Genomic DNA, 57,671 nt, shown 5'->3' on the forward strand with positions numbered 1-57,671 from the left:
TGGTTTATGGTAGAGTATGACGAACCAATGACCGGTAACCGAAAAGAATTTAAAGCCCATTTTACCTTGAAACGATAAAAAAATATGAGATTAAAAAAATATTGTTTAATAGCATTAATAACTTTACTGGCAGATTTTAGTTTTGCTCAAGAAGGTATTCCTATTTATTCGGATTATTTAACTGATAATTATTACTTAATCCACCCTTCTATGGCTGGTGTAGCTAATTGTGCTAAGGTAAGATTAACAGCAAGGCAGCAATGGTTTGGTGTAGATGATGCACCAAGTTTACAAACATTAAGCATGAACGGAAGAATTGGAGATTCACCAGTTGCAATAGGAGGTGTTCTTTTTAACGATGCTAATGGTTACCATTCTACAGTTGGTGGTTATGCCACATTTGCTTATCATTTGATGTTTTCAAGAAATGAAATTGATTTGAATATGTTATCATTTGGTTTGAGTGCAGGTTTTCTTCAATACAAATTAGATGAAACAGACTTTTTAGCACCAGGAGAATTTGATCAGTTAATAGCTGGAATAGAACAAAGTGCTACAAATTTTAATATTGATTTCGGTTTTTCATACCATTTCGTAGATTTTTATGCTCATTTTACGGCTAAAAATATTTTGAAAAATGAAGGCATAAATTTTAATAATCAAGGATTTGAGTTTAGAAACTTAAGAACCTATTTATTATCTATGGGTTATACATTTAGCAAATTCGGAAGCGATTGGAGTTACGAACCTTCACTTATGTACATGTATAGAGATGCAACCGAGGAGTCTTCAATAGATGCTAACATAAAAGTATATCGGGAAATGGATTTTGGTAAAGTTTGGGGAGGATTATCTTATAGACGTAGTCTAGATGGAGCAGAATTTCAAGATGGTTCTGGTATTAGTAGTCAAAAATTACAGTATATAACTCCATTTTTAGGTGTTGATTACAATAACTTTGTTTTTGCTTACACCTATTCTTACCAAGCAAATACAGTAAACTTTAATACAGGAGGTTTTCACCAAATAACATTGGGTTACAACTTTAATTGTAGAAGAGAGAAATATGAATGTAATTGTCCTGCAATAAACTAATAAAAAAGGCTCAATGAAAATTGAGCCTTTTTTGTTTTTAGGACTTTTCCCATTTATAATTTTTTTGTTTAGCTTGTGTTTTTATGGCTTTAATCAAAGCGCTTTCTAACCCATTTTCTGAATCTTTGGTTTTGTTCGAAATAAAGTCTCGACGTTTAATGTTAAGCTCAGCAATTTCTTTTTGAAGTGTTTCACGTTCTTTGCGTTTCTTTTCAATATAAGTTTTAATTTCGGATTGAGACTTTCCTTTTAATTCTTCAGGAAGTTGTTCATCTTTTAATTTTTCATAAGAGAAGTCATCTTCTTTTTCGGCATCAACTAAATCCCAAGAACTATTTTTATACAAACGTGAACTTTTACTAACCGTTCTACTTACGGCATTTGCTTTATTATAACTTCTAGCGTTAGAATCTTGTTCTGCTTGCAGTTCCATTTTCGCTCTTCCCTTTTTTCCATAGGCAACATATGTTCTATTTAATTTTTCATTCAACTCTAAGATTTTATCATCATAAGGTGATGCTACATGTACAGTAGCTTTATTATGATTAATTGCCATATAGTTTCCATGTGTTAGGTCTGCACCATCTTTCCAGTAGGTTGAAATACCTTGATTATAATCACCACAAAAAATAGTATTCACTGTAACATCATTTTGATGCGCCAGTTTTGAGGCATCTTTGTAGCTAACAGTTCCTTGTGTGTAAGGTTCATTTCCTGCTATGAAAATAAGTTTTAAATCATCTTTATCTTTTCCCCAATCTAATTGGTTTAAAGCTGTTGTAATCACCTTTCCACAGTATTCATTTCCGCCATTGGTAGTGAGTGAAAAGAGTGACTTTGAAATTTCATCTAAATCGTCACTAAAAGTGATTACTTGTCTTAGATAACCTTCATCAGCATTGAGATTATCATTACCGTATTCGTAAAGGGCAATTTTAAGATTAGGACTTTCATCTTCACACTTTGCATAAGAAAGTTCATTTACAACCTGCCAAAGTTGTGCTTTAGCTTGGTCTATTAAACCATCCATGCTATTACTTGTGTCTAACAATAATGCTACTTTAATTTCTGGTTTTTCAGATTTCGAATTTGTTTCAATTACAGTTTCAACAACTGCTAAATCTTGCTGATTCGATTTCGAATTTGCGTTGCAAGTCATAAGTGTAATAAGGCTTAATGTGAGCAGTATAGGTTTAAATTGTGTTTTCATAATTTTAATTTTTAGTATTTAATTCTTTTACATCTATGGTTCCATTTGGAGAAATTACATAGTATTTATGGTCAATTTTTGTTTTAACAATCGGTTGTTCTTTTTTCTCTTTTGGTTTTGGAGTAAAGAGCAATTTTATATTCATTCCTATTTGAACAACTGGTTCTAAGATTGAAGGGTTTATTACGACATCATAGCTTTCATAAGTTAATGGTTGGTAGTAATAAGATGTTTGCTTTTTTACCGAAGTAATGGGTTTCTTTTTCTCTAAAGCATCGAATGAGACACTGTTATAAGCCTGATAGCTTTGGTAGAAATCTTTTGGAAAGTAACAGTATTTATCATCTGCAATGGCAACATTATATTCAGACATATCAAAACCTAAAGTCGTATAATAGGCTTTCTTTTCTTCAATAAGCTTTAATAATTGGTCTTGAAGATTTTTATAGACCGTTTGAATGTTTTCAATAAAGTAATCAACTTTAACCAAGTTATAAACTTCGCTTTTTGCACAAGCCTCTAAAATTGCTTCAAACTGATTAGTCTTAGTAAATTGAATATGAATATTTTGCTGAAGCTCAAAACCTTTCGGTACTTCAGTGTAGGTTTTGCTGAATAGTTTTTTAGTCACTTCAACTTCATAGTTTGGCACAAAAGAAATAACATCAATAGCAATATCCTTTTTAGTGATACCTTTACTAATAAGACGATACTTAATACTATCAATACGTTCTTTCATGAGCTGATTTGTTTTTTCTGCCGAAGGACCAATTTGCGATATATTAAATATGGCAGTATAAGTTGTAGCACTTACATTCTGAAGTGCTTTTACATCAATAGTCAAAACATTGCTTGGATGTAATACTTTGTTTATTTGCTGTTGAACAACCGGATTGTAAATATTTGCATTTCCAGAAGTTAAAATATTTTGTCGAGAAATATCTCGAGTAATTTGATTGTAGTTTCCTTTATGCTGAGCCGATAAGAAATAACAGCTAAGTAATAACATTACAAATGCTAAATTGCTTTTTTTCATTTTGATTTATGTTTTTGATTAATGATGCTGTAAAGCTCAGTTGAAAAAACTTTAAGAAAAAACAGCAATGAGTAAAGTGCCATTTTCAATGAGTGAAGAGAATCATATATTTAGTGACGATGGCTTTTTAGTGGTAAAAAAGACTCAAATTCTAGATAAGCCATTTTTTGAAACCAAATAAAGTATGTAAGTTTATTCCAATTAATAAAACAGATTGGTGAAAACATTCAAAACATATAGTATAACTCTACTTTTTCTATTGCTTGGTAGTTTTGTTTTTGGACAGATAAACGAAAGAATAAAATCAGAGAGGGATAAAACATTCAATCTTAGAGGATCTGTTTATGATGAGGAGTCGAGAAAACCCTACAGTAATGTAGAAATCCTAATAAACGGTGGAAGATATACCACCACAGATATTAATGGTAATTTTAATGTGAGTGCAAAGATTGGTGATGAGCTGATTATAAGACACGAGGATTTTGAAACCATATTCCATACCATAGAGAATAGTGAGCGTATTACTATAAAGGTGAGGTCAGAAGATAATTGGAGTTCGAGAAAATCCAAAGATTATACCGCTATAAAGCGATTTAACCAAATGATTGATTCGGCTGATACCTATCTCAAAAAGGATGCCGAGAAAAGCATAAAATTTATTGGCGATGCCTTAGATGTAGAAATTAGTTCCAAACAGAGAGCAGAAGCTCGTGAGTTGTTAGGTGATGTTTATGTACATTGGAAACAGTACGATTTGGCAATTTCGGAGTATAAAATTAGTCTTGAGAATGCTAAAACAGCTTCGGCAAACCTAAAATTAGCAAAAGCCTATTTCAGTGATGGTGATTTTCAAATGAGTATTTCTACATATGAAAATCTTAATGAGAAGAAGTTAACTAACTATGAAAAAACAGTTCTATATGAAGGCATTGGTGATGCGTATTTAAAACTTAAAAATATTCCTAAAGCAATCTCATCTTACGAAGAAGGTTTAGAAGTAGCGGAAAAACATTTGATAGCACCAAAAGTAACGGACTTAAATTCTAAAATAGCCAAGGCTTATAATGAAAAAGGTGAAAAAGATAAGGCTAAGACCTATTACAGTAATTCACTTAATCTAGCCACAAAAGAAAATAAAAAACGTGCAGTTGAAGAACAAATTGAAGTTGCTGAATTCAATAGTGATAATCAAGATTATGAAGAGGAAATTGTATTAAGAAAGCAAGCGATTGAAGGCATAAAGGATATTGAAAAAGATTCAATTATACCAAACGAAAGTCCAATAACTTCTCAAAAACAGAATTATAAGATTGGTAATGCACTTATTTTACAAAATAATTATGCAGATGCGATACCCTATTTAGAAGAAAGTAGGAAAGAGGCAGATGAAAAGGAGGATCTTGTGGTAAAAAAAGATGCCACGAGAAGACTTTCAGAAGCGCTTATAAAAACAGGTGAGACTGATGAAGCACTTGCTATGATGGATAATTATAAAATTGTAGTAGATGAGTTATACGCTAAAAAAGAACAAGAAATTTCAAGAGCAGCACGCTTCAGTAGAAATATAGCAGAGCAACAAAACAGAATTACGTCTTTGGAGAGCGATAGAGCGCTATCTAAAAGTAAATATGAACTTACTCAAGAGCGAAACAAAAGTCAACAACTCATTATATATTCACTTATTGGTGGCTTAATATTATTGTTGGTCACCGCATATTTCATGTTTAAATATATAAAGCAACAAAAATTAGCCAATAATTTACTGGCGTTAAAATCGTTGCGAAGCCAAATGAATCCACACTTTATATTTAATGCCTTAAATTCAGTAAATAGCTTTATTGCATCGAATGATGAGCGTACTGCAAATAAGTATTTATCTGATTTCTCACGTCTGATGCGTTCAGTATTGGAGAATAGCGAAGAGGATTTAATCCCACTTGAAAAAGAAATTGAATTATTAGATCTATACACTAAACTAGAGCATTTTAGATTTCAAGATAAGTTCGATTATTCAATAGATGTCGATGAAACTATTGATGTTGAAGAATTTCAGATTCCGCCAATGCTATTACAACCTTATATTGAAAATGCTGTGTGGCACGGTTTGCGTTATAAAACAGAAAAAGGACATTTAAGTATAGCAATAAAGCCAAAAGCCAAAGATGAAATAACTATTACCATTTCAGACGATGGTATTGGTAGAGAACGCTCTAAAGCCTTAAAAACAAACAATCAGAAAAAGCAGAATTCTAAAGGTATGAACAACATTAAGAAACGTGTTGCAATTTTAAATGAAATGTATAAAGACAAAGTCGATGTAACGATTGAAGATTTTCAAGATTTAAAAGACGTAGGAACAAAAGTAGTCGTGACTTTAAAAAAAGATTAAATATGAAGTTAAATGCAATTATAGTTGAAGACGAAGAAACAAGTAGAGATATTCTTAGAAATTATCTTACCAAGTATTGCCCAAATATTTCAATTTTAGGTGAAGCTGCCAACGTAGATGAAGCCCTGGTATTAATAAGAAATAACGACTTAGATGTGGTTTTTCTAGATGTAGAAATGCCTTATGGTAATGCATTTGATTTATTAGATAAAGTGGGTGATATAAATTTTGAGACTATTTTTGTAACGGCTTATAATCATTATGCAATTGAAGCTTTAAACGCACACGCTTCTTATTATTTAATGAAACCTATTTCAATTGATGAGTTGATTAAAGCTGTGGATTATGTTACTGAAATTAGAACTAAAGAAGATGCTTTACAAGATCAGGTTTTAATACCTAAAACAAATTCAGTTAATGGTAAAATCACAATACCACAACAAGATGGTTTTGAAGTTTTAGAAACTGCAGATATAATGTATTGCAAAGCAGATGATAATTATACAGAGATCTTTCTTAACACTAACAAAAAGAAACTTGTGAGTAAAACATTAAAGTACATAGAAGAGAGCTTAAAAGATGCCAATTTTGCTAGAGTACACAAAAGCTATTTGGTGAATGTCAATGAAATAGTAAAGTATGTAAAAGGTAAAGGTGGAAGTGTGGTGTTGAGCAACGGAAAAGAGATTATGGTTTCTGCTTCTAAAAAGTCTGATTTATTATCTTATTTTAAGTAATTATGCCAATTATAAAACCAGTAAAAGGAAAACATCCTCAAATACCAAAAGATTGCTATGTGGCCGAAAATGCAACCATAGTAGGTGAAGTTTCTATGGGTAGTGATTGTAGTATTTGGTTTAATGCCGTTATTAGAGGAGATGTACATTTCATAAAAATGGGAAATAAGGTGAATGTGCAAGATGGAGCAGTTATTCATGCAACATATAAAAAATCGCCAACAACTATTGGTAATAATGTCTCTATTGGACATAATGCTATTGTGCATGGTTGCACTATAGAAGATAACGTACTCATTGGTATGGGAAGTATTGTTATGGACGATTGTGTAATAGGGAGTAACAGTATTATAGCTGCAGGTGCTGTTGTTACTAAAAATACTATTGTAGAATCTGGTAGTATTTATGCAGGTGTTCCAGCAAAAAAAGTAAAGGATATTAGTACAGCATTAATTTCTGGAGAGATTAATAGAATTGCTGATAACTATGTAAAATACTCAAGTTGGTTTAAAGACTAGATTTCAGCTTAGCTATCAATGCTTCAACATCTGGAATTTCATTCAAAATATCATTATTTAAAACCATTGTGAGTTGGCTACCTTCAAGTTTAAGAATTGCAGGATATATCATATTTACATTAGGAAAAGTCCTTTCAAATTCATCTTTATGGTAAAACTCCATTATTAGGTCACTTTCTTTTCTGAAAGCTTTCCACGTTTCATTTTCAGTAAACGTATCGTAGGTTAACGCGCACAAACTGCATTTATAAGTTGAAGGGTTAAATAATTTATGTCCGGCATCAAATATGGCATTTAATTTTCCTGAATTAGCATTGTATATGAAAATTAGCTTCATGCTTTATAAGTGTGGGTTAAATATCAAAGCTTACTAGAAATCTAAATAAGAAACATCAAATTCATTATTTAAAACTGAATTCAATACGCTAATATCTCCGTTAGAAAATAATTTTATAGTTGGTTTATCGATAGAACTGTTCAATAGGTTCTGACGTGTTAAAATAGCCTGAGTTTGCTTAGCAACTGCCAAACCAGAATCGATAATCGTTATATTTTCTGGAAGCATTTTAGTAAGTGTCGGAATGAGATAAGGATAGTGCGTACAACCTAAAACCAAGTAATCTATGTCTTGTTTTAACATAGGTTCCAAATAGGTTTCTAACAATGCTTTCATTTCGTGAGAATCTAACTGACCAGTTTCAATAAGTGGCACAATACCTTCACCAACCTGCTCAATAACTTTTATTCCACTCGCATACAAGTCTGTTGTTTTATGAAATAACTGACTGCTCAATGTACCTTTAGTTGCCAAAATTCCGACAGTTTTAGATTGTGTATTTAAAGCAGCTGGTTTTATAGCTGGTTCTATACCAATAAAAGGGATATCGTAATTAGCCCTTAAATACGAAATTGCATTAGTAGTTGCAGTATTGCAAGCAACGACTATAATTTTACAGCCTTTATCCAAAAGATATTCTGTATTTTTTATACTGAGCTGAAGAATCTTTTCTTCAGATTTATTGCCATAAGGAGCATTTTTGCTATCTGCTAAATAGATGCAGTTTTCATTAGGTAAAAGTGTATGAATCTCCTTAAAGATAGATGTACCTCCTATACCAGAATCGAATATGCCAATAGGTTTTTTACTCATTATTACAAAAATAAAAAGTCGCTTAATTTAAAGCGACTTTTTAGCTGTATATTTTAGTTGTAATTATATGTTCAGGTGTTTTTTAACATCTGCCATAAGGTCTTTCCCATCTGCTACAATTAGCATTGCAGAATCCACTACATATTGAAAACCTTGAGCTTTTGCAACACTAGCAATTGCCTTATCTGCTTCTTCAACGATAGGCTTTAGTAGATTATACTCCTTTTCTTGTAAATCTTTTTGCGCTTGCTGCTGGTATTGACCTAAACTTTGCTTCATACCTTCAACTTCTTGCATACGTTTCTGGTTTTCTTCTTGAGTTTGTCCTTCAGCTTCAGCATTGTACTGCTTTAACTTTGTGTCTAACTCTTTAAGAGAACCTTGTATCGTTGCCTGATAAGTTTCACTTAGCTTATCAATTTCTGCTTGAGCTTGCGTGTACGCAGGCATAGCTTTAATTAGCTCTTGTTTATTAATATGAGCAATTTTACTTTGGGCAGATGTAAAGCTTGTAGCTCCTACAAAAAGTACTGTTGCGAATAGTAATGTTTTTAAATGTTTCATTGTTTCTAAATTGTATTTGTGTGTTATAAATTATTATTTGTTGTCTTCTTTTTTCTTAGCTTTTGCTATAGAATCATTCTTTTTTATTTGTTTCTCACGCTCTTCACGTGCTTTTTTTCGTTGCTCTAAAATTTTCTTCTTTCTATCTTCTAATGCTTTTTTACGAGCTTCTCTATCTTTTACTTTTTTCTGGCGTTGTTCTTCTAAAATTTCAGCTTCTGTCTTTACTTTTTTAGTACTGGTTGAATCTTTTTTAACCGCAGCTTTTGCTTTTGTACTATCTGTTTTTACAATAGATTTTTTTATTGTTGTTGAATCTTTAACTGTTGTTTTTGCTTTATCATCAGTTGTAGCATTCTTATTGTTGCGAGCATCTATAGCCTTTTGACGACGCTCTACGGCTTCACGCTTTTTCGCTTCTCTTACAGAATCTTGTTGGATTTTTCTAGCTTCTGCGGCTTTTTCTCTCTCAAGACGTTTTGCTGCCAATTCTGCCTCTCTTGTTGCTTTTCGTTCGTCTAATGCTTTTTGACGATCATCTTTTTCCTCACTTACTATAGGAACAACTTCTTCATCTTCAAGTGCTTTACGCTCTTTTTTGTTTTTTGCTTGTGTTCTTTTAGATGTTCTGGTAATGGTCCGCAAAACTTGCTCGCTCATATCATAACGTTCTGCTGAATATAGCATTACAACATCTGCAGATTTATCGAATACGAAATCATATTTCTTAGTTTCAGCAATTTCTTGTACTGCTGAAAAAATTTGATCTTGTATTGGTTCAATAAGTTGGCGTTTTTGAATCATCAAATCTCCATTGGGTCCAAAGCGCTTTTGCTGATAGTCTAAAATTTCAGCTTCCTCAAACGAAATATCTTCAAAACGTTCATCATATAGCTCTTTAGTTAAAAGCACTCTTTCATTATCGAGTTCTTTTTTCTTCTGCTCAATAGCATTTAATTTTGTTTCTATTTCAGTTTTCCACTTAAGAACTTTCTTATCGAGTTGTGTTGAAGCTTCTTGGTACTCTGGGACATTTTGCAAAATATATTCTGTATCAATATAACCTATTCTAACACCTCGTTGTGCATTCGCACTAAAGCTCATTAGACTTATTATTGCCAGTAAAAAAAGAACTTTATATTTCATCATTAATGTATTTTGTTATTTGAGACTTATATTGGTAAAACCAAAATTTGTCGTTTTAGTATTACTTTGCTTCAAATTTAACGAAATATATTCTTAAAAATTTTAGCACCATGATGAAATACTCGATTAGCTATTAGAAAATATCGTGCCAAACTTAAAATTGTTGTCCTATAATGAAGTGAGTTTCCCATCTTTTTGGAGATGATCCATCTGGTAATTTGTCGAAAGCATGTCCAAAATCTATACCAAGTAAACCAAAAGCTGGCATAAATATTCTTAAACCAAAACCTGCGGATCTTTTGAGATTAAATGGGTCAAATTCTCTAAAGCTATTTACAGATTGACCTGCTTCTAAAAATGATAATGCATATATCTTTGCTTGTGCTCCCAAAGTTATAGGATAGCGCAACTCTAAAGAAAACTTGTTGTAGATAGAACCTCCGTCTGTAGTTGAAAGAGATTGATTAGGATAGCCTCGTAGTTGCACAATTTCTCTACCATCAAGAGAAAAATTACCTAAACCATCACCACCAACAAAGAAACGCTCAAATGGAATAATACCTCTGTCATTATTGTAAGCACCAAGGAATCCGAATTCGACGCTTGGTCTCAAAACTAAGTTGTTTTTACCAAATTTTGCGAGAGATGTATACCAATCTGCCTTGAATTTTATTTTGTAAAATTCTAACCAGTTGTAACGTTCTTGATCGATTTCTCCAATACGTGCAAAATCATCGACATCTGTAGGATCTAATGAATCGCGTTCATCTTTTAAAGCTTTATAGTCTACACCATTTACTAATGAGTAAGGGAATGAGAATTTGGCTGAAGCAGTAAAACTAGAGCCACCAGTTGGGAAAATTGGATCTATGGTTAGATTATTTCTACTTAAACCTATGGTATACGATAGATTATTTGACGTTCCGTTTCCAAAGGTGAACAAACCTGTATTATAATTATTAAGAGCGTAGTGTTGGTAACTAATGGCTTGTGATAATATAAAGAAATCATCTGGTTCTGTAAGCCTGGTAGATAAACCAAGAGTTAAACCTGTAATATTAAAACTTCTACTTTTATCGGGTCTTCTAGTTGCTTGATTAAATAAAAATTGTTTTGAGTGAGAAAGTGAAGTTGATAATTGATATGGTTTTTTGCCACCTAGCCAAGGCTCACTAAAAGAGAAGCTATAAGTTTGAAAAAATTGACTTGCTTGAAGCCTTAATGCTAAACTTTGCCCATCTCCTCTTGGAACTGGTTTGTATGCTTCTTTTTTGAAAATATCCTTTATCGCGAAATTATTGAACGATAGACCTAAGGTACCAATGAAACCACCTCCACCATAACCACCTTGTAGTTGTATTTGACTAGATCCTTGTTCTACTACGGCATATTCTATATCTAAAGTACCATCAACTGGGTTTGGATTTTTAATGTTTGGAGTTAATTGTTGTGCATCAAAGAAACCAAGTTGCCCGAGTTCTCTCATGGTTCTAATAATGTCAGATTTACGGTATAACTCACCAGGTCGTGTTCTAATTTCCCTGTATATAACATGGTCATTTGTAACATCGTTACCTACAATAGTTACATTATTATAATATGCTGGTTTACCTTCTGAAATACGAATTTCCATATCAATAACATTGCCTTCAGCACTAATTTCGACAGGATTTATGGTAGAGAACATATAACCATAGTTCTGATATAAATTGGTTAAATCACTAGCGTCAGGATTGTTCTGATCTGCTATTCGTTCTCTAAGTTCAACTCCATTATAAGTGTCACCTTCTTTAATTCCTAAAACAGCAGCTAAAGTTTGATCAGAATAAACTGAATTACCTACAAAAGATATTTTTCCAAAAGTGTATTGTTGACCTTCTTCTACTTTGATATGAAGATCTATAGTTTTTTCATCGAGATAACTAATAGAATCCGAAATAATTCTAGCATCTCTATAACCATTTTCCTTATAATAATCTACAACACTGACTAAGTCTGTTCTAAAGTCTTCTTCTATATATTTTGAACGTTTCAAAACTCTCAATGGGCTAAGGCTCTTTTTCTTCGTATTCTTCATAGCTTTACGAAGCTTTTTATCCTTTATCTTTTCGTTGCCTTCAAAATTGATTGCTTTAATTTTTACTTTTTGGCCTCTGTCTATTGCGATACGCATATCTACACGCTCTTTTTCCACAGAATCAATAACCTGAGAAGTAGTGATATTTACTTTAGTATTTAAGAACCCTTTCTTTTTGTATTTGTTAGTAAGGTAGTTCTTTGTTGTTGCAATAAGGTTTTCTGTAACTTTTTGACCTGTTTGAAGCTTATTTTCATTAACAATTTCTTCTTTTTTACCTTTTTTAACACCCTCAATGGTAAGGTCTTTTAGTTCTGGCAAATCAATAAGTTTAATTTCTAAATCCGCTGTGTTTCCATCGATATTAGTAACATAGATATCTATACTGCTAAATAAGTTAGACTTCCACAAGGTCTTTACAGCATTAGCGATTTTTTCTCCGCCGATTTGTATTTCTTCATCCTTTCTAAGCTTAGAATATGCGATAATTGTTTGTGCACTAAAATTGGTGTTACCTGTTACAGTAATATTTTTAATAACATATTTTTTACCACCTTCTACTTGAGCGTTACCTATGGGTGAAATTGTAAAAAGAAATACAGTACAAATTAGTGTAATTAATGACTTCAATACTGTTGTATTAGGTAAGTTGTTCGCTTGTTTTTCCAAATCTTCGTTCTCTGTTTTGATAATTTATGAGCGCCTCATATAGATTTTCTTTCTTAAAATCTGGCCATAAAATATCGGTAAAATATAATTCTGCATAGGCAATTTGCCAAAGCAAAAAGTTACTAATACGTTGTTCCCCACTTGTGCGAATAAGCAGGTCAACATCTGGTAAATTTTGCGTGTAAAGATGCTTATTTATAATGGATTCATCAATACTTTCAACAGAAATTATATTATTTTTAACTTTAAGTGATAATTCTTTAATAACATTAACAATTTCTTCACGAGATCCATAGCTTAAAGCTAAGGTTAATGTCATATTTGTATTATTTTTTGTCTTTTCTATAACATCTAAAAGTTCTTGATGAGCCTTTTTAGGTAAATCATTTAAGCATCCAATAGCTGATAACTTTATATTATTGTCTTGTAAGGTCTTTATTTCTTTCTTCAAGGACTTTACTAAAAGCTTCATTAAAGTTTGTACTTCGAGTTTAGGTCTATTCCAGTTTTCTGTAGAAAAAGCATAGAGTGTTAAGTTTCTAATACCTAATTCAGCTGAAGCTTCAACAGTTTGCCTCACAGCTTTTGTTCCACTTTCGTGTCCAATGACACGCAAAAGACCTTGTTGTTTTGCCCAACGCCCATTGCCATCCATAATAATTGCTATATGGTTGGGAAGCTTTTCTTTGTTTATTTGTTCTTTTAAACTCATCTAAAAATTGCAATAGCAAGGTCTTCTACCAAAGGTGTAAGTTAGTGTAATTCCTGAAAATACATACCAATCATTACTATTAGTATTTCCAAAGCTTAAAGATTCTCTCCCTGCAGAGTCTGGTACGCTTCCATCTAATTCGTCAGAGAAGGTATAACGAGCTCCAACTTCTGCTGCCAAAACTAATTGATTCGACATCCTTGTTTTGTAACCTAAAACCATAGGTATACCATAAGCCCAACTACTTGTATTTTCTGATGTATAGTCTCCTGTCGGCGTAAAATAATAATTGTCATGATTAGCAATAGTGATACCTGAGTATATATACGGAGTACCTTTAAAACCAATTGTATGCAAATCAAAATCCATAAATGTAAATTCCATTCCTAAAGATATCTCTAAAAGACCAGTTTCAAAACCATAATCTCGTTGTACACGCCTGGGATCATTGGATTTACTATCAACACCTTCTAAGTCAGTATATATAATAGAAGCTCTAAAAGAATGTCTAGGACTTCTGTTCCATTTTACTATAGCACCCATTGCTGGCTGATTAGGCGAAATGTAATTTGTAGAGCCAACATCTCCAACAAAATTACTTCCACCAAAGAAAACACCAACCTCATAAATTTGAGCGTCAACATTTTTGGATATAAAAAGGCCAAATAAAATTAGGATAAAGTACCTCATAATTTTTTAAGAGTTTGCAAATATAGTAATTAAGATTTGTGTTCAATAATTTGACACAAATTGGTATTACAGATAAACAGAATTTGAAGGTAATTATTGTATAATTTGGCTTTAGTTACGACGATCTTCTCCCCAAAGTAATTTTTTTCTAAGCGTATCCAAAAAAGTCTCTTCTAAACGTTCTACCATCTTAATAACAAAATTTGCTTTTTCTATGGTTACAGTTGTTGTATTTGGTAAGGTCGCTATCCTAGAGTCTAGAGATATTAAAAATTGATCTTCACGACCATTTACCTTTAGAGTTACTTTAGTATTATCTGGAATAATCAAAGGACGCGCGCTGAGGTTATGTGGTGCAATGGGTGTTAGTGCAAAATTGTTAGCATCTGGAGTAATAACTGGTCCACCACAACTCAGTGAATAGCCAGTGGAACCTGTTGGTGTAGATAAAATGAGCCCATCGGCCCAGTAAGACGTTAAATACTCATCATTAAGATGGGTTTCAACAGTTATCATTGATGTTGTATTCTTTCTGCTTATGGCAATTTCGTTAAGTGCAAAATTAGTTTCTTCTATATCATTATTTTTAGGAGATGCTGATACACTTAGTAGTGTGCGTTCAGAAATCTTATACTTACCTTCGAAAATCTCAGAAAGTGCAGTTTCAATTTCATTGGTCTGTATGGTAGCTAAAAACCCTAACCGACCTGTGTTAATTCCAACTATAGGAATCCCTAAATTTCTAACATAGGTAATAGCTCTTAAAATTGTTCCATCGCCACCAATGCTAATTAATAAATCGAAACTACCATCTAGTTTGTTAAATTTTCTTATTGAGGAACTATTTTGTATTGCAGAATTTTGAGTTTTAATAAAATCTTGTTCAAAATAAACAATAGCCTCTTTCTCCAATAAAAAGTACAGAAGTTTTTCTACTACTTCTTGAGTGTTATCCTTAATGTAATTCTGACCATAAATTGCTATTTTCATTCTTACATATTTAGGTATTTATCAAGATATTGAGATCTTGATTTTAGGCTTTCTATGTAGGAATCATCTTCATGACCAGATACAATGTTATAACTGTATCGTCTAAAGGTTTGAATGATTTCATTGAGACTCCCGTTACCAATTTTTATAGTTACTCTAACTAAATCACCATCCATTTTAGAAATAAACGCACCTAAAAGTTTGGCATCATTAGATTCTACAATTTGACTGATTTCGCTAAATGAATAATCATGTATTCCTTTTTCTACAATTAATATGCCGCCAGGTTCAGAGAAGAAAGGTGTTTCATTAAATAAATGTATAATATCATTGAGCTCATAATACCCAAGGTATTTATTATTATGGTCTAATACTGGCATTATGTTAGAATCGTTTTGAGCAAACGCTTCAAGAACATCTAACCAATTTGTAGTTTGTCTCACAAAAAAACCTTCAATAGCATAATTACAATCACTTACTATCTTAGCACTTTCAAAACAATGTACGTCAGTTTCTGAAATACAGCCTTGATAAATTCCATCCTTCTGAATAGGAATATGTGAATAAGTAAGCTGATTAAATAGCAATTGTAAATCACCTATTTTATCAGTAGTACTAAGTGGTTTTACATCATTAATTACAAAATCCTGTAGTTGCATAGCTAAGCATTAAATATGTTGCAAATTAATCAAAAATTACCATAAAAAGCGTTCTCATGTTTGTATTTTTGTGATTCAAAACCTATTGATATGACCAAACTTAGCGTTAATATAAATAAGATAGCAACCTTAAGAAATAGCAGAGGAGGAGACGTTCCAAATGTCGTTCAATTTGCAAAAGATGTTCAGCGTTTTGGAGCTGAAGGTGTTACCATTCATCCAAGACCAGATGAGCGTCATATTCGTTATAAGGATGCATATGATCTAAAACCAGAAGTTTATAGCGAGTATAACATAGAGGGCAATCCAATTCCAAAATTTGTAAATATGGTTTTAGAGATAAAGCCAACACAGGTAACCTTAGTCCCAGATGCTATTGATGCAATAACCTCTAATGCAGGTTGGGATACTTTAAAACATAAAAATTTCTTAGTTGAAGTAATTAAAGAATTTAAAGGTAATGGGATTAGAACGTCAATTTTTGTAGATCCGGATTTACATCAAATAGAAGGTGCTAAATCTACTGGTACTGACAGAATAGAATTATATACTGAAGCCTTTGCACACCAATATGGCATGGGTAATAAAGAGGCTATAAATCCTTACATGGAATGTGCTGGTTTGGCAAATGCGATAGGTCTTGGTATTAATGCTGGCCACGATTTGTCATTAGATAACATAAAATTCTTTAAAGAAAATATTACAGGCTTATTAGAAGTGTCAATCGGACATGCTCTCATCGCTGAGAGTTTGTATATGGGAGTTGAGACTGTTATTGGTAAGTATTTAGATAAGTTGAAATGATATTACACTCTAACATTATAGGTGAAGGTAAACCTTTTATTATTCTTCACGGTTTTTTAGGAATGGGTGACAACTGGAAAAGCTTAGCTAAGCAATTTGCCGAAGCTGATTTTGAAGTTCATCTAGTTGATCAGCGCAATCATGGACGTAGTTTCCATTCAGACCGTTTTGATTACGAGCTAATGGCTGAAGATTTGAAAAACTATTGTGATGATCATAATTTAAGTGATATTATTTTGCTAGGTCATTCCATGGGAGGAAAAACGGCAATGTTGTTTGCAACCAAATATCCTGAACTAGTTAGTAAACTTATAGTTGCTGATATTTCACCTCGTTATTATCCTGTGCATCATGATGCTATTCTAGAAGGACTAAGTCGTTTAGATTTTTCAGAACTTAAGAGTAGAGGTAAAGCAGATGAATTTTTGAGTGATTATGTTCCTGAAATGGGAACACGTATGTTTTTGCTCAAAAATTTATATTGGGTTGAAAAAGGAGAATTAGGATTGCGAATTAATTTACCAGTTTTAAAAGAAAATGTTTCAGAAGTTGGTGAAGCATTGCCAATACATGCAACTTTTAAAAAAGACTCTTTGTTTTTACGTGGTGATAAATCTGAGTATATAGGACAAGGTGACGAAGCAATTATTCAACGACACTTTCCAGATTCAAAAATTATTACCATTTCTAATGCAGGTCATTGGTTACATGCAGAGAATCCTAAAGATTTTTATGAGAAAGTAATTAATTTTGTATCTTAAATAAAAACAAAATTATATCATGAATTTATTAATTAGACTTTTACTTAATGCAGTTGCAGTTTTTGTTTTAGCACATGTTTTAAATGGAGTAAGTGTAGATGGGTATTTAGGTGCTATAATAGTTGCAGTAGTACTATCCATACTTAATTTGTTGGTAAAACCAATTTTGGTGATACTAACCTTGCCAATAACAATAATTACTTTAGGCTTGTTTCTGCTTGTTATAAATGCATTAATCATCTTATTAGCAGATAAACTTATAGACGGTTTTGGAGTAAGTAGTTTTTGGACAGCACTTATTTTCAGTATCCTCTTATCTATACTGCAATCATTGTTACAATCGTTCTTAAAAGAAGATAAAAAGTAGCTCAAAACCAAACGTCTAAAACTGTTGTTGGGTTGCAAAAAATATTGTATTTTTGCAGCCCAATTTTAGTTTCAATAATAATGAACATTACAAGAGAAAACATCGATGCATTAAATGCAGTTGTAAAAGTGGATATCGCTAAAGAAGATTACAGCGACAAAGTAGAGAAAATCTTAACAGATTACCGAAAGTCTGCTAACATTCCTGGTTTTAGAAAAGGTCATGTGCCAATGGGAATGGTTAAAAAACAATATGGTAAAGCTGTATTGGTTGATGAGGTAAACAAATTGCTTCAAGATGCACTTGGTAAGTACTTAGTAGAAGAAAAATTAGATGTTTTAGGTAATCCTTTGCCAAAAGCACAAGATGATTTAGATTGGGATGCAGATGCCTTTACTTTTGAGTTCGAATTAGGTTTAGCTCCAGAATTCGATGTAAACCTTAAAAGTAAAAAAGCAATTACGCATTACAATATTGTTGCAGATAATAAAATGATTGATAATCAAATTGAGCATATTCAAAAGCAATATGGTAAGATTATTTCTCAAAATGAAGTTACTAAAGATTCCGAAATTACGGGAACTTTCTTCAATGAAGAGAAGAATATTGATAATTCTACTATGATCACTTTAGATAAATTAAAAGGGAAAACAAATCCTAAGAAATTTATTGGCGCCAAAGTGGGAGATGTTATATCGTTAAAAACTAAAGGTTTGTTTAATGATGACCATGACTTAATGACATTTTTAAAAGTATCTCACGACGATGCTCATGGTTTAGATGTTGAAGTTAATTTTGAAGTTACCGAGATTAATGGAAGAGAATTAGCAGATTTAGATCAAGATTTGTTTGATAAGCTTTTTGGAGCTAAAGCAGTAACTTCTGTTACCGAGTTAAAAGAAAAAATCAAAGAAGATTCAGAAAAGCAATTTGCACAACAAGGTGATCAGAAATTATTAAATGATGTTACTGAATATTTAGTTGAAAATACAAAATTCGATTTACCAGCAAGTTTCTTACAAAAGTGGATGCAAACAGCTGGTGAAGAAGAAATGAGTGAAGAGCAAGCTAAAGAGGAATATGAAAAGTCTGAAAAAAGTATGCGCTACCAGTTAATTGAAGGAAAATTAATCCAAGAACATAACCTACAAGTTCAGTTTGAAGACTTGAAAGCGTATTCAATGGAAATGATTAAAGGGCAAATGGCTCAATTTGGTCAAATGAATCCTTCTGAAAAAGAATTAGAGGACATTGCAGCACGTATTTTAGGAAACCAAGAAGAGGTAAAACGTTTGTCTGAGCAGTTAATGAGTCAGAAATTGTTAAACTTATATAAGACTGAAGCGAATATTAAAACAAAAGAAATCACTTATGATGATTTTGTTAAAGAATTCTACAGTTAAACGATATTGAATAAATTAGTATCTTTAAGGCGTAGAACTGAAATAGTTTTACGCTTTTTTTTTAATCAAAAAACAATTTAAAAATATATGGATTACGGTAAAGAATTCGAAAAATTTGCGATAAAAGATCAAGGCATCAATAGTAATTATTATAGTAAGATTATTGAGAGTATGTATCCAACTAACTTAACGCCAAATATTATTGAAGAGCGCCAGATGAATATCGCTGTTTTTGATGTATTTTCTCGTTTAATGATGGATCGTATTATCTTTTTGGGAACTGGTGTAAATGATCAGGTAGCTAATATTATACAGGCACAGTTATTATTCTTACAAAGTACTGATGCATCTAAGGATGTTCAAATTTATATCAACTCACCTGGAGGTTCAGTATATGCTGGTTTAGGTATTTATGATACAATGCAATTTATAAAACCAGACGTAGCAACAATTTGTACAGGTATTGCAGCTTCTATGGCGGCTGTGTTATTGTGTGCCGGTGAAAAAGGGAAACGCTCTGCATTAAAACACTCTCGTGTAATGATTCATCAACCAATGAGTGGTACGCAAGGGCAAGTATCTGATATGGAAATTGCAGTTCGTGAAACTTTAAAAATAAAGAAAGAATTATATGATATTATCTCTAGCCATTCAGGTAAAACATACGATCAAGTTGAAAAGGATTCTGACCGTGATTACTGGATGACTTCGAATGAAGCGTTAGATTACGGAATGATTGATGAAGTATTAGCACGCAAGTAATTACCTTTAATTTCGACTATATAATTCCTAATTAGAATTTAAATTATGGCAAAAGAAGAATTAGAATGTTCATTTTGTGGAAGGAAAAAGCCAGAAACAAATTTATTAATTGCAGGACTAGACGCACATATTTGTGACCGCTGTATTGAGCAGGCTCATGGTATTGTAATTGAAGAATCAAAACAAACAGGCAACTCTGAATTAAGCGCTGAGTTAATGCTCAGAAAGCCTAAGGAAATTAAGGCATTTTTAGATGAATACATTATAGGACAAGAATACACTAAGCGTGTAATGTCTGTTGCCGTTTATAATCACTATAAGCGTTTATTACAACCGCCATCTGATGATGATATAGAAATACAGAAAAGTAATATCATTATGGTTGGCCAAACAGGAACAGGTAAAACACTAATGGCTAAAACTGTTGCTAGAATGTTAAATGTGCCTTTAGCCATTGTTGATGCAACTGTGCTCACAGAAGCAGGTTATGTAGGTGAAGATGTAGAAAGTATTTTAACGCGTCTGTTGCAAGCTGCAGATTATAATCTAGAAAAAGCAGAACGAGGTATTGTCTTTATTGATGAAATCGATAAAATCGCACGAAAAAGTGATAACCCTTCTATTACTAGAGATGTTTCTGGTGAAGGTGTTCAACAGGCTTTGTTGAAATTATTGGAAGGAACTGTAGTTAATGTACCACCAAAAGGTGGTCGTAAACACCCTGATCAAAAATTCATTGAAGTAAATACTGAACATATCCTATTTATTGCAGGTGGTGCATTTGATGGTATAGAACGTGTCATTACTAAGCGCTTAAATATGCAGGCAATTGGTTATAGTTCTATTAATTCTGATGATAATGTTGATGATGATAATATTCTTCAATATATAATTCCAAAGGATTTAAAAGATTTTGGTTTAATACCAGAAATTATTGGGCGGTTACCTGTGTTAACTCATATGGATCCGTTAGATGCTAATACCTTAAGGGCTATTTTAACTGAACCTAAGAATGCCATTATAAAACAATACAAAAAGTTGTTTAAAATGGATGAGGTTGAGTTGACAATTACAGAAGGCGCTTTAAATTACATTGTAGGAAAAGCTATTGAATATAAACTTGGAGCTCGAGGATTGCGTTCACTTTGCGAGGAAATCTTAACAGAAGCTATGTTTAATTTGCCAGGTTCTGGTGATACCAAATTGAATGTCACCAAAGCTTATGCAGAAGATAGATTGTCTAAATCTACATTGAAGAAGTTAAAAGCAGTATCTTAAAAAATAAAAATTCGTATTAAAAATAAAACCACAATTTCTAATTTAGAAATTGTGGTTTTTTAGTTAGGGATTGATTAATATAATATTGCTTGCAATATCTTTAATGTAATTGTAATAAATAGCACATTTATTTGATGCTAATATATTAGCTTCGGTCTGAAACAACAGAAGTTTGATTTGTTTATTAGTTAAAACTAATTTAATCTTCGTTGTATGAAACTTTAATGCATTTTTTAAGGATAAAATGTTTAAGGTTTACTTTTATTGTAAGTGACGTTAGGAGTTAATCTTAAGACAGCTCTCAATTTATTTTCTTCAGATTCAAACCGAAGGGCATAATCGTCAAATCCTTCTTTAACAGCAACCAGCTGGTAATCACCAAAAGCTTTAATTTTAAAGCGGTAAGACGCGTCAATACTTGTAGTTTGTCTTTCTATTTCTTTACCTTCATCATTTAGTAATACAACAGTAGAATTAGGTAATATTCTATCATCTTCAGTTACAACCACACCTTGTAATTCTCTGTAAATGGCTTCTGCTTTAAAATGGTACATATTAAAGCCATTGGTAGCATGGTTTTTATCAGATGAGAATACACCTGTTTTATCATTAATAATCATAAAGCCAATTTCGTCTTTTTGAGAATTAATAGTGGTTCCCAAATTTCTGGGTTTAGAATAATCTCCTTTACTCATGTTAGAAATAAAAACATCATAGCCACCAATACTATTATAGCCTGTAGATGAGAAAAAGAGTTCTTTTCCTCGTTCCGAAGTATGAGGATATTTTTCATCAAAGGCTGAGTTAACGAAACTTCCAAGATTTATGGGATTACCAATGCTTCCATCTTCATGTATATCTGATTTATATAGATCAAATCCGCCAAAACCTCCAGCCATATTAGAAGAAAAATACAGAAAATTACCATCTGCAGAAATGTGTGGATTTTCTACAGAATAATCATTACTACTAATAGCTAGTTCCATATGATTCTCCCATTTACCGTAAGAATCTTTTTCTAAAGTTGCCTTATACAATTTATAGTTTTTTGTATTTTCAATATCACTTCGTGTGTAGTATATAGTATGTCCATCTAACGAAAATGCTACCTGACCTTCATTAGCTTTTGTGTTCAATATTCTGCTGAATAATAAAGGTGGTGAAAAATCACTGTTTTGCTTTATGTCCATGCAAAATAAATCTGTGTATGGCTCTTTGGTAATAGGATCAATATTTTTGTTTAAGCCACCAATTTTTTTTGATGAAACAATGACGAGTTTATTTCTAAAAACTGCACTAGCAATTTCAGAGTATTTTGAATTTATTCTTGAGACATTGACATCAAAAACATAGCCACTCTTATTCAATTTATCAACTGTAATGTTTTTTACTGGGTCTGTTTTGTAGGACGAGCCATAAATACAAAACATAAGTGCTACTGAGAGCAGGTTTATTGTAGATTTCATAACGTAGGGATAATGGATTAATAACACAATTTACCATTAACTGTATGAAGCCAATAATTTGATGATGTTTCTTAGATAAGAATCAGGATTTTCCGATAATGATAAGAATAATACAAATTTTATCGATGAAATTACTTACTATTTAAGTGTAATAATGCATCAACATAGTCTCTAGAATTGGATAAACGAGGTACTTTGTGTTGACCACCAAGCTTGTCATTTTCTTTAAGCCAATCATAGAATAAGTTTGGTCTTGCACTATGAATAGAAGGTCTATTTAAGGTCATATTATTATAACGCTTGGCTTCGTAATCAGAGTTTAAAGATTTTAGTGCATCATCAAAGAGTTTTTCAAAATCAGACATGTTTTTTGGTGGGGTTTTAAACTCTATAATCCACTCGTGAGCACCTTTTTCTTTACCTTTCATAAAGATTGGTGCAGCTGTATAGTCTACAATTTCAGATGAGGTGTGTTTACATACTTTTTTAAGTGCTTCTTCGGCATTTTCTATAATTAACTCCTCACCAAAGGCATTGATATGGTGTTTTGTTCTTCCCGAGACCCTGATTCTATGTGGACTTAAGCTTACAAATCTAATAGTATCTCCAATCTTATAGCGCCAAAGACCTGCATTGGTAGTTATTACAACAGCATAATTGACGCCAAGCTCTACTTCACTCAATGGAATAACTTTTTGTGTATTGGTTCCATAAGTATTCATTGGTATAAACTCATAGAAAATCCCATAATCTAACATCAGTAATAAATCACTAGAATAGTTTTGATCTTGAATAGCGAAAAAGCCTTCAGATGCATTATAGATTTCGTAATATTTAAACTGATGAGATGGTAATATAGCTTTGTATTGATCTACATAAGGATTGAAACTCACTCCACCATGAAAGTAAGCTTCCAAATTTGGCCATATGTCAAACAAATTATTTTTTCCTATTTTATCTAAAACATTATTAAGAAGTACCAGCATCCAAGATGGTACACCAGCCAAACTTGTTACGTTCTCTTCTATAGTTTCGTCAACAATGGCTTGCATTTTAGTTTCCCATTCACTCATTAAAGAAACTCTACTGCTGGGAGTACTACTAAATTCTGCCCAAAATGGCATATTATCAATAAGAATGGCACTTAGGTCACCGAATACAGTTCCATTTTCTTTGTACAATTCTTTACTACCTCCAAGGCGCAAACTTTTACCTGTAAATAATTGCGAATCTTCATTATTATTCAAATACATACATAGTAAATCTTTACTAGCAGCATAATGGCAATCTTCTAAAGATTCCGTGCTTACAGGAATAAATTTGCTTTTTGCATTTGTAGTTCCACTAGATTTTGCAAACCACTTTATAGGTCTTGGCCAGTAAATATTTTGTTGACCTTCACGAGATCGCTTTATAAGAGGTTGAATTGTTTCGTAGTTAACAACAGGAATACGTTCATTAAATTCTTTATAAGTTTTTATTGAAGCAAAATCATATTGTTTACCAATTTCAGTGTCCTTTGCAATTTTTAGTAAACTAAAGAGTAACTCGTTCTGTACTTCGTTAGGGTATTTTAAAAACAATTCAATTTGATGAAATCGCTTTTTTAAAAACCACGATGCAATAGAATTTACAATAGGGATTGGCATGGATTAGCTATCTTTAGCCGTTAAACGGCATTTGGCAATTATTCGTTTTTACTTATTTTCAGATTTAGTTTTCTAAATTTGAAAAGTTAAATTTACTAAATTTCTTTTATGGTCTACACAGGAGTTCTCACTAAAATGCAAACTGAGTTTTTAGAACCAATTCAGTATTATTTGGTTTTTGAAAGTGATTTTATTCATATGAATCAATTATTGAATAAGTCTATTGACATTAAACTCGTTGGACATCAATGTTTAAGCTGTGGATTTGATAGACCGATATATAGACAAGGATTTTGTAAGACGTGCTTTTTTGATAAGCCATTAGCTGGGGATTGGATAATGAGACCAGAGTTAAGTACAGCACATTTAGGAAAAGAGGATAGAGATTTAGAATACGAAAAGAAAGTGCAGTTACAACCTCATATAGTATATTTAGCTAATTCTAGTAATGTAAAAGTTGGAGTCACACGGAAAAGCCAAGTACCAATCCGCTGGATAGACCAAGGAGCACATGAAGCTATAGAAATTGTTGAAGTTCCTAATAGATATTTGGCTGGTATTACAGAAGTCGCTTTAAAAGATCATGTGGCAGACAAAACCAATTGGCGAAATATGTTGAAAAATGATATTAAGGATGAAGATTTATTAGAATGGAGGCAGAATTTAAAGCAATATATTCCAGATGAAGTTCAAGATTACTTTATCGAAAATAATTCTGAAACACATTTACAGTTTCCAGTAGATAAATATCCCGAAAAGCCTAAAAGCTTAAATCTAAAAAAACAGATTGAATATTCTGGTAAGTTAGTAGGTATAAAAGGTCAATATCTTATTTTCGACGATCAAACCGTTTTTAATATTAGGGCTAATGAAGGTTTGGTTGTTGAGATAAATATTTGATTAACATCTTTTAAAATTGTTAGAAATCCGTTAAATCATATTTTAGTCACTCAATTTTTAGTTAACTTAAATAAAAAAATTGAGTTATGAAGAGTTCACCATTCCCTTATGTTATCATTACCACACTTTTATTAGTTACAATTACTATAATGTGTGCTATGAATCTTCCTTTTAATTGGATCTTTTATTTAACTGTTGTTGGTCAAGCGTCGGTCGTATTGATGGTTTACAAAGTTTTAACTGATAATTATTCTACAGATAAAACGTTTGAGCATTTTTATGAAGATTTTCCTATTGACCCGGTAAAAGCGAAGGCTATGAATGAAAAATTTAGATAAAGGGAATTATTTTAAAAAAAAAGAGCAACAGTTATGTTGCTCTTTTTTTACTTTATATAAAAAAGTCTATACGTTTTCAGCGTCTCTTAAACCTTGAATGTATTCAGCTTTCTGAATTTCTCTTCTTCTTTTTACAGAAGGCTTAGTAAAATAACGAGACTCTCTAAGGTTCTGCATAATCTGTACATTTCTGTGTTTACGCTTGTAACGCTTAAGAGCACGTTCTATATTTTCTCCTTCTTTAATTTCGATTTTAATCATTATATCGATACTTTTTTGTTATCTAATCCTTCAAATGGTCGGCAAATATATGCTAACTATTTGAAAATAAAAAATTAAATGAGCGTTTTAGAAATTATTTTTTAACCCAAATATGTTTTTAAGATTTTACTCTTACTAGCATGGCGTAATCTTCTAATACCTTTTTCTCTTATTTGTCTTACGCGCTCTCTTGTTAGATCGTAAATACCTCCAATTTCTTCAAGTGTCATAGGTGGTTGATCTCCAATACCAAAGTTTAAGCGAATAACATCACTTTCCTTTTGTGTAAGAGTTTCTAGAGCACGTTCAACTTCAGTATTTAAAGACTCTTTCATTAAGGCCTTATCTGGTCTTGGTGATTCTGTAGCACTTACAACATCGTATAGACTAAATGTTTCTCCATCCTTTAATGGTGCGTCCATAGATAAATGACGACCAGAATTTTTCATGGATTGTTTTACTTCACGAGCACTTATATCTAATTCGCGTGCAATTTCTTCTGCATTCGGAGGTCTTTGATGTAGTTGCTCTAAATGAGAAAATGCTTTATTGATTTTATTGATAGTTCCAATTTTATTTAATGGCAAGCGTACAATACGAGATTGTTCTGCTAAAGCTTGTAATATAGCTTGTCTAATCCACCATACTGCATAAGAAATAAATTTGAATCCTCTAGTTTCATCAAATCGTTTAGCTGCTTTTACCAAACCTGCATTACCTTCATTAATTAAATCTGGTAATTTTAAACCTTGGTTTTGATATTGCTTAGCCACCGAAACCACAAATCTTAAATTCGCTGTGGTTAATTTATCTAATGCAACTTGGTCACCTTTTCGTATAAGTTGTGCAAGCTCTACTTCTTCTTCTGCTGTAATTAGTGGTATTTTACTAATGTCCTGAAGATACTTATCCAATGATTTATCTTCTCTGTTGGTAACTTGCTTGGTGATTTTTAATTGCCTCATGTATCCGTTTTAAATTTAGTGAACCTACATTATAACTTAATTATTTAGAAAAGCAAGGAAATAGGTAATTATTAACGAAAATTAACTAAAATTGAGTGTTTTTGAATGAGCAACACTAATTTTTAGTCGAATCTTGGGCTTTTTTGTCTTTAGATTTTTTCTTTCCACCTAAAATGCCTCCCAAGACATCTTTTACTCCTTCTTTAATTTTATCGTTAGTGTTTGCTTTGATACTATCTGTTTTCTTAGTTGTAGAATCAGTTTTAGTGTTATTAGAATTTCCACCTAGAATTCCACCTAGCAGATCTTCAATTTTGTTACTACCTTGGTTAAGTAATTTTTGCTTTTGAATTTCAATGAGTTGTTTCGTTAAATTTGAAACACCACTTGTTAAATCAGTTTTAATTTGAGGACTTGAAAAAGTGCCACCAATATTCGCTGTTACTGGTATAGTAATTTTATTGACTTCAGCATCATTTATTTTTCCAATCAATCGATTTACATCACCACCCAAATATTTTGCTGGTACTTTTAATACAGCACTATAATTCATGGTGTTAGAAAAACTATGTGAGCCAGAAACTTCAATGGGAATGTCTTTATAATTTATCGTAAATGGTTTTACCGAAACCTCTCCGTTTTCAAAACTCAATTTGGTTTTTATAGCTTTTAAATCTAATTCATCGAAATTAATAAAGTCTAATTTGCTGCCTAAGCCTGATAGTATTGGACTGTTGCCAGCATTAACCTTATCGGTTAGAACTTCGGCTAAAGCATTGCCTGTAATAGTTGCTAAATCTGGTGAAAAATTTTCATCTAAAACACCACTTAAATCTATTGTAGAGTTGAGTTTGCCTTGTAATACTTTAGCAATAGGTGCTAAGAATTTCAACATTTCTAAATCCTTAAATGATTGCGAAATATCAAATTGTTGCATGGCTAATTGCATATCGAAACTTGGTTTCGCTTCTTTTGTAGATACGTTACCTGATATGCCTAATTTACCATTAAACAGATCTGTGGTCATATTTTTAAGATTAGCATTCTGATCTTTAATAAGTAATTGACCTTTTACATTCTTTAAATTTAAGTTGTCATAGATAACTGTGTTAGCATTAGCAACTATTGTGCAATCTAAAAAATCAGGAATTTTCAAAGACTCTTTATTAGACGTTGTTTTATTAGAAGTCGCACTGGCAGTTTCATCTTCTACCATAAAATCCGAAATCGCAAACGTGTTAGATTTTACGTTAAAATTTCCTTGAAGCTTTTTGTCGCTCAATAGAAAGCCTAGTAAATTATTAATGGTTCCTGTAGCAGAGAAATCACTCTTCCCAGTCAGAGCATCAAAATTATTTAGACTGACTGTTCCTGGTTTAAAGGTTAAATCTGCTTTATTAATTTGAATAGGGTTTACTATGTCCTCAGAAGAAAATATAAAATCTGAAATTGAAACACTACCATTATTTTTAATACGCTGGTAAGCATTGGTTTCAATAGCGTTCATATCAAAAGCAGTATTTAGTTGTCCTTTTAAAATGCCACTTAGTTCATTTTCTAACTCAATAGGATAAGCTTTGGTAATATTAGCTAAGTTTAGAACTCCGTCTAAATTGGCGTTTACTAACATATTACCAGTTAAGTTTTTTATATGAGCTTCAGATTTAAACACATCTTGATCAATCTTAAAATCGAGTTGATTAACGTCTACAAACGTATCATCTACGTTACCAGTTGTGTTTTTTACAGAAGCATTAATATTAATATTCTTAACGCTTTTAGGAAGATTAGGATATTTAAATGAGGCATTATCCGAACGCATGTTAATATCTAAAGTAGGAATGGTTTCTTCTGAAACCAACCCTTTTATGATACCATTGACTGTGAAATTTCCAGTTGTGGTTACATTTTCAATATTCTTAGCGTATTCCTTGGGAATAACTGCTAAAAAATCCTTGAACGAAGATTCAGGGTTTTTAAAACTTATATCAATTTGTTGACCTTCTTCAACCATTTGTACGTAACCCTGAAACTCTAAAGGGAGTTGATTTATAAAGCCTTTGTTATCCTTGAAGGTATATTTTTCTTGTTCTAAATCTAAGTCAATTAAAGCTTCTAACTTAATAATATTATTACTTAAATATTCAGTACTGTCAATAGACATGCTAATTCTAGCCTCTGTTTCGGTGTCTAACTCTGAAAGTTCACCAGAAAAGATACCCTTACCACTATGATTAATTTCTGTAGCATATAGATTTGTATTGGATTCTTCATTGATGTATGTAAATGCACTATTATTAATTTCATAGTTTTCAATATCGAAACTAAAACTACTAGTGCCAGAATCTGTTACTTCATTAATGTTTTCTTTTTCTTTAACAATATCATAATTAACAGTACCATTATTATTAGTCTTAAGAGTCAAAAGCATCTCATCTGCGATAATTTCGTTTACTACAAGTGGTTCTTCTGTACCCTGAAATAATTGACCTATTGACATTTCAAAAGACAATGATTTTGCAGTGGCTAACGTTTCATCTTCAAAAGGAGCTCTCGTCTTTATCTTTAAGTTTTCAACACTCACTTCAGCCTTTGGAAAGCTACTGATTAAGCTGAGACTTATATCATCAAAACTTAATTCAGCATTAAGATTTTCATCTGCATAATTCTGAACGATGGTATCTATTTTGGATTCCAAAACAAAAGGGATAGCGATAAGTATAGCGATGAAAATTAATAGGACGATTCCAATAATTTTGAAAATTTTCTTCATGAGGTGTTTTATGATTTTATAGAATAACTTCTAATTGATATACGCTAAATTCAGCATAATAGTTGCTATTAGAAACAAGTTTAAGAAGATTTTAGTGTTTTGGTTAGCTCTTACAGTAAATTTATTTCCTCATTTACTTTTAGGTTGAATCGTCTTCGGAAAACATAAACACCTAAGTATAAAAACGGTGTGTCTAAGGCTGCGACAATAACCTTAAAAAGGAATCCGCTGACCAGTAAGCCTTTAAAATTTGCCCAATCGATGATGCCAAAAGAACAAAGTAATGTTACAATGGTAAAGGTGTCTACAAACTGAGAAAACCACGTGGAAAAATTATTGCGAAGCCACAGATGTTTACCTTTGGTTAAGCGTTTCCAGAAATGATAAATTTGAATATCCACAAACTGAGCGAATAGGTAAGTAATCATACTTGCAAATACTGCGATAGCTGAATTTCCGAAGACTTTATTAAATATCGTGTCATCTACATAAGACCAAGAGGTTGCAGGAACTTGAGACCCTGTGTAGATGATTAATAGAGAAAAAAGCGATGCAAAAATACCAACCACAACAACATCATTAGCTCGCTTTTTTCCATAAATTTCACTAATTAAATCTGTAATTAAAAATGTGATAGGATAAGGCAATATGCCTACAGAAATCTCAAATAGTTTAGAGCCAAAGATTTCAACATCAACAGGATACCAATAAAAGAATTTCTGAAATATTAAGTTTGAAACGACAAGCGAAGTCATAAAAAGTCCACCAAGTAATAGGTAAATACGCTGGGCTAAGAGCTTGTCTTTTAATGCCATTAAAAATGGTTGATAAATAGTTTCAGTAAAGATATAAGAATAATATTTGTTTTAGTTATTTTGTTGTTTCCATGAAATCAACCAAAACCGTTTACATAGCATTAGGAAGTAACAAAGGCAATAAATTGCAGTTTTTGCAATCTGCTGTGGATGCTATTTTTGAAACGATTGGTACAGTAAAGAAGATTTCTAAAGTGTATGAAACACCCGCTATTGGCTTTGAAGGTGATGATTTTTACAATGCTTGTATTAAGGTTGAAACAGATTTAAAACCTAAAAAAATACTCAAGGCACTAAAGTCTATTGAGAAAAACCTTGGAAGAACTAAGAAAACTACTAAATACTATGAATCTCGGGAAATAGATTTAGATATTTTGTTTTATGATGATGAGATTATAGACGAGAAAACTTTAGTAATTCCACATCCTCAATTGCATAAGCGCAGATTTGTACTTCAACCACTTTTTGATATAGCAAAGGACATTGAACATCCTATTTTAAAAACATCTATTGAGGCTTTACTTCAAGAATGTAAAGATGAATCCGTTATAGAGCCTATTAAGATTTGGTTAAAGAATCCTGTAAAGCAATTTAGTTTTTCTAACTACAACTTTATAGCGATTGAAGGTAATATTGGTGCAGGTAAAACAAGTTTAGCAAATAAAATTGCTCAAGATTTTAATGCCAAATTAATTTTAGAACGTTTTGCTGACAATCCGTTTTTACCAAAATTTTACAAAGAACCTTTGCGTTATGCCTTTACACTAGAAATGTCATTCTTAGCAGATCGATATCAGCAAATTTCTGATGATTTATCGCAATTAGATTTATTCAAAGATTTTATGGTGAGTGACTATGATGTTTTTAAGTCCTTAATCTTTTCTAAGATTACATTAGCTGAAGATGAATTTCGATTGTATAGAAAATTATTCTACCAAGTATATAAGGATATTGCTAAGCCAGATTTATATGTTTACCTCTATCAAAACACTGAACGTTTACAGGCAAACATTAAGAAACGTGGACGTAATTACGAGAAAGATATAAAAGACGATTATCTAGAAAAAATCAATGCTGGTTATTTAGATTTCTTAAAAAGCCAACCTGAAATGAATGTGAAAATAATTGATATTTCTGAAAAGGATTTTGTTAAGAATCGCGCGGATTATTTGTGGTTGTTGGGTGAGATAAATATTTAGTTGATTAGTGTGTTGTGTTTTTAATTCGATAAAGTATGATAATTGTAAAAGGTTTATTTAGTCTAATAATGTTTTTTAGCTTAAACTCATTATTAGCGCAGGATACAACTATTACTGATTTAGATGATTTCAGTCAATTAAAAATCGGAGAAGAAAATTATATATACACTGGTTTCAAGTCATGGTACAGGAGTGATTGCCTTTACGACCAAGAAGTGACATGTAGAAATGTAACAAATGGAGGAGTGAGGTTACTTATTAAAAGTAGAGATAATTATATAGAGGAAAAATTATTGATTGGTAATAGGGCTGGATATCAAAGGCCTGGATTTGACTCATTAATTTACAAAATTCCACATAAAGATTTGAACAATGCTCTCTTAACTAGAAAATTGTATGATGAAAATTTATATACAGAAGAAAGCCCTTTTGTAATTGATACATTAAACTTAAAACTCATTGATAGTATTGTTTTTAAAAAAAAGAAATATATTCGACGCATCTTTAAGAAAAGTTATCGAGATAGTTTGAGAATATATGTCTTTTCGTCTTCAGGTAAACCAAACGATAGTAAATTGCATTTTTGGGTTCAAGGAATAGGTATAATAAAAGTAGTTGACCAAAATTGTTGGAATTGTTCTTTCGAACTAAATTATGAAGACCGTTTAACACAACGAAAAAATAAACTATTTAGTAAATTACTGATAGCGATTAAAGAAAAGTATAAAGACCCAAGTTGGATTATTTAGCATAAGTTTAATTAGTACTTTTAATCAAGAATATTTAAAAGCAAGTGTATAGTGTTGTTAATATTTTTCCTTGATTCTCTTCTAGAATACTCTCGCTTAAGATTTTCTCTTCTCTAACTTTCAGGTTAAATGGAGATTTCAACAAATCAACACCACTATTTTGTTTTAGTCGTATCCCTTGACCAGAAAGAATATCTTTATTGGGAATGAAATTCGCCATTGGAATATGCTCAGTGAGAATCACAAATTTATAAGTACTTAGTTTTTTGACGATGTCTTGAATTTCAGCATTAGACAAGTGTTGAAGTACTTGTCTCAAAATAATACAATCTGCTTTTGGTAGTTTGTCTTTAGCAATATCCAAACAATGAAATTCTAAGTTATCATCTTTGAATTTAGATATATTTCTTTCAATGAGATGTTCTACTATATCAACAGCAATATATTTTTTAGCGTATTTGGTAAGATGTTTTCCAATATGGAAATCACCGCAACCTAAGTCGCAAACGGTTAAAGAATTGTTATGTGTTTTTAAGAACGAAATGACAGTATCTAAATAAGGTTTCACAATTTTATAATTATGAGAACCATCACCAGAATAAAAATCAAAATCTTTTCCACCCCAAAGATGCTGTTCATAGATTTGACTCATAGCATCTTTTGTTGGCCAAGGTGCTTTTGATTTTTTTGTCAACTGCTTTAGAGGTTTGAAATTTTACTAAACACATCCCAAATCACAACGCCACAACTCACAGAAATATTTAAAGAATGTTTAGTCCCAAATTGTGGAATCTCAATAACGACATCACTCTCATCAACTACTTCTTGTGTAACACCTTTTACTTCATTACCAAAAATGAAAGCGTATTTAGTATTAGGTTGAAGTTTAAAATCATTGAGCATTATTGCGTTTTCAGCTTGTTCAATAGAACAAATTTTCACACCTTCATCTTTCATCTTTTTAACTAAATCAATTGTGCATTTAATATATTCCCAATCGACAGTTTCGGTGCTTCCTAAAGCTGTTTTGCGAATGTCATTATGTGGTGGTTGTGCTGTTATGCCACAGAGATAAATTTTTTCAATTAGAAAAGCATCACTGGTTCTAAAGACAGAACCAATATTATTTAGGCTTCTAATATTATCTAGAATTATAATGATAGGAGATTTTTTAACTTTTTTAAATTCTGATACTTCTAATCGATCTAATTCTTCGTTTTTTAATTTTCTCATATTTATCAACAACTGTAGATAACTTATAGCTTTTAGGCTTCAATAAACCTTAAATAATAAGTAAATTAGCATTCTTATAATTTCAACAAAAATAAAGAAAACAGTTGGCTAAAAAGGCAAAAAAAGTAACACCATTAATGAAGCAGTATAATGCGATTAAGGTTAAATATCCTGATGCATTATTATTATTTCGAGTAGGTGACTTTTACGAAACTTTTGGTAGTGACGCTGTAAAAGCGTCTAAGATTTTAGATATTATCTTAACTAAACGTGGTGCTGGTAGTGAGAGTGAGACTGAATTGGCTGGTTTTCCACACCATTCATTAAACACCTATTTGCCAAAATTGGTAAGATCAGGAGAGCGTGTTGCTATTTGTGATCAGTTAGAAGATCCAAAGCAAACCAAGACCATTGTAAAACGGGGTGTTACAGAATTGGTTACACCTGGTGTGGCCCTTAATGATGATATTTTACATTCTAAGTCTAACAATTTTTTATGTGCGGTTCATTTTGACAAGAAATATATCGGTGTTTCATTCTTAGATATTTCTACAGGCGAGTTTTTGACCTCTCAAGGTAATGCCGAGTACATCGATAAATTGCTTCAAAATTTTAATCCGAGCGAAGTTTTAATTTCAAAGCAGTGCAGAAAAGAGTTTATCGAGACTTTTGGAAATGATTTTCATACTTTTTATTTAGAGGATTGGGTGTTTCAAGCTGATTATGCCAATGAAACGTTGATTAAGCATTTTAACACAAAAACATTAAAAGGCTTCGGAATTGAAGATTTATATGAGGGTATTATAGCTTCTGGAGTTGTATTGCATTACTTAAGTGAAACGCGTCACAATAAGTTAGAGCATATTGCTACGATTTCGAGAATTGCAACCGACGATTACGTGTGGATGGATAAATTCACGATTAGAAATCTTGAGCTCTATAATTCTACAAATGCTAATGCAGTTACTTTAATTAACGTTATTGATAAAACGATTTCTGCAATGGGAGGCCGAACGTTAAAACGTTGGTTGGCATTACCATTAAAGCATTCTGAAAAAATAAAACAGCGGCATGAAGTTGTAAAGTATTTGTTAGAAAATGAGTCAGTACTTCAAAAGGTTCAAGAGCAAATAAAGCATATTGGTGATATAGAACGCCTTATTTCTAAAATAGCAACAACTAAAGTATGTCCTCGGGAAGTTATTCAGCTTAAAAACTCATTAGAGGCAATTGTGCCTATAAAATCGGTTGCTGAAACTTGTGATAATGAAGCCTTAAAAATTTTAGGCGATAATTTACATCGTTGCGATTTATTGCGAGAAAAAATAAAGGAAACATTAAATGAAGAAGCACCAGTTAATGTTCTTAAAGGCAATACAATAACTGAGGGATTTTCTCAAGAATTAGATGAGCTCAGAGGTTTGTCAAAATCTGGAAAAGATTATCTAGATAATATGTTGCAACGTGAAAGTAATCGCACAGGCATCACATCTTTAAAAATTGCCTCAAACAACGTTTTTGGTTATTACATAGAAGTCAGAAATTCACATAAAGATAAAGTTCCAGAAGAATGGATACGCAAACAAACCTTAGTTAATGCAGAGCGTTACATTACGGAAGAATTAAAAGAATATGAAGCAAAAATTTTAGGTGCTGAAGAACGTATTTTAGGGATTGAGCAGCAACTATTCACTGAATTGGTGACATGGATGCATCAATTTATTGTGCAAGTGCAACAAAATGCGCAACTGATTGGTCAATTAGATTGTTTATGTGGTTTTGCAAGTTTAGCAAAAGCAAATAAGTATACCTATCCACAAATTGATGATAGTTTCGATTTAGAGATAAAAGATGGTCGTCACCCAGTGATTGAAAAGCAACTACCACTTGGTGAGCCTTACATAGCTAATGATGTTTATTTAGATCGAGAATCACAGCAAATTATTATGATTACGGGTCCTAATATGTCAGGTAAGTCGGCTATTTTAAGACAAACGGCTTTAATTGTATTATTAGCGCAAATAGGAAGTTTTGTACCTGCAAAGGAAGCAAGAATTGGATTAGTAGATAAGATTTTTACTAGAGTTGGAGCTAGCGATAATATTTCAATGGGAGAATCTACCTTTATGGTTGAGATGAACGAAACGGCATCAATTCTTAATAATATTTCAGATAGGAGTTTAGTATTGCTAGATGAAATTGGACGAGGAACAAGTACTTATGATGGTATTTCCATAGCTTGGGCCATTAGTGAATACCTGCATGAGCATCCTTCAAAACCAAAAACATTATTTGCTACACATTACCATGAGTTAAACGAGATGACTGAAACATTTGGAAGAATTAAAAACTTCAATGTCTCGGTAAAGGAGTTAAAGGATAATGTACTATTTGTTCGAAAGTTGGTGGAAGGTGGAAGCGAACATAGTTTTGGGATTCACGTCGCAAAAATGGCAGGAATGCCACAACAAGTGATTAGAAGAGCAAACAAAATTCTTTCAAAATTAGAGAAATCGCATTCTAGCGAGGAATTAACAGATAAAGTGAAGACATTGAAAGACGATTTACAATTAAGCTTTTTTAATCTCGATGACCCATTACTTGTTGAAATAAAGGACGAAATTTTGCATACAGATATAGATACCTTAACGCCTGTAGAAGCGTTGATGAAACTCAATGAAATAAAGCGAATGCTAGTGAAGAAAAAACAAGCCTAAAACTTTTTTTATTTATTTATAAAAAAGGCTTTGCTTTTCTAAGAAATATTTTAAATTTGCATCCGCTTTTATAGCGAACAAGTTCTTTAAAAACTGCGAAAGTAGCTCAGGGGTAGAGCATCACCTTGCCAAGGTGAGGGTCGCGGGTTCAAATCCCGTCTTTCGCTCTATTCATTAAAATATACCAATTTGATTACATTGCTGTAATCAGGATGCTGAAGTGGTGGAATTGGTAGACACGTTGGACTTAAAATCCAATGTCCATTAGGACGTACGGGTTCAAGTCCCGTCTTCAGTACAGATGAAAAGCCGAAACGATAGTTTCGGCTTTTTTATTTCATGTAATTTGCGCTAAATTTATTTTAATTTATACTATACAATACATCTTTTTAACACTACAATTATGTTTTAACCCTTTTATTTATATATATTAGTACCTTAACATAACTTATTCTTTTATTTATTTCACCTAATTATAACAGTGTTAAGATTGTACTGTTAAAGTGGTTAATTGATATGAATTTAGTTAAAAGAAATCTTCTTTTTACATTATTTTTAGTTGCGACGAGTTCTTTTTCGCAAGAGATTCCTCCTATTCAAGTTTTTACACCTCGAGATTATAATGCTGATGATCAAAACTGGTCTATTTCTCAAGATGAAAATGATATTATATATGTAGCAAATAATAAAGGTTTATTAGAGTATAATGGAGAAAAATGGAATTTATACACTACTCCAAATAAAACTATTCTTCGGTCTGTAGAAGTAATTGACGGAATCATATACACAGGTAACTATATGGATTTTGGTTATTGGAAGCGTAATGAATTTGGGCTCCTAGATTATACATCATTGGCAGTTAATATAGAAAATGGATTAATAGAGGATGAGGAAATATGGGAAATAACAGAATTAGAGAACTGGGTTTTATTTCAATCTTTTGACAGAATATACATATATAATACAATCGATAAAGATTTTAAAATTGTAAAGTCTCAGACCAGAATTAACAAAATGTTCAAAGTTGATGATGGTATTTATTTTCAGAAGATCAACAAGGGTATATTTAAGATAGCCAATGGGAAGGATGAATTACTAACCTCTAATTTTAATATTAGAGACAAAGAAGTAGTTAATATATTTTCTAATGATGGAGAGTTGCTATTTGAAACTAAAGAAGATGGTTTTTATATTTTTGATGGCGAAAATATTCAGAAATGGAATATCGATGCTAATGAACTTTTGTCTAGGGTAAGTGTTTATAATAGCATTAAACTCAAAGATGGAAGTTTTGTCTTAGGTACAATTTCTAATGGTATTATCCAACTCAATTCAAAAGGTGAAGTAATCCTAAGAATTGATCAACCTAGAGGCTTAAGTAATAATACAGTATTATCTATTTTTGAAGATACTTTTGGTGATATTTGGTTGGGGTTAGATAATGGCATTAATAACTTAAGTTTAAACTCTCCTTTTAAAATTTATAGAGATAATGAAGGTATTTTAGGAACTATTTATGCTTCTGCTAAAACGGAAACTAATTTATACCTTGGTACTAATCAGGGCTTATTCTATAGGCGATTAGGTGCTGATGATAAGTTTCAATTTATTGAAAATACAAAAGGACAAGTTTGGAGTTTGCAAAATATTGATAATACATTGTTTTGTGGTCATGATAAAGGGACATTCATTGTTAAGGGCAATACTGCTTCCATGATTTCTAATGAGAAAGGAACATGGTTTGTTAAGGAAATTGAAGGGAATTCAAACTTACTGATTCAAGGAAATTATAGAGGTTTACATATTTTAGAAAAAAATAGTAACACTTGGCTGTTAAGAAATAAAATTGAAGGTTTTGATATCTCTTCTAGATATTTTGAATTCATAAGTACTACTGAACTTCTAATGAGTCATGAGTATAAAGGAGTCTATAAATTACAACTAGATACTGAATACACTAATGTTATTACTTATAATAAGCTTGAAATTGATAAAGGGATTAGTACTAGTATTATAGATTATAATAATAAACTCTATTACGTTTATGAAGATCGTATTTTTCGGTATGACGATAAAGAGAATAAATTAAAGATAGATACGCTACTAGGATCCCTCTTTAAAAATAAAAAATTCACTTCAGGAAAATTAATTAATGATAAAGAAGCGAACAGGCTTTGGAGTTTTTCAAAGGATCATTTACTATATGTAGAACCTAGCAAGCTAACCAATGAACTAAAAATAAAATCAGTTCCTCTGTCAACTCAAATGCGAAAAAGTAAGCTAGGTTTTGAGAATATTCTTCATTTAGATAATGATAATTATTTGTTAGGTACAACAGAAGGATTAATAGTTATAGATTTAAATAAGGTTGAGGATAAGACTTATAGTATTGTCTTGAACACGGTGTCTTATAACTCTTTGCACGAGGAAATGACACCTTTGCGATTATCTGAAATTGCAGAATTAAGGAACAAAGATCGAAACATTTATTTTACTTATAGTGTCACTGGTTTTAACAAATTTGCATCGCCATTATATCAGTACCGATTAATAGGAATTTATAACGAATGGAGTTCTTGGTCAACTAACTCTGAGATATTATTTGAAAACTTATCGCATGGTGAATACAAGTTTGAAGTAAGAGCTAAAGTAGGTGGTAGTTTAACTGAAAACACACTATCATTTTCTTTTAATATAGCAAAGCCATGGTATCTAAAGCCATTAGCCATCGTTTTGTATATCATAATATTTCTATTACTAATATACTTATTGTATTATTTCAATAGAAGATATTATAAAAAACAGCAGCAAAAGCTTTTGGCAAAAAAAGAAAGAGAATTAGAGTTAGAACAATTTCAAAATCAACGGCAAATAATGGAGATTAAAAACTATAATTTGCAATTAGATATTGAGAATAAAAATAGAGAGTTGGGAACAGCTACAATGAATTTGGTTAAGCGGAACGAGCTACTAAATAATATTAAAGAAGAGTTGAGCAGAACTAAATCAATAGATGGTATTAAAGGGGTCATAAAACTTGTAAACTCCAATCTAAACGATACAAGTGATTGGAAACTTTTTGAAGAAGCTTTTAATAATGTCGATAAAGACTTTATGAAAAAGATAAAAACACTTCACCCTTCCATTACACCAAATGATTTAAGATTATGCGCCTATTTAAGGCTAAATCTATCTTCAAAAGAGATAGCCCCTCTCCTTAACATATCGCATAAAAGCGTAGAAGTTAAGCGCTATCGTTTACGAAAAAAAATGGGCTTAAATCACGATCAAAGCTTATCTAACTACATTATCGACCTGTAAAACCTATACAAACAGATTTTTCACCTATACAAAACCCATACAAAAGGCAAATCTATAAATTTTTGGTTGTATAATTTATGTTTTCGAAATCTTCTTGTTAATTCGAAAATGCCGAAATTCAAGTAGTTTACTTAAGAATTCCTTATTAATTTTGTATGTTTTTTAGATTGTATGTTTTTTGTATAGTCTTTTTTTGCGAATTCAACATTTTTTTATGTTAGGTTGCATTATCTAACATATGAAACTATGAAAATAAAACTTTTTATGCTCTTTGCTTTTTTCTTTACGGTTGCAATGCATGGGCAAAATGTCAATGTTAAGGGAACAGTGACTGAAGTTTCTTCAGGACAACCCTTACCAGGTGTTAATGTAATTATCAAGAATACATCTACAGGAACAGCCACAGATTTTGATGGTAATTTCACCTTAAATGATGTCCCTTTAAATACGGTAATCGTTATTTCTTATATAGGTTTTATAACCCAAGAGATAACAATCACCAACGACAAACCACTTACTATTTTATTACAAGAAGATGCAGAATCTTTGGATGAAGTAGTAGTTATAGGTTATGGAACTCAATCTAAAAAAGAAGTAACAGGTGCAGTATCCGTAGTTTCTAGTGAAACAGTTGATGCATTAAAACCAACACGAATTGAACAAGCGTTGCAAGGTCAAGTTGCTGGTGTAAATATTGTATCAAATTCTGGTTCTCCAGGCGCAGGTTCAACAATAAGTATTAGAGGAGTTTCCACAAACGGTGCAACGCAACCTTTAATTTTGGTAGATGGTACTGTTGTAGAAGATTTGAGTGTCATTAACCCAAATGATATTGAGACTATAAATATATTAAAGGATGCAACTGCAGGTATCTATGGCGTTAGAGCTGCAAATGGTGTGATTCTTATTACGACCAAATCGGGTAGAAAAAGTATGCCATTGACTGTTGATGTAACAGCTTTTGGTGCTATTCAAGAAACGACCAGAGAAGTTCCTTTGTTAAATGCTACAGAATATGCATTATTACTTAATGAATCGTTTGCAGCTAATGGGGAGGCAATACCTTATCCAGACGTTTCAGGTTTAGGTCAAGGAACGGATTGGCAGAAGGAAGTTTTCCAAACTGCACCACTATTTAGTAATGCCATAACTTTAAGAGGTGGTGGTGAAAAATCAACTTATGCCTTTGGTAGTTCATTTTTAACTCAAGATGGTATTGTTGGCGGAAATAAATCAAATTTCTCCAGATTAACGAAAAGATTAAGTTACAGTTTAGATTTTTTAGAAAATTTTAAAATCAATACTGGTATAACTTGGACACATACCACTAGAAAAGCATTACCAGAGAATGGAATTGGTTCTGTACTCTTTAATGCCGTGAACATGGCTCCAACACTAGGCATAAATGATGCTGCAACTAATCTTGGTTTTGAAGTTGTAAACCCATTAAAGCAAATTGATAACACTTACAATAGAGGTTTAGTCGATAAATTAAATGGAAACATTAATTTATCGTATAATTTTTTGGAACATTTTACGGCTCAAGCGAGTTATCAATTTAACTACTCTCAGGAGACCAATACGTCTTTTTCTCCTTTTGTGGATTACGGTATTGAAGGAACGGTTGATAAAGTATTTGATTTGTTACCGAACGATGATGTGGATAATAATTCAACTTTTAGAGGCAAAACGTACCGCAGAGATTATACCTTTGATGCCTTTATTAAGTATGAAAATACTTTTGGTGACGACCATAACCTAAATTTATTATTAGGGACTTCAGTTTTTAAAACTACTGGTGATTTTAATTTTTTCGCAGGCTTTGGTATTAGAGATAATAATATTGCCTTTGCAAATTTAGATGATGCGCTTAGAATAGAGAATCTCAATCCTAATGGAAATGATCTAAGTTATGATTCTAGGTTATTATCTTATTTTGCAAGAGCACAATACGACTATAAAGGAAAATATTTATTTTCCGCCGTCGTAAGACGTGATGGTTCCAGTAATTTTGGTCCAGAAAATAAATTTGGTATTTTCCCTTCTGGTTCTATCGGTTGGGTGGCTTCAGACGAAGCATTCTTAGAAGATAGTGATTTTATGAACTTTCTAAAATTAAGAGCTTCTTATGGTATTTTGGGTAACGATAGAATTGGTGCTTTTGGATTTGTTTCGGTTCTGGATGGAGAAGCAACTTATGTGTTTGATGACACCTTAGTTTTTGGTAATGCTGCAGGAAGAATTGGTAATCCCGAAATACGCTGGGAAAAACAAAAAACATTCGATGTTGGTTTAGATATGCGTTTTTGGGATAATAAAATAGATGTAACGCTAGATTACTTTGAAAAACGTACAGAAGACTTGTTGGTGCAACCTGAAGCTTCAGGTATAATCGGTACAGGTGCTCCAGGCGCATCTCCCCCAATAATTAATGCCGGAATTGTTGAAAACAAGGGTATAGAATTCGCCATAGGCTATTCAGAACAACTGAGTGATAATGTTAGGTTCAACCTTAAGTATAATATTACAGCCATAGATAATAATGTCGTCTCAGTAAGTCAAGAAGGTGGATTTGTACCAGGGGGTGCATTTGGTATAGGTCAAGAACCACCATCACGTATGGAAGCTGGTCAGCCAATAGGCTACTTTAGAGGTTTTAGAACTGATGGAATTTTCCAGAATCAAGCACAAATTGATAACTCGGCAGTGCTCAATAGTAATACACAACCTGGTGATCTTATTTTTGTAGATATCAATGGTGATGGCGTTATAAACGATATGGATAAGACAAATATTGGAGACCCAATACCAGACGCCACAATGGGATTAAACTTGTCTTTCGATTTTTATAATTTCGATTTTGGAGCCTATGCTTTTGCATCAGTAGGAAATGAAATTGTAAGAAACTACGAGAGAAATCTTCCTTTAACCAATAGAACTATACAGTATTTAAACCGTTGGACAGGTGAGGGTACAAGTAATAGCTTCCCAAGAGTAACCACAGGTGCTACTAATAATACCTTATTCTCAGATTTTTATGTAGAAGACGGTTCTTTTATTAGATTACAGAATGTGCAGTTAGGTTATACGATAAACGCTGAGACATCAGAAAAATGGGGAATTAGTAAATTGAGATTTTATATATCTGCTCAAAATTTAGTTACATTAACAGAATATACAGGTTATGACCCAACAACATCAAATGGTGCGCCAATTGGTGGTGGGATTGATTACGGATTTTATCCTAATCCAATAAGATATGAATTAGGAATGAACTTAAAATTTTAATAGAACGATGAAAAATTTAAAAATCACTTATATTTTTATAGCATTGTTTGTCATGGCTTCATGCAGTGATGACTTTGTAGATGTAGATTCTAACAATGAAAATTCAGAAGATTATTTTAATTCAGAAGAGGATTATCAAGACGCCTTAATTGGTGCATATGATTTATTGCAATCAACATACTTAAATGTCATGTTAGGCGAAATTGCGTCGGACAACACATTAGCTGGTGGCGAAAATGCCAATGATGTCCCAGGAATTCAAGAAGTAGATGATATGATACATACTCCAATAAATGCTCAGCTAAGAGATATTTGGAGTTGGATGTACGCTGGTGTTAACAGAGCCAATTACATTATGGAATTTCAAAATAAAACAGATTTTTCTGGTAAAGAAAGTGTTTTAGCACAAGCTAGATTCTTAAGAGCATACTATTATTTTGAATTAGTTAAGTGGTTCGGAGATGTACCTTTTGCGGTTGATCAACGTATCCAATTTGGAGATCAGTTTTCAATTGGTAGAACACCTAAAGCAGAAATCTATGCACAGATAGAACAAGATTTAATATTTGCAGCAGATAATTTGCCTTACATTCAGTCTCAAAAAGGTAGAATAACTAAAGGTGCTTCACAGGCTTTATTAGGTAAAGTGTATTTGTTTCAAAATAAATTTCCTGAAGCTGCAACTGTTTTAGAAGATTTAATTGATAATGGACCATACGATTTATTATCTGATTACAGTACTATGTTCGAAAATGATAATGAAAACAATATAGAATCAGTGTTTGAGGTACAGTACACAGATCAAGAAGGTGCTGGTTTTGGATGTTTACAATGTAGTGAAGGAAATGTGGCAGTAGGATTTAATGGTATTAGAAACTACAATGGGCCTAACTTTGAATCTGGTTTTAGTTTCAATGTACCAGTGCAAGAGGTTGTAGATGAGTTTGAAGATGGGGACATGAGGTTAGAAACTGCAATTTTAGATATTGAGGCTTGGGCTGCAGATACTGGTGCTACATTTGGTACTGGTTTTGAACATACAGGCTACTTCAATAGAAAATATATTTCAAGAGAAGGAGATGCAAATATTGGAGATGCAAATTTAACTAACCCTAATAATTACAGAGCAATACGTTTTGCAGATGTATTATTAATGGCTGCAGAAGCTCTTAATAGAGGTAGTATTAGTGATATGAGAGCGCAAATGTATTTAAACAGAGTTAGAGAGCGTGCTTTCGGAAATTCAGATAACAATGTAAGTGCTACAGGTGCTGCATTAACTGAAGCTATTTATCATGAAAGAAGAGTAGAATTAGTTGGTGAAGGCCATCATTTCTTTGATTTGGTTAGAACAGGAAGAGCAGCTTCAGAAATTGATGGTTTCCAATCTGGTAAGCACGAATTGTTCCCGATTCCATTAATAGAAATACAATTAGCTGGTAATCAGTGGCAACAAAATCCAGGATATTAAAAAAGAGCAACATGAAAAAAATAAAATTAATTTTAGCAAGTTTTCTGTTCATAGCTTTTATCGGCTGTGAAGAAGATGAACGTGGAACACAATTCGTAGATAATGCTGATGCACCAAGCGAAGTTAATCTGCAGTTTACAATTGCACAAGATAATTCAGGCTTAGTAAGCATCACTCCTAATGGAGTGGGAGCTACAAAGTTTAACGTTGCATTTGGTGATGGGACTGGAAACACTGCAGATTTAGAACCTGGGCAAACTATTGATAATGTGTATCCAGAAGGTACATATACAGTTACAACTATCGCGACCGGCATTAATGGTTTAGAAACTCAAGTAGAGCAACAATTAGTGGTATCATTTAGAGCACCAGAAAATTTGAATATCACGGCAGAAGTTGACGCTTCGAATCCGTTTCAGGTTAATGTTTCGGCGACAGCAGATTTTGCAGCATCATTCTTGGTTTATTTTGATACTTCAAATCCAGATGAAGAGCCTACACCTTTAGGAGTAGATGGTACTGTCAGTAATATTTACCCATTAGTAGGTGATTACACAATTAGAGTTGTAGCTCTAAGTGGAGGTAATGAAACAACTGAGGGTTTAGAAGATGTAACGATTTCTTCACCAACAGAATTACCGATAGATTTTGAAGCTTTTGATATAACAGTATTTTTTGGGTTTGGTGGTGCTTCAGGTGACATTATTGCCAATCCGGATACAAATGGGAATGCTTCTGCGACTGTTGCTAGAACTGTTAAGGGTGGACCAGAACCTTGGGCAGGTAATGTGATTGAGCTTTCTGCACCAATGGATTTTAGTACTCAAAAAATTATGACCTTAGATGTTTGGTCACCTAGGGCTGAAGGGACATTTTTAATGAAATTAGAAAACTTGACGGACAATGGAATCTTTATTGAGAAATCAGTAACCTTGCAGGGTAATGGTGCTTGGGAAGAAGTATCTATAGATTTCTCTGATATTGATACTTCACAAGAGTATCAAAAAATAGTTTGGTTTTTTGATTTTGGCACTATCGGAGATGGAAGTACTGATTGGACGTTTTATCTTGATAATATAGATCAAACTGCTCCAGTAAATCCTGTTTTTGATGACGGATTACTAACGAATGGAGATTTTGAAAATGGAAGTGATTCATGGCTTGTTGGGGTAGATGATTCTAGTTCAGCTCCTGTGGTAACTAATGGCGGAAACACCTATTATTCTGTAGATGTAACTACCGCAGGAAATCCTTTTGATGTAAACCTTAGTCAAAAACTTGAAATTATTCAAGGGGAAACATATACTTTAACTTTTGATGCCTGGTCTGATGTAAATAGATCAATAATAGCAGGAATCGGTTTAAGTAGCGGTGATTTTTCTAATACTAATGAAACAGTAAATATAACACCGACAGTAACCAATTATACACTTACACTGACTGCAACAGGTTTTGGAGCATTAGATGCGCGTGTTCTCTTTGATGTAGGGGCAGAAGTTGGTATGGTTAATATTGATAACGTATCATTAATAATACCTACCAATAATTTATTAACCAACGGTGATTTTGAAAATGGAAGTGACTCTTGGATAGTCGGTGTAGATGATAACAGTCCGGCTCCAGTAGTAACCGTTGATGGAAACACCTATTATTCTGTAGATGTGACTTCTGCAGGTGATGCATTTGCTGTTAACGTAAGTCAAAAACTTGAAGTTATTCAAGACGAAACTTATACATTAACTTTTGATGCTTGGTCTGATGTTAATAGATCAATAATAGCCGGAATAGGTCTAAGTGGTGGTGATTTCTCTAATACTAATGAAACTGTGAACATAACACCAACAGTAACTACATATACACTCACATTAACGGCAACAGGTTTTGGAGCATTAGATGCACGGGTTCTTTTTGATATAGGAGCAGAAGTTGGTATGGTTAATATAGATAATGTATCATTATCACTTAATTAAGTTTAGAACGATTTGTGTTTTAAAATTAACAATAGAAAAAATAGTTAAAACAATTAACATGAAAAATTTAAAATATATAGTATTGAGTTTATTCTCATTGTTAGCAGTGACAAGCTGTCAAGAGGAAGATTTAACCTTTGGGGATATAACAACACCAGCAAACATACAAATAGACGTTGATATTGCAGGTGCAGATATAGACAATCCAAATGGTGATGGCACTGGTATTATAAACTTAACAACTTCTGCGGATAACGCATTATCAATACATTACAAGATATTAGGCGAAACCGTCTTGGCGGATGGAAATGGTAGTGCTACGTATCGTTTTACAGAATTAGGTCTAAACACTTACACTATAACTGTTATTGTTTTTGGAACTGGTGGTAATTCATCTAGTCAAAGTATTGATGTAGATGTACTTTCGTTATTTGAAGCACCAGAGGCACTATTAGCAAAGATAGAAGGATTAACTTTTAGAATAAAAGCTGAATTGGGAGGCGTGAACGGTGTAACGGGTCATTTTGGTTTAGGTCCAATTGGAGGTTCAGGTTTTGGTGAATTCTTTTCTGCTGGTGCTTTTGACAAAAGTGAAAGCGGTATGTACGATGATAGATATATCTTTAACGCAGATGGTACTTTTACACATATAACTAATAGTGAAAATGATGACCCAATAATAGACACATCTGGTACTGTTTTTGGAAGACAAAATTTAATTGACGAGCTTAATGAAGGACCGGGTAATGCTGTAGGAGCTGATATTGAGCAATATGCATATTCAGATTTTTCTGGGAATTGGCAGCTTATTCCTTTTGGGGATGAAGGAGTTGCTCTGCGCTTATCTGGTTTAGGTTTTATTGGTTATTATGTTGGTGGGGACCATACTTACGAACTTTTCCAATGGGACGATGTAAATTTACCAAATGAAGATTTAGTTCTAAGAACAACTGATGGGAATAATGAATTTGATTGGTGGTTTAGAATAACTAGTAGTGACTAAACGCTACGATTGGGGATTTGTCCTAATTGCTGAATAGAAGCGGACATAAATATGTTTGATGTAGAGTAAAAAATATTGAGATAATGTATAATTTTCTATATAAAAACAGATATAAATATCTATTAATAAGAAAGTTATAAATTAATTTTAATCATTTTGCTCCTTTCAATCTTTACTAGTCATATGATTGTTAAAATTATATTGTATTGATTTTGTATAGGTGTTTTTTTGAGAAATTAATATTTTTTTAACCTAATTTTATCAAATCAACAGCTATGTTGTCAATTAACTAATTAATATCCAACTTAAAAATTAAGATTATGAGAAACTATTTTCTGAGACTAATATTAATACTAATTACAATTCCGGGATTTGCACAAGCTGATAAAGTTACCGTTGTAAGAAATGCGGACGGAATGAAATTAGTAGTAAATGGAGAGGACTTCATGATAAACGGAGTCAACTGGGATTATGTGCCAATTGGAACTACAATTACCGATGCAGGTATTTGGGGTAAGTCAGATGATATCATTAAAGCGGCTCTGGATGGGGAAATGCCCTTATTAAAAAATATGGGAGTAAACGCTATCAGAACATATGGTCTTCCTCCTAAGTGGATAACTTACATTTACGAAAACTATGGCATATACACGATGCTAAACATAACCTTTGGGGCCTACGGACTTACAATTAATGGTGCTTGGACACCACAAACAGATTACAATGACCCTGCAACAAAAGAAGTTTTAATGGCAGAAGCTACTAACATGGCTAATACCTACAAGGACACTCCAGGTTTACTTGTATATATGATTGGTAATGAAAATAATTATCACTTATCATGGACTGGAGCAGAAACTGAGGCTATTCCTATAGAGCAAGACGATTATTCTGTTGCTGCAAGATATTTATATAGAACGATGAATGATGCGACAAAACTGGTAAAAGAGATCGATTCTAATCATCCAGTAGCGATATGTAATGGCGATGTAGGCTTTATAGATATAGTAGCTGAAGAATGCAAGGATGTAGATATTTATGGTACTAATATGTATAGAGGGGTTTCATTTGGTGATGCATTTCAAGTAATTAAAGACAAATTAGATATGCCAGTTCTTTTTGCTGAATTTGGTGCAGATGCCTTTAACGCCAGAGACAATGAAGAAGATCAATATTCTCAAGCTTATTATAACGTTGGAAATTGGAAAGATATTTATCAAAACGCTGCAGGTTTAGGGAAAGTTGGAAATTCGCTAGGGGGATTTACATTTCAATTTAGTGATGGATGGTGGAAATACAAACAAACGGAAAATTTAGATGTTCATGACAATGTCGCCGTTTGGCCAAATGGAGGTTATGCTAGAGATCAAGCAAAGGAAGGCGATTTGAATATGAATGAAGAATGGTTCGGTATCTGTGCAAAAGGACCAACTGATGAAAGAGGTCTTTACACACTGTATCCTAGAGCTGCTTATTATGCATTAAAAGAAGTACATCAATTGAACCCTTATGAAGAAGGATTATCCTTAGAATTCACTGAGAATTATTTTAATAATATTCAGTTAATGGAGGCGGTTTTAAAAGCACGTGGCGATAAGGCAGCGCTTGATGGCGGACAAAGTCAGAAAATTAGAATAAGTAATCTAAGTGCGAGATTTACAACATTCAATACAGGTGGAAGTCTTATAACTACGCCAGATACACCAGAGCCAGATGGAATTATATTTCCCAATCAATTAGGGTTCGATCATATGCAATCCTACTTTATAGGTGTCGAAGGTAATCCTGCGCCAAATATGAGAGCTAATGTAAATTTTAATATTGTTGGTAATGTAGCTCAAAACCCAATCGATGAGATTTTTTATGAGAATAGATCTAGACCACTTACAGTAAATTCTGATAATGGAAACGTCGTTTTAGGGGATGTAAATAAGGTGAATGTTTACAATGCAGAATTTGAGTGGAACACCAAGCATGCTGATATTAGAGGTTTTTACAGAACAGGTCATTATCATTGGGGATATGAAGGTGACTTTTTTGGTCTATATCCAGAAGCGAATTATGGGCCTAATTTAGATATATATGGTGGTGAAATTTTAGGAATGGAATTTGACGGTAAAGGGGATTTAAATGGTTTAAAGGCAGCGTTTGGTCCACAACTTTGGTGGGGAGCAAACCCTACAGCGCTATTAAAATATACAAAAAAAATAGCAAATTTTGATGTTACAGGAATTTATCATAGAGATATACAGACAGAACTCTTATTTGATGAAAATGGCCAACGTGTTTTAGATGCAAATCAACTTCGAAGTGGTATTATTCCAGCATGGCCTACTGAAAGAGCAACAATTGTAATAGAAAGAGAATTCGATAAGTTTGGTATTACACTTGGTGGTATTTGGGGCGGAAGTCCATTAAATGGAAGTGCTTTTCAAGATGTTACTGGTGAACCAGGAAATTATACGGTCTTTGAAGACAAAATTACGGGCAAAGATAATTGGGGAGGAAAAGCTAAAATCACTTATCAAGGTGGAAAAGTTAATGCTTATGCTCAAGCTGGTGTTATGGGCTTAGTTGCTAATGGTGGTGCAGATCAAACTCAAATGTTTACAGGATGGAAATTAAAAGACAACGGTAGTGGAAACCAATCTAATATCCTTGCAGGATTTACTTATACAATAGGTGATATTCAAATAGCACCGAATTTTTTATGGCAAAAACCATTAGTAGACGCTATGCCAAGTGATGTTGATGCACCTGGGAGATTGAGAAATGTTATTAGTGACCCTTTCGCAGTAAGAGGTAATAGAGAAACTACGGCTGGTGAAATGTTAATTACTTTCGATCCAACTCCTGGTACATGGATGTATGAGTGGAATAACGATCGTGCTGAAGATGCAAAGTTTGCAATGAATCTTGGTTTTGTTTATCGTCATTTACCTACACAGCAAGATGCACATATTGGTTTTAATGCTAATCGTACATTTTTTGCTTTTCCAAATACAGTGCCTGCAGAAGATTTATGGGAAATACATTCAAGGATGGTATCTAAATTAAATCCTGATTTAGGCATTATCGGAAATTTCTACTATGGTAATGCTCAAGCTAATGGTGATAGTGAAAGGTTAATTAAGCGTTTTGGCGGTGATATAAGAATGATTTATAATAAAATGAAAGTGGAAACTCATGTTAAGGTTAATGATTGGGGACCTTTTGATTACCATCGGGATTTTAACTTAACGTATCCGTTACAGTTAATGTTAGATGTTTCTACATCATTAGGAAAACCAGATTGGTTTATTTTACCAAGTACAACAATAGGTATAAGAGGAACATGGCGTTCAATGGATGAGTTTTCTCCAAGATATCTGCCAAACCAAGCCCCTGAATTCGGAGTTCCACCAGTTAGTGCTGTTGGGTTTCCAAATGGTAATGAATGGGAAATAAGAACTTATGTGAACATTAATATTGGAAAATAAAAATCAGAAAAATGAAAAGTATAAAGTTTAACAATTCAAAAATCACATATGTCTTAGGATTGGTTTTAATCTTAAGTTTTGGATGTGAAAGAGATCTTAGTGATGATGCGGTAGAAGCATCATTTTCTAGTGAAGGTGAAATATTTATAGATAATTTTGTAGGTATGGGAACTAATTTTTATTTACCGTTTGCAGACTCAAAATTAGATGCATTTTCCGTAGATAATGATGAAGGTTTTGAAAGTTCAGCATCTTATCGTGTTGATGTACCAAATGCAAGTGATCCAACAGGAAGTTATGCAGGTGCAATTCTAAGAGTTGATGGCGCAGGTAGAGATTTATCAGGTTATGATGCGCTTACATTTTGGGCAAAGGCATCTCAAGGAGTGAATGTAGATGCCGTAGGTTTTGGTCAGGATTTTTTACAAAATGAATTCCAAGTTACTGCAAACAATTTGAGTATAGGAACTAATTGGGCAAAGTATACAATTCCAATTCCAGATGCTTCAAAATTAGTAGAAGAACGAGGCGTATTTTGGTATGCTGCTGGGACTCAAGCAACAAATGGTTCGGGATATGTTATTTGGTTTGATGAAATTAAGTTTGAAAGCCTGGGAACAATAGCTCACCCTCGACCAAAAATATTTGATGGCAACGATATGACACAACAAACCTTTAATCTGGCTACTATTAATATATACGGTTTAACACAAACATTTAATTTAGCTAACGGTATTAATCAAACAGTTGCAATAACACCTGGTTATTTTGAATTTACGTCATCTAACCCTAATGTAGCTACTGTTAATGAATTAGGAGTGATTACAGTAAATAGTCCAGGTACAACAGTAATTACAGCAACATTAGATGGTGTTGATGCACAAGGATCATTGACTTTAACCTCATTAGGTGATTTTACTCCAGCTGACACTCCAGACGAAGATCCGGCGAATGTAATTTCAATCTTTAGTGATGCTTACAACAATGTCCCTGTTGATTATTATAATGGATTTTTTAATGGTGATGGACAAACAACTCAAGGTGGTGTTGGTCCTGGTGGCGCAGATATTAGTATTAATGGAAATGGTATTATAAATTACACTCAATTGAATTTTGTTGGTATAGGTACATTTTTAAATGTTCAACCTATTGATGCAACTCAAATGACCCATATACATGTAGATATTAATGTTCAAGAGGCCATAGATTCTGGTGATCAATTAACGCTACAATTACTTAATGGTGTTCAGACTGCTAATGAACTTTCTGGTTCTGTAGTTTTAAATAGTTCTGAGCTGACATCAAATGGCTGGGAAAGTTTTGATATACCCCTCGGTAACTTCGGATTAGGTGCCAGAGACGCTCTTGGACTACTGTTTTTTAATTCTACGAATAGTGCTAATGTTCCAACGATTTCAAATATTTATGTAGATAATATTTACTTCTACAAAGAGGTAATAGATCCATCACCCAATGTTGATGATTCTGCTGCGACTGAAGTTTCATTACCTGTAGGTTTCGAATCTACTACATTAACTTATCAAATTGGTGTATTTGGCGGAGCAGATTCTGCAGTTGAGGTAAATCCTGATCAATCAGGTATTAACCCAACATCTACAATTCTTAGAAGCACAAAAACTGTTGGTGCAGAATTCTTTGCAGGAACCACGTTGCAGTTAGATGCACCAGTTGACTTTTCGACATCTCAGGTGTTTAGAATGAAAGTCTGGTCTCCAAAAGCTGGAATACCAGTTAGGATAAAACTTGAAAATTCTGCCAATTCAGCTCAATTTATTGAATTAGATGCTAATACAACTACAACGAATGAATGGGAAGAATTAGAATGGGATTTTAGCAACGCTAACTTTAATGTTGGACCTTTAGATATAGTGGTTATTTTCTTTGAGTTTGTGCCAGGAACTTCAGGAGATGGTTCTGTTTATTATTGTGACGATTTAAAAATTTTAAATTAAAAAGAGATAGCTATGAAACATTTAAAAAAAGTATGTTTACCAGTATTATTAGGTTTAACATTGATTTTCTTAAGTTGTGATACTGATGAGACTCAGACTGTGACCAATTTTAATAATCTCGTTATGGAAGATAATTTTTCAACCGCTGGTGTTCTTGATTCAAACCTTTGGAATTTTGATATAGGTAATGGAGCAGCACAAGGGATTCCTGGTTGGGGAAATAATGAACTTCAATATTACACGGATAGAACTGAGAATGCTGTTGTAGAAGATGGGATGCTTAAAATTACAGCTAGGCAAGAGTCTTTTGAAGGATTGGGTTATACATCAGCCAGAATACAAACTAAAGGAAAGTTTCAACAAAAATATGGGCGTTTTGAAGCTCGTATAAAATTACCATGGGGTCAAGGTCTATGGCCAGCATTTTGGATGTTAGGGGATGACAATAATGGTAATGAGGTATGGCCACAAATAGGTGAAATAGATATTATGGAGAATAGAGGTCAGGAGCCAACGTTAATTAATGGCAGTGTTCATGGTCCAGGATATTCAGGTGGTGAAGCAATTACAAAAGCTTTTGAGCTTGAAAATGATCGTTTTGATACAGGTTTTCATATTTTTGGTATAGAATGGGGTGAAGACTACATTAATTACTACGTGGATGATGTATTATATAATCAGATAACACCTTCAGATGTGACAGGTCAATGGGTATTTAATGATGAATTTTACATTATAATGAACGTTGCAGTAGGGGGAAATTATGTAGGCTCACCAAATGCATCAACTGTATTTCCGCAAGAAATGATTGTCGATTATGTAAGAGTATATTCGGCAAATTAAATCTAATTAAGCTATGAAAAGGTTAAGACGCTAAAAATCTTGACCTTTTTAGTCAATACTAACCAATTATAATTTCAAGAGTAAATTTATAATTAATCATACCAAGACATTGAATTCTACTAATACACTAAACGAAGACATTGCATTAAAATCTGTTTCAATAGATAATGAAGCTTATTTTAAGATTTCTAACAGTAATAGAATGCGTCCTTTTTTTATGAGCATTGTCAGTGATTCTAATCACTGGATGTTTATATCTAGTAATGGAGGTTTAACAGCAGGACGTAAAAATTCTGAATTTGCACTATTTCCATATTACACAGATGATAAAATTACAGAATCTGCTGATATTACAGGTAATAAATCAATTTTTCAGGTAAATAGAAATAATCAAAAGTTTGTTTGGGAACCTCTAGCTATAAGACCTTCAGGTGGATATTATATCACTCAAAACCTGTATAAAAATAAGTTTGGAAATAAGATTATATTCGAAGAAATTAATCACGATTTAGAATTAATATTTAGATACCAATGGAGTTCTAGTAATAAATATGGATTCGTAAAGAAGTCTACTTTAATAAATACATCCAAAGAATCTGTTAGTGTTAGACTTATTGATGGGATTCAAAATATTGTGCCTGCCGGTATCGGTAGCTATATACAAAATCAATCAAGTAATTTGGTTGATGCCTATAAGCGGAATGAATTAGAAGAACCTACAGGACTAGGAATCTTTGCGCTTAGTGCTATTCTTGTTGATAAAGCTGAAGCAAGCGAAGCCTTAAAAGCAAATGTTGTTTGGTCTTTAGGCTTAGACAACCCAAAATATTTAGTGTCTTCTTTGCAATTAAACAAGTTTAGATCTGGTGAACACGTTAGACAAGAGGTAGACGTAAAAGCTGAAAAAGGTGCTTATTTTGTGTCTGCAGAAATTGAATTAGCTGTAGATTCTTTCAAGGAATGGATGATTGTTGCAAATGTAAACCAAAATCATTCAGATATTGCGTTATTGTCTAAGCAAATAAGAGAAGATAAATCGTTGGCAAATAAAGTCAATGAAGATATTAATTATGGAACCGATAAACTCGTTGAGTTAAGTGCGGCATCAGATGCTATTCAAATTACTGCAGATAGTTTAAGAGATACACGTCATTTCGCCAATACATTATTTAATATAATGCGAGGTGGAATTTTTGATGATAATTATAGAATTGAAAAATGGGATTTTAGCAATTACCTTGAAAATGCCAATAAAAAAGTAGCACGTACATCAGAACCTATTCTAGCTGATCTTCCAGATATTTTCTCTTTGGCAGAAATACAAAAAATAGCATACAATAGCGAAGACAAAAACTTTAGACGTCTTTGCTTGGAGTATATGCCATTAAAATTTAGTCGCCGTCATGGCGATCCAAGTCGTCCTTGGAATAAATTCTCTATTAATACGAAAAGTGAAATAGACGGCTCTAAAATTTTAGATTACGAAGGGAATTGGAGAGATATATTTCAAAACTGGGAAGCCTTAGCGCACTCGTATCCGGAGTTTATAGAAAGTATGATTCATAAATTCCTGAATGCATCTACGTTTGACGGTTACAATCCTTATAGAGTAACAAAAAGCGGCTTCGATTGGGAAATAATCGAACCAGATGACCCATGGTCTTATATTGGCTATTGGGGAGACCATCAAATTATATACTTGCTTAAGTTTTTAGAATTTATCAATAATCATAAGCCAGGTAAATTAGAAAGTTTCTTTACAGAAGATCTCTTTGTATACGCTAATGTGCCGTATAAAATAAAACCATACGAAGACTTATTAAAAAATCCAAAAGACACTATTGTATTTGATGATGCATTGGATCATAAAATCCATGAAGAGCGCGAACAACTAGGTGCTGATGGTGCTTTGCTTAGAGATGAGAACAGATTCATTGTAAAAGCAAATTTTATTGAAAAAATACTGGCAACATCTTTAGCAAAGCTATCAAACTTTATACCTGAAGGTGGAATTTGGATGAATACACAGCGTCCAGAATGGAATGATGCAAACAATGCATTAGTTGGCAATGGAGTCTCAATGGTAACACTTTATTATTTACGTAGATTTTTCAACTTCTTTGAAGATTTACTAGCTTCAACACATATTGATGATGTAGAAATTTCTAATGAAATTTATGACTTCTTCAGTAGGATATTAGAAACTTTTGAAAACAAAAAAGACTTATTATCAGATTCAATAAATGATGTTGATAAAAAAGTAATATTAGATAGTTTAGGAAAAGCAGGTAGCGACTATAGAACTCATATTTATAACCATGCCTTTTCTGGAAGAAAAACGACACTTTCAATTAATAGGTTGAAAGCCTTTGTTACCATTAGTAAATCTTATTTAGAACATTCTATTAGAGCAAATAAGCGTTCAGATAATTTATACCACGCCTATAACTTAATGACTGTTAATCAAAATAACTCTATTTCAATTTCATATTTAAGTGAAATGCTTGAGGGTCAGGTTGCTGTTTTAAGTTCTGGTTATTTAACTTCAAGAGAGTCATTAAAGGTTCTAGATGCTTTAAAAGGCAGTAAGCTTTTTAGAGAAGATCAATACAGTTATTTATTATATCCAAACAAAGAATTAAAAGGCTTTTTAGAACGAAATACAATTCCACAAGAGGCTGTAAATTCTTCAGAATTAATGCAAGTATTAGTCAATGACGGTAATAAACAGATTTTAGAAAAGGATATTAACGGCGACTATCATTTCAATGGTAATTTTAAAAATGCCAGTGATGTTTCTGATGCTTTGATAAAACTTTCCGAAACCAAATACAAATCTTTAGTAGATTCCGATTCAAAATTAATTTTAGAAGCTTTTGAGTCCGTTTTTAACCACAAAGCATTTACAGGAAGATCTGGTACTTTTTACGGTTACGAAGGGCTTGGGTCTATTTATTGGCATATGGTTTCTAAGTTATTATTGGCCGTTCAAGAGTGTTGTATAAAGGCTGTGAATGATGGAGAGAACGAAATTATTGTAGGTCATTTATTAGAGCATTTTTATGAAATCAACGAAGGCATCGGTGTACATAAATCACCTGAGTTATATGGTGCTTTCCCTACTGATCCTTATTCGCACACACCAGGAGGCAAAGGTGCGCAACAACCAGGAATGACAGGGCAGGTAAAAGAAGATATTTTAAGCAGATTTGGTGAATTAGGAATCTTTGTTTCTAATGGTAAGCTTTTTTTTAATCCAAGTCTATTGAGAAAAAATGAGTTTTTTACTGAAGCTACAGTTTTTGAATATGTAGATCTCTTTAAGGAAAGAAAAAGTATTCAAATGGAGTCAGGATCATTAGGATTTACTTATTGTCAAGTACCAATTGTATACCAAATATCAGAAAAAGACAGTTTAGAGATTTATTTTAAAGTTGGTAGTTCTAAAACGATGGAAAGTTTAATAGTAGATACTTCAATAAGCGAGCAAATTTTTATGAGAACGGGAGAAGTAACTAAAATTATTGCTAATATAAATTCTGCTTATTTAAAGTAAAAATAAGGTCAATGAAAAAAAGAACATTTATATTACTGTCTGTAATTACAGTATTTATGATGTCTTGCAATGAAAGTAAAAAAGATAAAGATTCCTCAAATAAAAAAAGAAGTGACAGCTAAAGATATATTAGGAAACCCAGATTACTTAGCTATTTCATATGGCGGTTATAGAGAGAAAACGAGAGAGGTTCAGCCATCAATTGAAGAACTAAAGGATGATTTGAGAATACTATCTGCGATGGGTATAAAAATTATTAGAACGTATAATGTTCAGACACCATTGCCGCACGCTTCAAATATATTGAAAGCTATTTCTGAGCTTAAGAAAGAAGATCAAAACTTTGAAATGTATGTAATGTTAGGGGCTTGGATAGATTGTCTTAATGCATGGACGGAGTATCCGGTTAATCATGATGTTGAAAGTCCAAATAATTCTGGTGAAATAGATAGAGCAGTAGCGTTAGCCAATCAATATCCAGATATCGTAAAAATAATTGCAGTTGGTAATGAAGCCATGGTAAAATGGGCGACGAGCTATTTTGTTCAGCCTAGTGTAATTTTAAAATGGGTAAATCATTTGCAAGACTTAAAGAAGTCTAACAAACTTCCTAAGGATTTATGGATTACAAGTTCAGACGATTTTTCATCTTGGGGAGGCGGCGATTCGCAATATCATGTGGAAG

At 32.6% G+C, this 57,671-nt stretch carries 44 protein-coding genes and 2 tRNA genes (1 of these 46 running past the window's edge); 27 read left to right on the top strand and 19 right to left on the bottom strand.

Translation table 11 applies throughout. From position 1 onward, the window contains the following. Window positions 1-84 precede the first annotated feature (84 nt). A complete protein-coding gene (locus Q0822_RS14315; protein WP_299124810.1) occupies window positions 85-1,095 on the top strand; it encodes a type IX secretion system membrane protein PorP/SprF in 1,011 nt (336 codons plus the stop codon). 37 nt (window positions 1,096-1,132) lie between these two features. Here Q0822_RS14315 and Q0822_RS14320 read toward each other — a convergent pair whose 3' ends face one another. Together Q0822_RS14320 and Q0822_RS14325 are read right to left on the bottom strand one after the other, a co-directional pair. Next, window positions 1,133-2,305: a vWA domain-containing protein gene (locus Q0822_RS14320; protein WP_299124812.1), complete on the bottom strand. Its 1,173-nt coding sequence runs from the start codon at window positions 2,303-2,305 to the stop codon at window positions 1,133-1,135. A 4-nt stretch (window positions 2,306-2,309) separates the two neighbouring features. Next, window positions 2,310-3,341: an SIMPL domain-containing protein gene (locus Q0822_RS14325; protein WP_299124814.1), complete on the bottom strand. Its 1,032-nt coding sequence runs from the start codon at window positions 3,339-3,341 to the stop codon at window positions 2,310-2,312. A gap of 217 nt (window positions 3,342-3,558) precedes the next feature. Between Q0822_RS14325 and Q0822_RS14330 the strand changes: the two genes are divergently transcribed. Genes Q0822_RS14330 through Q0822_RS14340 form a run of 3 tightly spaced genes read left to right on the top strand, consistent with a single transcriptional unit; the run spans window position 3,559 to window position 6,985 of the window. Then, on the top strand, window positions 3,559-5,730 hold the full coding sequence (locus Q0822_RS14330; protein WP_299124816.1) for a histidine kinase: 2,172 nt from the start codon (window positions 3,559-3,561) through the stop codon (window positions 5,728-5,730). A 2-nt stretch (window positions 5,731-5,732) separates the two neighbouring features. Continuing rightward, the gene (locus Q0822_RS14335; RefSeq protein WP_299124818.1) at window positions 5,733-6,467 is read left to right on the top strand and encodes a LytTR family DNA-binding domain-containing protein; all 735 of its coding nucleotides are present in this window, start codon (window positions 5,733-5,735) and stop codon (window positions 6,465-6,467) included. 2 nt (window positions 6,468-6,469) lie between these two features. Next, complete coding sequence (locus Q0822_RS14340; protein WP_299124819.1) at window positions 6,470-6,985, top strand: gamma carbonic anhydrase family protein; 516 nt, start codon at window positions 6,470-6,472, stop codon at window positions 6,983-6,985. Here Q0822_RS14340 and Q0822_RS14345 read toward each other — a convergent pair. The 9 genes from Q0822_RS14345 to Q0822_RS14385 all read right to left on the bottom strand — a co-directional run bounded on the left by Q0822_RS14345 (window position 6,975) and on the right by Q0822_RS14385 (window position 15,642). Then, window positions 6,975-7,322 carry a GTPase gene (locus Q0822_RS14345; protein WP_299124821.1) on the bottom strand — a complete coding sequence of 116 codons (348 nt, stop codon included), beginning with the start codon at window positions 7,320-7,322 and terminating at the stop codon, window positions 6,975-6,977. The two genes, Q0822_RS14340 and Q0822_RS14345, sit on opposite strands and share 11 nt — an antisense overlap. Before the next feature lie 33 nt (window positions 7,323-7,355). Next, the gene (gene murI, locus Q0822_RS14350) at window positions 7,356-8,135 is read right to left on the bottom strand and encodes a glutamate racemase (RefSeq protein ID WP_299124823.1); all 780 of its coding nucleotides are present in this window, start codon (window positions 8,133-8,135) and stop codon (window positions 7,356-7,358) included. A gap of 63 nt (window positions 8,136-8,198) precedes the next feature. After that, the gene (locus Q0822_RS14355; protein ID WP_299124825.1) at window positions 8,199-8,699 is read right to left on the bottom strand and encodes an OmpH family outer membrane protein; all 501 of its coding nucleotides are present in this window, start codon (window positions 8,697-8,699) and stop codon (window positions 8,199-8,201) included. A 33-nt stretch (window positions 8,700-8,732) separates the two neighbouring features. After that, window positions 8,733-9,803 carry an OmpH family outer membrane protein gene (locus Q0822_RS14360; RefSeq protein WP_366125111.1) on the bottom strand — a complete coding sequence of 357 codons (1,071 nt, stop codon included), beginning with the start codon at window positions 9,801-9,803 and terminating at the stop codon, window positions 8,733-8,735. Window positions 9,804-9,999: 196 nt separating this feature from the next. After that, window positions 10,000-12,591, bottom strand: coding sequence for an outer membrane protein assembly factor BamA (bamA, locus tag Q0822_RS14365; RefSeq protein WP_299124827.1), 2,592 nt, complete (start codon window positions 12,589-12,591; stop codon window positions 10,000-10,002). Next, on the bottom strand, window positions 12,563-13,303 hold the full coding sequence (locus Q0822_RS14370; protein ID WP_299124829.1) for an isoprenyl transferase: 741 nt from the start codon (window positions 13,301-13,303) through the stop codon (window positions 12,563-12,565). The genes bamA and Q0822_RS14370 overlap by 29 nt, the downstream gene beginning before the upstream one ends. Further along, window positions 13,304-13,993: a DUF6089 family protein gene (locus Q0822_RS14375; protein WP_299124831.1), complete on the bottom strand. Its 690-nt coding sequence runs from the start codon at window positions 13,991-13,993 to the stop codon at window positions 13,304-13,306. A 111-nt stretch (window positions 13,994-14,104) separates the two neighbouring features. Next, a complete protein-coding gene (locus Q0822_RS14380; RefSeq protein ID WP_299124833.1) occupies window positions 14,105-14,983 on the bottom strand; it encodes an NAD kinase in 879 nt (292 codons plus the stop codon). Window positions 14,984-14,985: 2 nt separating this feature from the next. Then, on the bottom strand, window positions 14,986-15,642 hold the full coding sequence (locus Q0822_RS14385; RefSeq protein ID WP_299124835.1) for a CBS domain-containing protein: 657 nt from the start codon (window positions 15,640-15,642) through the stop codon (window positions 14,986-14,988). Between the two features lie 90 nt (window positions 15,643-15,732). On the opposite strand from Q0822_RS14385, the gene Q0822_RS14390 reads away from it, so the two are divergent. From Q0822_RS14390 to clpX, 6 genes are all read left to right on the top strand, one after another. After that, a complete protein-coding gene (locus Q0822_RS14390) occupies window positions 15,733-16,446 on the top strand; it encodes a pyridoxine 5'-phosphate synthase (RefSeq protein ID WP_299124837.1) in 714 nt (237 codons plus the stop codon). After that, window positions 16,443-17,207, top strand: a complete 765-nt coding sequence (locus tag Q0822_RS14395) for an alpha/beta fold hydrolase (protein ID WP_299124839.1) — start codon at window positions 16,443-16,445, stop codon at window positions 17,205-17,207. Before Q0822_RS14390 ends, Q0822_RS14395 begins: the two co-directional genes overlap by 4 nt. A 19-nt stretch (window positions 17,208-17,226) precedes the next feature. Then, complete coding sequence (locus tag Q0822_RS14400) at window positions 17,227-17,574, top strand: phage holin family protein (protein WP_299124841.1); 348 nt, start codon at window positions 17,227-17,229, stop codon at window positions 17,572-17,574. A gap of 80 nt (window positions 17,575-17,654) precedes the next feature. Further along, window positions 17,655-18,977 (top strand): trigger factor, encoded by a 1,323-nt coding sequence (tig, locus tag Q0822_RS14405; protein ID WP_299124843.1) that lies wholly within the window; start codon window positions 17,655-17,657, stop codon window positions 18,975-18,977. A gap of 87 nt (window positions 18,978-19,064) precedes the next feature. Further along, complete coding sequence (clpP, locus tag Q0822_RS14410; RefSeq protein WP_299124845.1) at window positions 19,065-19,739, top strand: ATP-dependent Clp endopeptidase proteolytic subunit ClpP; 675 nt, start codon at window positions 19,065-19,067, stop codon at window positions 19,737-19,739. A gap of 45 nt (window positions 19,740-19,784) precedes the next feature. Further along, window positions 19,785-21,017, top strand: coding sequence for an ATP-dependent Clp protease ATP-binding subunit ClpX (gene clpX, locus Q0822_RS14415; protein ID WP_299124847.1), 1,233 nt, complete (start codon window positions 19,785-19,787; stop codon window positions 21,015-21,017). A gap of 248 nt (window positions 21,018-21,265) precedes the next feature. On the opposite strand, the gene Q0822_RS14420 is transcribed toward clpX, so the two are convergent. Next, a complete protein-coding gene (locus Q0822_RS14420) occupies window positions 21,266-22,483 on the bottom strand; it encodes a carboxypeptidase-like regulatory domain-containing protein (protein WP_299124849.1) in 1,218 nt (405 codons plus the stop codon). Between the two features lie 131 nt (window positions 22,484-22,614). Then, a complete protein-coding gene (locus Q0822_RS14425; protein WP_299124851.1) occupies window positions 22,615-24,132 on the bottom strand; it encodes a GH3 auxin-responsive promoter family protein in 1,518 nt (505 codons plus the stop codon). Window positions 24,133-24,240: 108 nt separating this feature from the next. On the opposite strand from Q0822_RS14425, the gene Q0822_RS14430 reads away from it, so the two are divergent. Beyond that, window positions 24,241-25,032: a DUF2797 domain-containing protein gene (locus Q0822_RS14430; RefSeq protein WP_299124852.1), complete on the top strand. Its 792-nt coding sequence runs from the start codon at window positions 24,241-24,243 to the stop codon at window positions 25,030-25,032. 86 nt (window positions 25,033-25,118) lie between these two features. Continuing rightward, complete coding sequence (locus Q0822_RS14435) at window positions 25,119-25,370, top strand: hypothetical protein (RefSeq protein ID WP_299124854.1); 252 nt, start codon at window positions 25,119-25,121, stop codon at window positions 25,368-25,370. 66 nt (window positions 25,371-25,436) lie between these two features. Here Q0822_RS14435 and rpsU read toward each other — a convergent pair whose 3' ends face one another. From rpsU to Q0822_RS14455, 4 genes are all read right to left on the bottom strand, one after another. Beyond that, window positions 25,437-25,631 (bottom strand): 30S ribosomal protein S21, encoded by a 195-nt coding sequence (gene rpsU / locus Q0822_RS14440; RefSeq protein ID WP_008269492.1) that lies wholly within the window; start codon window positions 25,629-25,631, stop codon window positions 25,437-25,439. A gap of 101 nt (window positions 25,632-25,732) precedes the next feature. Beyond that, window positions 25,733-26,596 (bottom strand): RNA polymerase sigma factor RpoD/SigA, encoded by an 864-nt coding sequence (locus Q0822_RS14445; RefSeq protein ID WP_299124856.1) that lies wholly within the window; start codon window positions 26,594-26,596, stop codon window positions 25,733-25,735. 115 nt (window positions 26,597-26,711) lie between these two features. Beyond that, complete coding sequence (locus tag Q0822_RS14450) at window positions 26,712-29,369, bottom strand: AsmA-like C-terminal region-containing protein (RefSeq protein WP_299124858.1); 2,658 nt, start codon at window positions 29,367-29,369, stop codon at window positions 26,712-26,714. 110 nt (window positions 29,370-29,479) lie between these two features. Beyond that, on the bottom strand, window positions 29,480-30,184 hold the full coding sequence (locus Q0822_RS14455) for a queuosine precursor transporter (RefSeq protein WP_299124860.1): 705 nt from the start codon (window positions 30,182-30,184) through the stop codon (window positions 29,480-29,482). A 71-nt stretch (window positions 30,185-30,255) separates the two neighbouring features. On the opposite strand from Q0822_RS14455, the gene folK reads away from it, so the two are divergent. Together folK and Q0822_RS14465 are read left to right on the top strand one after the other, a co-directional pair. Further along, window positions 30,256-31,383, top strand: a complete 1,128-nt coding sequence (gene folK / locus Q0822_RS14460) for a 2-amino-4-hydroxy-6-hydroxymethyldihydropteridine diphosphokinase (protein ID WP_299124862.1) — start codon at window positions 30,256-30,258, stop codon at window positions 31,381-31,383. Window positions 31,384-31,418: 35 nt separating this feature from the next. After that, complete coding sequence (locus tag Q0822_RS14465) at window positions 31,419-32,132, top strand: hypothetical protein (protein WP_299124864.1); 714 nt, start codon at window positions 31,419-31,421, stop codon at window positions 32,130-32,132. A gap of 34 nt (window positions 32,133-32,166) precedes the next feature. Here Q0822_RS14465 and Q0822_RS14470 read toward each other — a convergent pair whose 3' ends face one another. Next, a complete protein-coding gene (locus Q0822_RS14470; RefSeq protein WP_299124866.1) occupies window positions 32,167-32,826 on the bottom strand; it encodes a class I SAM-dependent methyltransferase in 660 nt (219 codons plus the stop codon). A gap of 5 nt (window positions 32,827-32,831) precedes the next feature. Further along, a complete protein-coding gene (locus Q0822_RS14475) occupies window positions 32,832-33,365 on the bottom strand; it encodes an RNA methyltransferase (protein WP_299124868.1) in 534 nt (177 codons plus the stop codon). Between the two features lie 104 nt (window positions 33,366-33,469). On the opposite strand from Q0822_RS14475, the gene mutS reads away from it, so the two are divergent. The 13 genes from mutS to Q0822_RS14540 form a co-directional block, all read left to right on the top strand. Next, window positions 33,470-36,082, top strand: coding sequence for a DNA mismatch repair protein MutS (gene mutS, locus Q0822_RS14480; protein ID WP_299124871.1), 2,613 nt, complete (start codon window positions 33,470-33,472; stop codon window positions 36,080-36,082). 95 nt (window positions 36,083-36,177) lie between these two features. Beyond that, window positions 36,178-36,249: transfer RNA gene (locus tag Q0822_RS14485), tRNA-Gly, on the top strand. Between the two features lie 47 nt (window positions 36,250-36,296). Then, window positions 36,297-36,380, top strand: a tRNA-Leu gene (locus Q0822_RS14490). A gap of 218 nt (window positions 36,381-36,598) precedes the next feature. Continuing rightward, entirely contained in the window at window positions 36,599-39,403 is a 2,805-nt protein-coding gene (locus Q0822_RS14495; protein ID WP_299124872.1) for a triple tyrosine motif-containing protein, read from the top strand. Window positions 39,404-39,649: 246 nt separating this feature from the next. Beyond that, complete coding sequence (locus tag Q0822_RS14500) at window positions 39,650-42,691, top strand: TonB-dependent receptor (protein ID WP_299124873.1); 3,042 nt, start codon at window positions 39,650-39,652, stop codon at window positions 42,689-42,691. Window positions 42,692-42,698: 7 nt separating this feature from the next. After that, entirely contained in the window at window positions 42,699-44,162 is a 1,464-nt protein-coding gene (locus Q0822_RS14505; RefSeq protein WP_299124874.1) for a RagB/SusD family nutrient uptake outer membrane protein, read from the top strand. An 11-nt stretch (window positions 44,163-44,173) separates the two neighbouring features. Next, window positions 44,174-46,132 carry a carbohydrate binding domain-containing protein gene (locus Q0822_RS14510; RefSeq protein WP_299124876.1) on the top strand — a complete coding sequence of 653 codons (1,959 nt, stop codon included), beginning with the start codon at window positions 44,174-44,176 and terminating at the stop codon, window positions 46,130-46,132. 58 nt (window positions 46,133-46,190) lie between these two features. Continuing rightward, window positions 46,191-47,135: an Ig-like domain-containing protein gene (locus Q0822_RS14515; RefSeq protein WP_299124878.1), complete on the top strand. Its 945-nt coding sequence runs from the start codon at window positions 46,191-46,193 to the stop codon at window positions 47,133-47,135. Between the two features lie 320 nt (window positions 47,136-47,455). Next, entirely contained in the window at window positions 47,456-50,614 is a 3,159-nt protein-coding gene (locus Q0822_RS14520; RefSeq protein WP_299124880.1) for a glycoside hydrolase family 2 TIM barrel-domain containing protein, read from the top strand. Window positions 50,615-50,625: 11 nt separating this feature from the next. Next, window positions 50,626-52,587: an Ig-like domain-containing protein gene (locus tag Q0822_RS14525; protein ID WP_299124883.1), complete on the top strand. Its 1,962-nt coding sequence runs from the start codon at window positions 50,626-50,628 to the stop codon at window positions 52,585-52,587. Between the two features lie 12 nt (window positions 52,588-52,599). Next, window positions 52,600-53,430, top strand: coding sequence for a glycoside hydrolase family 16 protein (locus Q0822_RS14530; protein WP_299124885.1), 831 nt, complete (start codon window positions 52,600-52,602; stop codon window positions 53,428-53,430). Between the two features lie 109 nt (window positions 53,431-53,539). After that, a complete protein-coding gene (locus Q0822_RS14535) occupies window positions 53,540-56,986 on the top strand; it encodes a hypothetical protein (RefSeq protein ID WP_299124888.1) in 3,447 nt (1,148 codons plus the stop codon). A gap of 69 nt (window positions 56,987-57,055) precedes the next feature. Next, on the top strand, window positions 57,056-57,671 hold the 5' portion of the coding sequence (locus Q0822_RS14540) for a glycosyl hydrolase family 17 protein (protein WP_299124889.1). Its footprint extends 614 nt past the window's final position; 616 of the gene's 1,230 nt are visible here — the first part of the coding sequence; it begins with the start codon at window positions 57,056-57,058; its stop codon lies off the right edge, out of view.

This window comes from uncultured Winogradskyella sp. (genome assembly GCF_947496485.1).
In the GTDB taxonomy this organism is placed as follows: domain Bacteria; phylum Bacteroidota; class Bacteroidia; order Flavobacteriales; family Flavobacteriaceae; genus Winogradskyella.

Bases quoted from the DNA above. Each gene is read 5' to 3' on its own strand.
- Q0822_RS14315 (WP_299124810.1), top strand. From the start codon at position 85: ATGAGATTAAAAAAATATTGTTTAATAGCATTAATAACTTTACTGGCA.
- Q0822_RS14320 (WP_299124812.1), bottom strand. From the start codon at position 2,305: ATGAAAACACAATTTAAACCTATACTGCTCACATTAAGCCTTATTACA.
- Q0822_RS14325 (WP_299124814.1), bottom strand. From the start codon at position 3,341: ATGAAAAAAAGCAATTTAGCATTTGTAATGTTATTACTTAGCTGTTAT.
- Q0822_RS14335 (WP_299124818.1), top strand. From the start codon at position 5,733: ATGAAGTTAAATGCAATTATAGTTGAAGACGAAGAAACAAGTAGAGAT.
- Q0822_RS14340 (WP_299124819.1), top strand. From the start codon at position 6,470: ATGCCAATTATAAAACCAGTAAAAGGAAAACATCCTCAAATACCAAAA.
- Q0822_RS14345 (WP_299124821.1), bottom strand. From the start codon at position 7,322: ATGAAGCTAATTTTCATATACAATGCTAATTCAGGAAAATTAAATGCC.
- murI (WP_299124823.1), bottom strand. From the start codon at position 8,135: ATGAGTAAAAAACCTATTGGCATATTCGATTCTGGTATAGGAGGTACA.
- Q0822_RS14355 (WP_299124825.1), bottom strand. From the start codon at position 8,699: ATGAAACATTTAAAAACATTACTATTCGCAACAGTACTTTTTGTAGGA.
- Q0822_RS14360 (WP_366125111.1), bottom strand. From the start codon at position 9,803: ATGAGCTTTAGTGCGAATGCACAACGAGGTGTTAGAATAGGTTATATT.
- Q0822_RS14370 (WP_299124829.1), bottom strand. From the start codon at position 13,303: ATGAGTTTAAAAGAACAAATAAACAAAGAAAAGCTTCCCAACCATATA.
- Q0822_RS14375 (WP_299124831.1), bottom strand. From the start codon at position 13,993: ATGAGGTACTTTATCCTAATTTTATTTGGCCTTTTTATATCCAAAAAT.
- Q0822_RS14380 (WP_299124833.1), bottom strand. From the start codon at position 14,983: ATGAAAATAGCAATTTATGGTCAGAATTACATTAAGGATAACACTCAA.
- Q0822_RS14385 (WP_299124835.1), bottom strand. From the start codon at position 15,642: ATGCAACTACAGGATTTTGTAATTAATGATGTAAAACCACTTAGTACT.
- Q0822_RS14390 (WP_299124837.1), top strand. From the start codon at position 15,733: ATGACCAAACTTAGCGTTAATATAAATAAGATAGCAACCTTAAGAAAT.
- Q0822_RS14395 (WP_299124839.1), top strand. From the start codon at position 16,443: ATGATATTACACTCTAACATTATAGGTGAAGGTAAACCTTTTATTATT.
- Q0822_RS14400 (WP_299124841.1), top strand. From the start codon at position 17,227: ATGAATTTATTAATTAGACTTTTACTTAATGCAGTTGCAGTTTTTGTT.
- tig (WP_299124843.1), top strand. From the start codon at position 17,655: ATGAACATTACAAGAGAAAACATCGATGCATTAAATGCAGTTGTAAAA.
- clpP (WP_299124845.1), top strand. From the start codon at position 19,065: ATGGATTACGGTAAAGAATTCGAAAAATTTGCGATAAAAGATCAAGGC.
- clpX (WP_299124847.1), top strand. From the start codon at position 19,785: ATGGCAAAAGAAGAATTAGAATGTTCATTTTGTGGAAGGAAAAAGCCA.
- Q0822_RS14420 (WP_299124849.1), bottom strand. From the start codon at position 22,483: ATGAAATCTACAATAAACCTGCTCTCAGTAGCACTTATGTTTTGTATT.
- Q0822_RS14425 (WP_299124851.1), bottom strand. From the start codon at position 24,132: ATGCCAATCCCTATTGTAAATTCTATTGCATCGTGGTTTTTAAAAAAG.
- Q0822_RS14430 (WP_299124852.1), top strand. From the start codon at position 24,241: ATGGTCTACACAGGAGTTCTCACTAAAATGCAAACTGAGTTTTTAGAA.
- Q0822_RS14435 (WP_299124854.1), top strand. From the start codon at position 25,119: ATGAAGAGTTCACCATTCCCTTATGTTATCATTACCACACTTTTATTA.
- rpsU (WP_008269492.1), bottom strand. From the start codon at position 25,631: ATGATTAAAATCGAAATTAAAGAAGGAGAAAATATAGAACGTGCTCTT.
- Q0822_RS14445 (WP_299124856.1), bottom strand. From the start codon at position 26,596: ATGAGGCAATTAAAAATCACCAAGCAAGTTACCAACAGAGAAGATAAA.
- Q0822_RS14450 (WP_299124858.1), bottom strand. From the start codon at position 29,369: ATGAAGAAAATTTTCAAAATTATTGGAATCGTCCTATTAATTTTCATC.
- Q0822_RS14455 (WP_299124860.1), bottom strand. From the start codon at position 30,184: ATGGCATTAAAAGACAAGCTCTTAGCCCAGCGTATTTACCTATTACTT.
- folK (WP_299124862.1), top strand. From the start codon at position 30,256: ATGAAATCAACCAAAACCGTTTACATAGCATTAGGAAGTAACAAAGGC.
- Q0822_RS14465 (WP_299124864.1), top strand. From the start codon at position 31,419: ATGATAATTGTAAAAGGTTTATTTAGTCTAATAATGTTTTTTAGCTTA.
- Q0822_RS14475 (WP_299124868.1), bottom strand. From the start codon at position 33,365: ATGAGAAAATTAAAAAACGAAGAATTAGATCGATTAGAAGTATCAGAA.
- Q0822_RS14495 (WP_299124872.1), top strand. From the start codon at position 36,599: ATGAATTTAGTTAAAAGAAATCTTCTTTTTACATTATTTTTAGTTGCG.
- Q0822_RS14500 (WP_299124873.1), top strand. From the start codon at position 39,650: ATGAAAATAAAACTTTTTATGCTCTTTGCTTTTTTCTTTACGGTTGCA.
- Q0822_RS14505 (WP_299124874.1), top strand. From the start codon at position 42,699: ATGAAAAATTTAAAAATCACTTATATTTTTATAGCATTGTTTGTCATG.
- Q0822_RS14510 (WP_299124876.1), top strand. From the start codon at position 44,174: ATGAAAAAAATAAAATTAATTTTAGCAAGTTTTCTGTTCATAGCTTTT.
- Q0822_RS14515 (WP_299124878.1), top strand. From the start codon at position 46,191: ATGAAAAATTTAAAATATATAGTATTGAGTTTATTCTCATTGTTAGCA.
- Q0822_RS14520 (WP_299124880.1), top strand. From the start codon at position 47,456: ATGAGAAACTATTTTCTGAGACTAATATTAATACTAATTACAATTCCG.
- Q0822_RS14525 (WP_299124883.1), top strand. From the start codon at position 50,626: ATGAAAAGTATAAAGTTTAACAATTCAAAAATCACATATGTCTTAGGA.
- Q0822_RS14530 (WP_299124885.1), top strand. From the start codon at position 52,600: ATGAAACATTTAAAAAAAGTATGTTTACCAGTATTATTAGGTTTAACA.